This window comes from Streptomyces sp. NPDC079167 (assembly GCF_040686735.1).
Classification (GTDB): domain Bacteria; phylum Actinomycetota; class Actinomycetes; order Streptomycetales; family Streptomycetaceae; genus Streptomyces.
The window spans coordinates 1-55,622 of the sequence record NZ_JBFBLO010000001.1; the positions used below are offsets into that span (position 1 = coordinate 1).

56 protein-coding genes and 2 riboswitches (1 of these 58 running past the window's edge) are annotated in these 55,622 nt (G+C 71.2%); of the genes, 20 read left to right on the plus strand and 36 right to left on the minus strand.

Annotated elements, in window-relative coordinates:
• Positions 1-147: 147 nt before the first annotated feature.
• From AB0P41_RS00005 to AB0P41_RS00015, 3 genes are all read right to left on the minus strand, one after another.
• A complete protein-coding gene (locus AB0P41_RS00005; RefSeq protein WP_356707285.1) occupies positions 148-552 on the minus strand; it encodes a DUF3040 domain-containing protein in 405 nt (134 codons plus the stop codon).
• 302 nt (positions 553-854) lie between these two features.
• Positions 855-1,613 carry a methyltransferase gene (locus tag AB0P41_RS00010; RefSeq protein WP_356707286.1) on the minus strand — a complete coding sequence of 253 codons (759 nt, stop codon included), beginning with the start codon at positions 1,611-1,613 and terminating at the stop codon, positions 855-857.
• Between the two features lie 102 nt (positions 1,614-1,715).
• Positions 1,716-2,255, minus strand: a complete 540-nt coding sequence (locus tag AB0P41_RS00015; protein ID WP_356707287.1) for an SAV_6107 family HEPN domain-containing protein — start codon at positions 2,253-2,255, stop codon at positions 1,716-1,718.
• Positions 2,256-2,424: 169 nt separating this feature from the next.
• On the opposite strand from AB0P41_RS00015, the gene AB0P41_RS00020 reads away from it, so the two are divergent.
• The 4 genes from AB0P41_RS00020 (at position 2,425) to AB0P41_RS00035 (ending at position 7,787) form a co-directional block, all read left to right on the plus strand.
• Positions 2,425-3,198 (plus strand): ATP-binding cassette domain-containing protein, encoded by a 774-nt coding sequence (locus tag AB0P41_RS00020; RefSeq protein ID WP_356707288.1) that lies wholly within the window; start codon positions 2,425-2,427, stop codon positions 3,196-3,198.
• Positions 3,170-5,257 (plus strand): YhgE/Pip domain-containing protein, encoded by a 2,088-nt coding sequence (locus AB0P41_RS00025; RefSeq protein WP_365929119.1) that lies wholly within the window; start codon positions 3,170-3,172, stop codon positions 5,255-5,257. Before AB0P41_RS00020 ends, AB0P41_RS00025 begins: the two co-directional genes overlap by 29 nt.
• A 29-nt stretch (positions 5,258-5,286) precedes the next feature.
• A complete protein-coding gene (locus AB0P41_RS00030; protein WP_356707290.1) occupies positions 5,287-5,898 on the plus strand; it encodes a TetR/AcrR family transcriptional regulator in 612 nt (203 codons plus the stop codon).
• Positions 5,899-6,290: 392 nt separating this feature from the next.
• The gene (locus AB0P41_RS00035; protein WP_365929121.1) at positions 6,291-7,787 is read left to right on the plus strand and encodes an NAD(P)/FAD-dependent oxidoreductase; all 1,497 of its coding nucleotides are present in this window, start codon (positions 6,291-6,293) and stop codon (positions 7,785-7,787) included.
• A gap of 55 nt (positions 7,788-7,842) precedes the next feature.
• Here AB0P41_RS00035 and AB0P41_RS00040 read toward each other — a convergent pair whose 3' ends face one another.
• From AB0P41_RS00040 to AB0P41_RS00060, 5 genes are all read right to left on the minus strand, one after another.
• The gene (locus AB0P41_RS00040; RefSeq protein ID WP_365929122.1) at positions 7,843-8,775 is read right to left on the minus strand and encodes a hypothetical protein; all 933 of its coding nucleotides are present in this window, start codon (positions 8,773-8,775) and stop codon (positions 7,843-7,845) included.
• 50 nt (positions 8,776-8,825) lie between these two features.
• Entirely contained in the window at positions 8,826-9,743 is a 918-nt protein-coding gene (gene metF, locus AB0P41_RS00045) for a methylenetetrahydrofolate reductase [NAD(P)H] (RefSeq protein ID WP_356707293.1), read from the minus strand.
• 119 nt (positions 9,744-9,862) lie between these two features.
• Entirely contained in the window at positions 9,863-10,513 is a 651-nt protein-coding gene (thiE, locus tag AB0P41_RS00050) for a thiamine phosphate synthase (RefSeq protein ID WP_365929124.1), read from the minus strand.
• A gap of 147 nt (positions 10,514-10,660) precedes the next feature.
• A complete protein-coding gene (locus AB0P41_RS00055; protein ID WP_356707295.1) occupies positions 10,661-11,026 on the minus strand; it encodes an Rv2175c family DNA-binding protein in 366 nt (121 codons plus the stop codon).
• A 62-nt stretch (positions 11,027-11,088) separates the two neighbouring features.
• The gene (locus tag AB0P41_RS00060; RefSeq protein ID WP_365929126.1) at positions 11,089-12,327 is read right to left on the minus strand and encodes an FAD-dependent oxidoreductase; all 1,239 of its coding nucleotides are present in this window, start codon (positions 12,325-12,327) and stop codon (positions 11,089-11,091) included.
• 89 nt (positions 12,328-12,416) lie between these two features.
• A riboswitch (TPP riboswitch) is annotated at positions 12,417-12,529 on the plus strand.
• On the opposite strand from AB0P41_RS00060, the gene thiO reads away from it, so the two are divergent.
• The 5 genes from thiO (at position 12,527) to AB0P41_RS00085 (ending at position 17,754) form a co-directional block, all read left to right on the plus strand.
• Complete coding sequence (gene thiO, locus AB0P41_RS00065; protein ID WP_365929127.1) at positions 12,527-13,741, plus strand: glycine oxidase ThiO; 1,215 nt, start codon at positions 12,527-12,529, stop codon at positions 13,739-13,741. (Overlaps the previous riboswitch by 3 nt.)
• Positions 13,738-14,022: a sulfur carrier protein ThiS gene (gene thiS, locus AB0P41_RS00070; RefSeq protein ID WP_356707298.1), complete on the plus strand. Its 285-nt coding sequence runs from the start codon at positions 13,738-13,740 to the stop codon at positions 14,020-14,022. Before thiO ends, thiS begins: the two co-directional genes overlap by 4 nt.
• A 2-nt stretch (positions 14,023-14,024) precedes the next feature.
• Positions 14,025-14,819 (plus strand): thiazole synthase, encoded by a 795-nt coding sequence (locus tag AB0P41_RS00075; protein ID WP_356707299.1) that lies wholly within the window; start codon positions 14,025-14,027, stop codon positions 14,817-14,819.
• Positions 14,820-14,946: 127 nt separating this feature from the next.
• Positions 14,947-16,869 carry a Stk1 family PASTA domain-containing Ser/Thr kinase gene (pknB, locus tag AB0P41_RS00080; protein ID WP_365929129.1) on the plus strand — a complete coding sequence of 641 codons (1,923 nt, stop codon included), beginning with the start codon at positions 14,947-14,949 and terminating at the stop codon, positions 16,867-16,869.
• A 21-nt stretch (positions 16,870-16,890) separates the two neighbouring features.
• Complete coding sequence (locus AB0P41_RS00085; RefSeq protein WP_365929130.1) at positions 16,891-17,754, plus strand: deoxyribonuclease IV; 864 nt, start codon at positions 16,891-16,893, stop codon at positions 17,752-17,754.
• 22 nt (positions 17,755-17,776) lie between these two features.
• Here AB0P41_RS00085 and AB0P41_RS00090 read toward each other — a convergent pair whose 3' ends face one another.
• Entirely contained in the window at positions 17,777-18,409 is a 633-nt protein-coding gene (locus AB0P41_RS00090; protein WP_365929133.1) for a sulfite oxidase-like oxidoreductase, read from the minus strand.
• 155 nt (positions 18,410-18,564) lie between these two features.
• Here AB0P41_RS00090 and bfr point away from each other — a divergent pair, with 155 nt between their 5' ends.
• On the plus strand, positions 18,565-19,044 hold the full coding sequence (gene bfr, locus AB0P41_RS00095) for a bacterioferritin (protein ID WP_356707303.1): 480 nt from the start codon (positions 18,565-18,567) through the stop codon (positions 19,042-19,044).
• 41 nt (positions 19,045-19,085) lie between these two features.
• Here bfr and AB0P41_RS00100 read toward each other — a convergent pair whose 3' ends face one another.
• Positions 19,086-19,355 (minus strand): (2Fe-2S)-binding protein, encoded by a 270-nt coding sequence (locus AB0P41_RS00100; RefSeq protein WP_356707304.1) that lies wholly within the window; start codon positions 19,353-19,355, stop codon positions 19,086-19,088.
• Positions 19,356-19,516: 161 nt separating this feature from the next.
• Complete coding sequence (locus AB0P41_RS00105) at positions 19,517-20,863, minus strand: class II 3-deoxy-7-phosphoheptulonate synthase (protein ID WP_356707305.1); 1,347 nt, start codon at positions 20,861-20,863, stop codon at positions 19,517-19,519.
• Positions 20,864-20,967: 104 nt separating this feature from the next.
• Here AB0P41_RS00105 and AB0P41_RS00110 point away from each other — a divergent pair, with 104 nt between their 5' ends.
• The 3 genes from AB0P41_RS00110 to AB0P41_RS00120 all read left to right on the plus strand — a co-directional run bounded on the left by AB0P41_RS00110 (position 20,968) and on the right by AB0P41_RS00120 (position 23,650).
• The gene (locus AB0P41_RS00110; RefSeq protein WP_356707688.1) at positions 20,968-21,024 is read left to right on the plus strand and encodes a trp operon leader peptide; all 57 of its coding nucleotides are present in this window, start codon (positions 20,968-20,970) and stop codon (positions 21,022-21,024) included.
• A gap of 95 nt (positions 21,025-21,119) precedes the next feature.
• Positions 21,120-23,042, plus strand: coding sequence for an anthranilate synthase family protein (locus tag AB0P41_RS00115; protein ID WP_365929135.1), 1,923 nt, complete (start codon positions 21,120-21,122; stop codon positions 23,040-23,042).
• Positions 23,043-23,116: 74 nt separating this feature from the next.
• Positions 23,117-23,650: a hypothetical protein gene (locus AB0P41_RS00120; protein WP_365929137.1), complete on the plus strand. Its 534-nt coding sequence runs from the start codon at positions 23,117-23,119 to the stop codon at positions 23,648-23,650.
• Here the strand turns inward: AB0P41_RS00120 and AB0P41_RS00125 are convergent.
• The 5 genes from AB0P41_RS00125 to AB0P41_RS00145 form a co-directional block, all read right to left on the minus strand.
• Positions 23,647-24,651 carry a 2-hydroxyacid dehydrogenase gene (locus AB0P41_RS00125; protein WP_356707308.1) on the minus strand — a complete coding sequence of 335 codons (1,005 nt, stop codon included), beginning with the start codon at positions 24,649-24,651 and terminating at the stop codon, positions 23,647-23,649. The genes AB0P41_RS00120 and AB0P41_RS00125 overlap by 4 nt on opposite strands.
• A 99-nt stretch (positions 24,652-24,750) precedes the next feature.
• Positions 24,751-25,788: a 6-phosphofructokinase gene (locus AB0P41_RS00130; protein ID WP_356707309.1), complete on the minus strand. Its 1,038-nt coding sequence runs from the start codon at positions 25,786-25,788 to the stop codon at positions 24,751-24,753.
• A gap of 112 nt (positions 25,789-25,900) precedes the next feature.
• The gene (locus tag AB0P41_RS00135; RefSeq protein WP_365929139.1) at positions 25,901-26,593 is read right to left on the minus strand and encodes a response regulator transcription factor; all 693 of its coding nucleotides are present in this window, start codon (positions 26,591-26,593) and stop codon (positions 25,901-25,903) included.
• A complete protein-coding gene (locus AB0P41_RS00140; protein ID WP_356707311.1) occupies positions 26,590-27,807 on the minus strand; it encodes a DUF5931 domain-containing protein in 1,218 nt (405 codons plus the stop codon). Before AB0P41_RS00140 ends, AB0P41_RS00135 begins: the two co-directional genes overlap by 4 nt.
• A gap of 64 nt (positions 27,808-27,871) precedes the next feature.
• On the minus strand, positions 27,872-28,597 hold the full coding sequence (locus tag AB0P41_RS00145) for a lysophospholipid acyltransferase family protein (RefSeq protein WP_356707312.1): 726 nt from the start codon (positions 28,595-28,597) through the stop codon (positions 27,872-27,874).
• Between the two features lie 217 nt (positions 28,598-28,814).
• Between AB0P41_RS00145 and AB0P41_RS00150 the strand changes: the two genes are divergently transcribed.
• Both AB0P41_RS00150 and AB0P41_RS00155 read left to right on the plus strand, forming a co-directional pair.
• Positions 28,815-29,594 (plus strand): alpha/beta fold hydrolase, encoded by a 780-nt coding sequence (locus tag AB0P41_RS00150; protein ID WP_356707313.1) that lies wholly within the window; start codon positions 28,815-28,817, stop codon positions 29,592-29,594.
• On the plus strand, positions 29,587-30,258 hold the full coding sequence (locus AB0P41_RS00155; protein WP_356707314.1) for a hypothetical protein: 672 nt from the start codon (positions 29,587-29,589) through the stop codon (positions 30,256-30,258). Before AB0P41_RS00150 ends, AB0P41_RS00155 begins: the two co-directional genes overlap by 8 nt.
• A 17-nt stretch (positions 30,259-30,275) precedes the next feature.
• Here AB0P41_RS00155 and AB0P41_RS00160 read toward each other — a convergent pair whose 3' ends face one another.
• The 6 genes from AB0P41_RS00160 to AB0P41_RS00185 form a co-directional block, all read right to left on the minus strand.
• Positions 30,276-31,037, minus strand: a complete 762-nt coding sequence (locus AB0P41_RS00160) for an endonuclease/exonuclease/phosphatase family protein (RefSeq protein WP_356707315.1) — start codon at positions 31,035-31,037, stop codon at positions 30,276-30,278.
• Positions 31,038-31,110: 73 nt separating this feature from the next.
• Complete coding sequence (locus tag AB0P41_RS00165) at positions 31,111-32,052, minus strand: ROK family glucokinase (protein ID WP_099176282.1); 942 nt, start codon at positions 32,050-32,052, stop codon at positions 31,111-31,113.
• 75 nt (positions 32,053-32,127) lie between these two features.
• Positions 32,128-32,619 (minus strand): DUF5304 domain-containing protein, encoded by a 492-nt coding sequence (locus AB0P41_RS00170; protein ID WP_356707316.1) that lies wholly within the window; start codon positions 32,617-32,619, stop codon positions 32,128-32,130.
• Positions 32,620-32,700: 81 nt separating this feature from the next.
• Complete coding sequence (locus AB0P41_RS00175; RefSeq protein ID WP_365929142.1) at positions 32,701-33,864, minus strand: ArsA-related P-loop ATPase; 1,164 nt, start codon at positions 33,862-33,864, stop codon at positions 32,701-32,703.
• 4 nt (positions 33,865-33,868) lie between these two features.
• Positions 33,869-34,318, minus strand: coding sequence for an SRPBCC family protein (locus AB0P41_RS00180; protein WP_124276889.1), 450 nt, complete (start codon positions 34,316-34,318; stop codon positions 33,869-33,871).
• A 120-nt stretch (positions 34,319-34,438) separates the two neighbouring features.
• A complete protein-coding gene (locus AB0P41_RS00185) occupies positions 34,439-35,248 on the minus strand; it encodes a metallophosphoesterase (protein ID WP_356707318.1) in 810 nt (269 codons plus the stop codon).
• Between the two features lie 280 nt (positions 35,249-35,528).
• Here AB0P41_RS00185 and AB0P41_RS00190 point away from each other — a divergent pair, with 280 nt between their 5' ends.
• Positions 35,529-37,325 carry an AMP-binding protein gene (locus tag AB0P41_RS00190; RefSeq protein ID WP_356707319.1) on the plus strand — a complete coding sequence of 599 codons (1,797 nt, stop codon included), beginning with the start codon at positions 35,529-35,531 and terminating at the stop codon, positions 37,323-37,325.
• 69 nt (positions 37,326-37,394) lie between these two features.
• Here AB0P41_RS00190 and AB0P41_RS00195 read toward each other — a convergent pair whose 3' ends face one another.
• Positions 37,395-38,537 (minus strand): glycosyltransferase family 4 protein, encoded by a 1,143-nt coding sequence (locus AB0P41_RS00195; protein ID WP_356707320.1) that lies wholly within the window; start codon positions 38,535-38,537, stop codon positions 37,395-37,397.
• 77 nt (positions 38,538-38,614) lie between these two features.
• Between AB0P41_RS00195 and AB0P41_RS00200 the strand changes: the two genes are divergently transcribed.
• Positions 38,615-39,871, plus strand: coding sequence for a glycosyltransferase family 87 protein (locus AB0P41_RS00200; protein WP_356707321.1), 1,257 nt, complete (start codon positions 38,615-38,617; stop codon positions 39,869-39,871).
• On the opposite strand, the gene AB0P41_RS00205 is transcribed toward AB0P41_RS00200, so the two are convergent.
• The 4 genes from AB0P41_RS00205 to AB0P41_RS00220 all read right to left on the minus strand — a co-directional run bounded on the left by AB0P41_RS00205 (position 39,828) and on the right by AB0P41_RS00220 (position 44,175).
• Positions 39,828-41,081 (minus strand): hypothetical protein, encoded by a 1,254-nt coding sequence (locus AB0P41_RS00205; protein WP_365929145.1) that lies wholly within the window; start codon positions 41,079-41,081, stop codon positions 39,828-39,830. The genes AB0P41_RS00200 and AB0P41_RS00205 overlap by 44 nt on opposite strands.
• 135 nt (positions 41,082-41,216) lie before the next feature.
• Positions 41,217-42,242, minus strand: coding sequence for an NlpC/P60 family protein (locus AB0P41_RS00210; RefSeq protein WP_356707323.1), 1,026 nt, complete (start codon positions 42,240-42,242; stop codon positions 41,217-41,219).
• A 291-nt stretch (positions 42,243-42,533) separates the two neighbouring features.
• The gene (locus AB0P41_RS00215) at positions 42,534-43,895 is read right to left on the minus strand and encodes an NYN domain-containing protein (RefSeq protein ID WP_365929147.1); all 1,362 of its coding nucleotides are present in this window, start codon (positions 43,893-43,895) and stop codon (positions 42,534-42,536) included.
• Positions 43,896-43,932: 37 nt separating this feature from the next.
• Entirely contained in the window at positions 43,933-44,175 is a 243-nt protein-coding gene (locus AB0P41_RS00220) for a hypothetical protein (protein ID WP_311312862.1), read from the minus strand.
• 169 nt (positions 44,176-44,344) lie between these two features.
• Here AB0P41_RS00220 and AB0P41_RS00225 point away from each other — a divergent pair, with 169 nt between their 5' ends.
• Positions 44,345-45,094: a rhomboid family intramembrane serine protease gene (locus tag AB0P41_RS00225; RefSeq protein WP_356707325.1), complete on the plus strand. Its 750-nt coding sequence runs from the start codon at positions 44,345-44,347 to the stop codon at positions 45,092-45,094.
• Complete coding sequence (locus AB0P41_RS00230) at positions 45,091-45,372, plus strand: Lrp/AsnC ligand binding domain-containing protein (protein ID WP_104784870.1); 282 nt, start codon at positions 45,091-45,093, stop codon at positions 45,370-45,372. Before AB0P41_RS00225 ends, AB0P41_RS00230 begins: the two co-directional genes overlap by 4 nt.
• Positions 45,373-45,445: 73 nt before the next feature.
• Here the strand turns inward: AB0P41_RS00230 and AB0P41_RS00235 are convergent, their stop codons facing one another.
• The 6 genes from AB0P41_RS00235 to AB0P41_RS00260 all read right to left on the minus strand — a co-directional run bounded on the left by AB0P41_RS00235 (position 45,446) and on the right by AB0P41_RS00260 (position 52,545).
• On the minus strand, positions 45,446-46,822 hold the full coding sequence (locus AB0P41_RS00235; RefSeq protein ID WP_365929150.1) for an aminotransferase class V-fold PLP-dependent enzyme: 1,377 nt from the start codon (positions 46,820-46,822) through the stop codon (positions 45,446-45,448).
• Between the two features lie 177 nt (positions 46,823-46,999).
• Positions 47,000-47,117, minus strand: a riboswitch (SAM riboswitch).
• Positions 47,118-47,199: 82 nt separating this feature from the next.
• Positions 47,200-48,264, minus strand: coding sequence for an anthranilate phosphoribosyltransferase (trpD, locus tag AB0P41_RS00240; protein ID WP_356707327.1), 1,065 nt, complete (start codon positions 48,262-48,264; stop codon positions 47,200-47,202).
• Positions 48,265-48,388: 124 nt separating this feature from the next.
• On the minus strand, positions 48,389-50,014 hold the full coding sequence (locus AB0P41_RS00245; RefSeq protein ID WP_356707328.1) for a cytochrome bc complex cytochrome b subunit: 1,626 nt from the start codon (positions 50,012-50,014) through the stop codon (positions 48,389-48,391).
• A complete protein-coding gene (locus tag AB0P41_RS00250; protein ID WP_356707329.1) occupies positions 50,011-51,063 on the minus strand; it encodes a Rieske 2Fe-2S domain-containing protein in 1,053 nt (350 codons plus the stop codon). The genes AB0P41_RS00245 and AB0P41_RS00250 overlap by 4 nt, the downstream gene beginning before the upstream one ends.
• On the minus strand, positions 51,060-51,869 hold the full coding sequence (locus tag AB0P41_RS00255; protein WP_356707330.1) for a c-type cytochrome: 810 nt from the start codon (positions 51,867-51,869) through the stop codon (positions 51,060-51,062). Before AB0P41_RS00255 ends, AB0P41_RS00250 begins: the two co-directional genes overlap by 4 nt.
• A 55-nt stretch (positions 51,870-51,924) precedes the next feature.
• The gene (locus tag AB0P41_RS00260; protein WP_014045480.1) at positions 51,925-52,545 is read right to left on the minus strand and encodes a heme-copper oxidase subunit III; all 621 of its coding nucleotides are present in this window, start codon (positions 52,543-52,545) and stop codon (positions 51,925-51,927) included.
• Positions 52,546-52,742: 197 nt separating this feature from the next.
• On the opposite strand from AB0P41_RS00260, the gene AB0P41_RS00265 reads away from it, so the two are divergent.
• A complete protein-coding gene (locus tag AB0P41_RS00265) occupies positions 52,743-53,144 on the plus strand; it encodes a hypothetical protein (protein WP_356707331.1) in 402 nt (133 codons plus the stop codon).
• 61 nt (positions 53,145-53,205) lie between these two features.
• On the opposite strand, the gene AB0P41_RS00270 is transcribed toward AB0P41_RS00265, so the two are convergent.
• From AB0P41_RS00270 to ctaD, 3 genes are all read right to left on the minus strand, one after another.
• Positions 53,206-54,462: an Ig-like domain-containing protein gene (locus tag AB0P41_RS00270; RefSeq protein ID WP_365929153.1), complete on the minus strand. Its 1,257-nt coding sequence runs from the start codon at positions 54,460-54,462 to the stop codon at positions 53,206-53,208.
• Between the two features lie 125 nt (positions 54,463-54,587).
• A complete protein-coding gene (locus AB0P41_RS00275; protein WP_365929155.1) occupies positions 54,588-54,986 on the minus strand; it encodes a cytochrome c oxidase subunit 4 in 399 nt (132 codons plus the stop codon).
• Positions 54,983-55,622, minus strand: partial view of a cytochrome c oxidase subunit I gene (gene ctaD / locus AB0P41_RS00280; RefSeq protein ID WP_362930553.1) — the end only. The gene runs 1,097 nt beyond the window's last position; only the last 640 of its 1,737 coding nucleotides appear in the window; its start codon lies beyond the right edge, outside the window; the stop codon is at positions 54,983-54,985. The genes AB0P41_RS00275 and ctaD overlap by 4 nt, the downstream gene beginning before the upstream one ends.

Consider the following 55,622-nt stretch of genomic DNA (forward strand, 5'->3'; position numbering starts at 1 on the left):
GTCCTCTCCCTCCCCCCCCCCCCCCGTGCGGGGGGCCCGCTGCCCCCCCACCGCCCCTCACGTGTGAGGTCCAGCGTCAAGTTCTCGGTGTGCGCGGACCGCGTCCTGTGCCGGTGGCTGCCCGCCGCCGGCCGGGAAGCGGAAAGCTCACTGGCCCTGTTCGTCGCGGCGGCGTTGCCACCTCTGTTCGATCCGGTTCATCATCGACCGGCGCTGCCTGGGATGTCGGCGTTCGCCTCCGCCCCCGCCCGCGCTCCCCGCCGGCTGCTGCTCACCGGGCTTCGGCGCCTTGCGCCATCCGGTGACCGCCAGCACGGCACAGCCCAGCATGACGAGGAACCCCGCCACGCTGACCCAGGTCTGCTGGAAAACCATTCCGGCCATGAGGAGCGCGATACCCACCAGAAAACCGGCTACCGCCTGGTAGACCCGTCGCCGGGTGTACCTGCGCAGCCCGCTTCCCTCAAGCGCTGTAGCGAACTTGGGATCTTCGGCGTACAGCGCTCGCTCCATCTGCTCGAGCATTCGCTGCTCGTGCTCCGAGAGCGGCACGGAGTCCTCCTCGTCGTCGGCCGCGGGGGCGACCGGTATGCGGCCCTTCCAGGATAGGCAGGGATTCGCCCCCGTGAAACCCGCCCTCTAGCCATAGCCAGTCCGGACCGCCATTTCGGCTCGGCTGCTGAGGCGTAGATTCCCCGACCTCCGATCCGTCATGCCGGATGGTGTCACCCGATCATACGGGGCTCGCGGCCCGATCGGGTGTTCCCGGCAGTACTCCGTCTGCAGCTGCGTTGCTGATCAGCCGTGCTCCCGCCGCTTTCGCGGCCGTACTCCGGCAGTGTCACCGTCGCCGCTCAGACGCGCTTCTCTCCCAGAACGTGCAGCTGGGTCGCCACCGAGTGGAAGGCCGGCAGTTCCGCGACCGCTGCTTCCAGCCTGAGGAGCTCCTCCATGGCGCCAGGCTCGGTGTCCACGAGGACACCCGGCACGAGGTCGCCGAAGACCCGTACGCCATGGACCGCGCCGACCTCGACACCCGCGGCGTCGACCAGTCCGGTCAGCTGGTCGGCGGTGAACCTGCGGGGCACGGGGTCGCCGGCGCCCCAGCGCCCGGCGGGGTCCGACAGTGCCTGCCGGGCCTCGGCGAAGTGGCCCGCGAGCGCCCGGGCCAGCACGGCACCGCCGAGGCCCGCGCCGAGCAGGCTGAGGGAGCCGGACGGGCGGAGCGCGTCGACCGCGTTGCGCACGCCCTCGGCGGGGTCGTCCACGTACTCCAGGACGCCGTGGCACAGGACCGCGTCGTAACCGGCACGGTCCACCACCTCGAAGAGGCCGAGGATGTCGCCCTGGACGCCTCGGACGCGGTCGGCGACACCGGCCTCATCGGCACGGCGCTCCAGCGCGAACAGGGCGTTCGGGCTGGGGTCGACGACGGTGACGCGGTGGCCGAGCCGGGCGACGGGCACGGCGAAATTGCCGGTGCCGCCACCGGTGTCCAGCACGTCCAGGGCTTCCCTGCCGGTCGCCTTGACCCGGCGCTCGAGAGCGTCCTTGAGGACCTCCCAGACCACGGCGGTACGGAGGGAGGCGCGGGGGCGCAGCTGGTCCGACACGGCAGTTGACTCCTCGGCACGGTGCCGCCACGGACGGCGGAGCGCGAACGGTGCAGGTGGTACGGGTGGTCTCCACCCTATTGCCTCGCACCGCCGGCGCGGTCATCCCGCGTCGGGCCGCTGATCGGAGCCGTCCCTCCGGGGCTGCGGCAGGACGGGCTGGAGGACCAGCATCCGCTCGACCAGGCGCAGGAACATGGCCGCGTGGCGCAGCAGGTCGTCGGCGTCGCGGCTGGTGGCCGCGCCGGGTATGCCCGCCTCCGCCCGGGCCCTGCGCGGGGCTCCGGAGGCGAACAGGGCGCTCCATTCGGTGAGTTCCGGAGCGATGTCGGGGAGGACCTCCCAGGCGCTGCGGATCCGCTCCCTGCGGCGTCCGCCGGTCTCGGGGCGTCCGCGAGCGGCGAGAACGGCGGCCGCGGTCCGCAGCGCGGCGAGGTGGGCGGTGGCGTACCGCTCGTTGGGCACGTCGAGCACGGCCGCCTCGTCCAGACCGGCATGGGCCTGGGCGAGCAGATCGAGAGCGGCGGGTGGCGCCGTGGTGCGGCGCAGCACTGGGTGGACGTCGGTTGCCGGACCGGTCAGCGAGGGGGCAGGGCTGCCTGCGCGGCGCCGCGGGGCGGCGGCTGCGGACGAGCTGGCCATGACGAACCTCCTGTCGTCGTGTGACGGCTCCGTGGCCGTATGTATCCATCGTGACGGCCGCCACTGACAATCCCTCAGATCTCGGCTCCGACCAGGCACTTTGCTTCGCGCACAAGTTCGGGGGTAGTTTTTTGAACTGACCGGTCAGTGCAAAGATGGGGGTGGGTTCGTGGACAGCCCGCACGGGGCGTCTCTGAGCGCCGAGGACTTCGGGCTGAAGGGCCCGCGCGGCTGGGCCTTCCGGGGAGTGGGCTTCACCGCCGGTCCCGGATCGCTCGTCGCGGTGGAGGGGCCCTCCGGCTCCGGCCGTACGTGTCTTCTGCTGGCGCTCACCGGCCGGATGCGTTCCACGCACGGGCACGCCGAGGCCGGGGGTGAACGTCTGCCCGGACGGCTCGCCGCCGTGCGCCGCTTCAGTGCCCTCGGCCCGGTCCCCGGGGTCAGCGACCTGGATCCCTCTCTCACCGTGGCCGAGCATCTGCGGGAACGGGCCCTGCTGCGGCGACGCTTCGGCGCTTCGCCGCGCGCCCTCCTGCGGCCCCGCGCCGAACGCGCCGCCACGGCACGGGCGTCGGCCGGCACCGCGCTGGAGGCAGCGGGGCTCGACCTCGCGGCGCTGCCCAAGGCCGAACGGACCTCCGTGCGCGACCTGGAGCGCCTGGAGGCCCTGCGCCTGTCCGTCGCCCTCGCCCTGATGAGCCGTCCGCGGCTCCTCGCCGTCGACGACACGGACCTCAAACTCTCCGCCACGGACCGCGCCCTGGCCTGGGAGCTGCTGCGCACCCTTGCGGCCGGCGGGACCACCGTGCTGGCCGTGTGCAGCGAGTCCCCGCAGGACGCGCTCACCGTGCGCACCCGTCCGGAGGCCGGAGCGGACATGCCCGACGACACGACGACCGGGAAGGACACGGCCGATGCGATCGCCGAGACTGGCCGCGCTTGAGCTGCGGCGGTTCGGGAGGGGCCGGATGCCGCGCGCCGCACTCGTGGCGCTCCTCCTGCTGCCGCTGCTGTACGGGGCGCTCTACCTCTGGTCGTTCTGGGATCCGTACGGGCGGCTCGACCGCATCCCCGTGGCGCTCGTCAACGAGGACAAGGGGGCGGACACCGGTGGCGAACACCTTGCGGCCGGTGACGAGATCACCGGGAAGCTGCTCGACTCGAAGGTCTTCGACTGGCACCGCGTCGGCTCCGCCGAGGCGGAGAAGGGCGTCGAGGACGGGACGTACTACCTCTCGCTGACCATGCCGTCGGACTTCAGCGAGCGGATCGCGTCGAGCTCCGGGGACTCCCCCGGCACCGGCGCCCTGCGGGTGCGCACGAACGACGCCAACAACTACATCGTCGGGCAGATCTCCAGGACGGTCTTCGCCGAGGTCCGCAGCGCCGCGTCGGCCAAGGCCTCACGCGGCTTCCTGGACCGCATCTTCATCGACTTCTCGGGTCTGCACGACGCGACCGCGAAGGCGGCCAAGGGGGCCGACGACCTGAAAAGCGGCCTCACGAAGGCGAAGAAGGGCTCCAAGGACCTCGCGGACGGCCTCAAGGACGCCAAGTCGGGCAGCGGCACGCTCTCCACCGGCGTCACCAGGCTGGACAAGGGCGCCGCCGATCTCGAGACGGGGTCCCGGCAGGTCGCCGACGGCACGCAGCTGCTCGCCGACAAGGTCGACGCGGTCGCCGGGGACGTGCGCCCCTTCCTGAAGGACAACGGAAAGGCCATCGGGGACACCGCCCGGCTGGTCGCCGACTCCTCGAAGGCCGTACGGGACAACCTCGGCCTGCTGGCCGAGGCGGCGCCCACCGCGTCGGCCGCCGCCCACTCCGCCTCCGACGACCTGGCCGAGATCCACCGCGACCGCTGCGAGGACCAGCCGCTGCCCGACCCCGGGGTCTGCCCCCAGTTGAAGCGCGCCAAGACCGCGGCGGAGGACGTCGCGAAGGTCTCCGACGACGTGAACGCCCTCGTCACGAACCAGAAGGGCGATCTGGCGAAGCTGCGGGCCCGGCTGTCCACCCTGGAGAAGCAGGCCGACGCCCTGGCGAAGCGCTCGCCGGACCTGGACTCCGACCTGGAGTCCGCCGTGAAGAAGATCAACGCGCTCAACACGGGAGCGCACAAGGTCGCCAAGGGCGCCGACTCGCTCCACACGGGTCTCGGGACCGCCAGGAAGGGCGCCGGGGACCTGGACGCCGGCGTCAGGAAGCTCAAGGCGGGCGCCACGACCCTGGACAGTGGGCTGTACCGGCTGGGTGACGGCTCCTCGACGCTCGCCCAGGGACTGAACGACGGGGTCGGCAAGATCCCCGACTACGACAAGAAGGACCGCGACGCCCGCACCGGGGTGATGGCCGACCCCGTGCGACTGGCCTCCTCCTCGCTGCACGCGGCGCCCAACTACGGCACCGGTTTCGCCCCGTACTTCATCCCGCTCTCGCTGTGGGTGGGCGCGATGGTGGCGTACATGCTGATCCAGCCGCTCAACCGGCGGGCGCTCGCGGCCGGGGCGCCGGCCTGGCGGATCGCCTTCGCGGGCTGGCTGCCCGTCGCGGCGACCGGCCTGCTCCAGGTCGCCGCGCTGATGTCGGTGCTGCACTGGCAGCTCGGTCTGGAGATGGCGCACGCCGCCGGGACGGTGGGCTTCCTGGCCCTGGTGACCTGCTGCTTCGCAGCGATCGTGCAGTGGCTCAACGCCCGCTTCGGCGCGGCGGGGCGGATCCTCGTCCTGGCGGTGCTGATGCTGCAGCTGACCTCGGCCGGGGGCACCTATCCCGTCCAGACCAGTCCCGGGTTCTTCGGAGCGATCCACCCCTACCTGCCGATGACCTACGTCGTGGACGGGCTGCGCCGGCTGATCACGGGCGGCGGGCTCGGCCCGGTCTGGCAGGGCTGCGCCGTGCTGCTGGCCTTCACCGCGGGTGCTCTGGCGCTGACCGCACTGTCCGCCCGCCGCAAGCAGGTGTGGACCCTGGACCGGCTGCACCCGGAGCTGAGTCTGTGACCGTGCCGGGACCTGTGAGAATCAAGGGCATGGACAGCAGTGGCACCACGCGCCGACAGGTCACCCGGCAGAAGCTCTACGAGGCGGCGGTGACCCTCATCGCGGAGAAAGGGTTCTCCGCGACGACGGTCGACGAGATCGCCGAACGCGCCGGGGTGGCCAAGGGCACGGTCTACTACAACTTCAAGAGCAAGACCGAGCTGTTCGAGGAGCTGCTGCGGCACGGCGTCGGCCTGCTCACCCAGTCACTGCGTTCGGCCGCCGACTCGGCGGAGGCGCGGGGCGGCACCCGTGTGGAGGCGCTGGACGCGATGATCAGGGCCGGTCTGGTCTTCATCGACCGCTACCCGGCCTTCACCCAGCTGTACGTCGCCGAGCTCTGGCGCACCAACCGTGCCTGGCAGTCGACCCTCCTGGTCGTGCGCCAGGAGGCCGTGGCCGTCGTCGAGGAGGTGCTGCGCGAAGGCGTGGCGGGGGGCGAGCTCAGCGAGGAGATCGACATCCAGCTGACGGCCGCCGCGCTGGTCGGGATGGTCCTGGTGGCGGCTCTCGACTGGCAGGCGTTCCAGCCCGAGCGGACGATCGACGACGTGCACTCCGCACTGTCCCTGCTCCTGCACGGCCGGGTCAGCGGGCGCTGAGACGACCTCCGCACGGCAAACGCCGGTCCGGTGGAATTCGATCCCCCCGAATTCCGCCGGACCGGCGTCCGTACCGCCGCGAAGCCCTCCCCCGTGACCCCGTGCTGTCCCCCGTGGTCCCGGAGCTCCGCGTCGTGCGCCCCCGTTACGTCCGGGGTGCCGCGCCGTTCCGCCGCCCCGTGCCGGCGGTCCGGGCGCCACGCCCTTTCCGTGGTCCCCACTCTTCCGTCCGCGCAGGTGGGAGCCCATCCGCGCCCCTACTCATCTCCGGCACTAGGTAGAGATACTCAGCCCTGCGCCACGGGGCCCGGTACCGCGAGGAGAAACGTCCGGCGGGGGCAGGCACCGGCCTCACGAATGAGCTGTCGGTGGCACCCCTTAGGGTCACTGACATGGCACGAATTGCGGTGATCGGCGCCGGGACCGGCGCGATGGCGGCGGCTGCCCGGCTCTCCGTGGCAGGCCACCGGGTGACGGTGTACGAGCGGTCGGAGACCCACGGCGGCTCGGTCGGCCGGTACGCACGCGACGGTTTCGTCTTCGACACCGGCCCCGGGCTGCTGCATCTCCCCGCGGTCTACCGCGACCTGTTCGTGAAGACGGGCAAGGAGAGCCTGGAGCAGTGCGTCACGCTCACCCAGGTCGACCCGGCGAGCCGCCATCTCTTCACGGACGGCACGACGGTGTCCCTGCCCAACGCCTCGCGGGCGGGGGTGGTCCGCGCGCTGGACCGTGCGCTCGGTGACGGGGCCGGGGCCCGCTGGGGGGACTTCCTCGGCCGGGCCGGGGCCGCCTGGGACCGGTCGCGCAGGCCGCTGCTGGAGGAGCCGCTGCCCGAGGACCCGCGCCCCCTGGGCCGCGACCCCTACCCCGCCGTGCGCAGGCGCAGGCTGTTGCGCGCCGCCCGGGAGGCAGGGACGGTGGCGGAGGTGGGCGCCTGGGAGCTGGCGGACCCCCGGCTGGCGGCCCTGCTCGACGGTTACGCCCTGTCGTACGGGCTCGACCCCCGCCGCGCCCCGGCCGCCGCGGCCCTACTGCCGTACATGGAGGAGACGTTCGGCACCTGGTACGTCGCGGGCGGCATGCGCGCGCTGGCCGACGCGGTGTACGAGCGGTGCCTGGCCCGCAGGGTGGAGTTCGTCTTCGGCGCGGAGGCGGTCCGGGTGTCCGAGAAGGACGGGCGGGCGGCAGGGATCGAACTGGCGGACGGCACCGGTGTGGAGGCCGACCATGTGGTCCTCGGCGCTCAGCCGGCGCCCGGGCTCCTGCCGGCCCGGGAGGGGTGGCCCGCCGGGGAGCACCGGGCTCCGGCACCGGGACGCTTCGTCGTCCTGCTGTCGCTGCGCGGCGCCCGGGAGGCCGGCGCCGTGCACCGGACCGTGGTGCACGCCGCGGACCCGGGCGCGGAGCAGGAGGCGGTCTTCGGCGGCCGGACGGCGGATCGGCCCACGGTGACGGTGCTGCGCCCGGACGACCCGGCCACCCGCCCCGACGAGGAACACGAGGCGGTGACCCTGATGGTGACGGTGGCTCCGCACGGCCCGGTCGACTGGACGGACGCCGAGCTGCGCCGGCGGTTCGCGGACACGGTGATCGACCGGGCCGCCGAGGCCGTCCCTGGTCTCCGCGAGCGGATGATCCACGCCGAGGTGCGCACGCCCGCCGAGACCGCGGCCGACACGGGAGCCGAGGGCGGTTCGGTGCCGGCACCGGCGCTGGCCGGGGCGGGGGGCGCGTATCTGCACTCCGGGAACCGCACCCCGCTGCCGGGTCTGTATCTGGCGGGCGGCTGGTCGCATCCGGGCGGCGGGCCGGCCCACGCCGGGATGTCGGGCGCGCTGGTGGCCGGACTCGTGGTGGAGGGCGACGGCTTCCGGGGCTCGCAGTGAGCCCGCGCCCGGCGCACCACGACCGGCCGCCGGGTGCGGGCGGCCGGTCCGCGGTTCAGTAGCGGTACTGCTCGTTCTGGCCGGTGTCGTACCCGTTGCCGTACGGAGCGGGCTGGGCGGGTGCTTCCGGCGGCAGCGGGGGGTACCGGTCGCTCTCACGCTGCTGCGGGACCCAGACGCCGCCCGGCGGCGTGTCGGTGTACTGCTCGGTGTACTGCTCGGGGTACGGGTCCGCGGGCTGCTGCCCGGCGCCGTACGAGGGGTCGTAGCCGCTGCCGTAGCCGTCGTGCGCCGCGTACTGCCCGGTGCCGGTGGTCGTGCCCGTGCCGATGTAGGGGTCGGAGTAGGGGGCGTAGCCCGCCTGGTCGGTCCCGTGGTCGTACTGGCCCGGGTAGGTGCCCTGGTCCTGGTGGGTGTCCTGGCTCCCGTAGCCGCCCTGCGCGCCGTAGGAGTCCTGGCCGGCCGGCCGGCCGTAGCCGTCGAACGGGTCGTAGCCGGCGTGCTGATGCTGCGGTTCGCCGTGCACGCCCTGGCCGTCGCGGCCCGCGGGGGCGGGATCGCTGTAGACGCCGTACTGCCCGGTGTCGTCCGGCAGCGGCTCCGGTGCGTAGACGGCGGCGGGGTCTGCCTGCGTCTGCCGGTCGTCCCCCTCGTACTCCACGCCGGAGACCTCGAGCGTGGGCTTCTTCCCTTCCGCGCCGCCCGCCCCGCGCCGGCGGCGGCTCTCACCCGGGCTGCCGCCGATGGCCCATCCCGTCGAGAAGCCGCGCCTGAAGGAGAGCGTCACATACGTCTGGCCCGTCGCGAAGGCGATCGCCCCGAGGACGATCACCAGCACGGAGGGGATCAGGACGCCGAGGACCACACCGAGGAAACCGGCGAAGGCGAGGAGCCGCCAGCGCAGGCGTGCCTTGTACTGCAGGAGCACCTCGCCCAGCAGCCACAACGCCACTATGCCGAATGCGATGTAGAGGACCGTCCAGCCCACGCCCGCCCCCTCCTACGGCCACCGCCCCGGTCGGTGGCGGGTACGGCCGGTCAGGACTGCTTGTGCAGTCCGAGATTCTCGTAGATCTCGAGTGTCGCCGTCGAGTTGTTGAGCGTGATGAAGTGCAGCCCCGGGACACCCTCGGAGAGCAGTTTCGCGCAGAACTCCGTTGCGAACTCGATGCCAATGGAGCGTACAGCCGCCGGGTCGTCCTTCGCGGCGAGGATGCGCTCTTTCAGCGAGGAAGGCAGGGACGCGTTGCTGAGCTGCGCGAATCTCTCCAGCTGTCTGACACTGGTGAGCGGCATCACCTCGGGAATGACCGGGGTGTCGCAACCCGCGGCGACCACGCGGTCACGCATCTGCAGATAGCTCTCCGGGTGGAAGAACATCTGGGTGATCGCGTAGTCGGCACCGGCGCGGCACTTGTCCACGAAATGACCGATGTCGGTGTCCCAGTCGGCGGAGCGCGGATGCATCTCGGGGAAGGCCGCGACGCCGACGCAGAAGTCACCGGCTTCCTTGATCAGCCGGACGAGATCCGCCGCGTAGCGCACGCCCTGCGGGTGCTCGATCCACTCGCCCATCGGGTCGCCGGGCGGGTCGCCGCGGACCGCGAGGATGTTGCGGATACCGGCGTCGGCGTACTGCCCGACCATGTTGCGCAGTTCGGCCACGGAGTGGTCGACGGCGGTGAGGTGGGCGACGGGCGTGAGCGTGGAGTCCGCGGCGATCTGCTGGGTCGCCCGGACCGTCCCGGCGCGGGTCGAACCGCCGGCCCCGTACGTCACGGAGACGAAGCTCGGTCCCACCGCCTCGACCCGGCGCAGGGCGTTCCAGAGGTTCCGCTCGCCCTTCTCCGTCTTGGGCGCCCAGAACTCGAACGAGAACGACATCTCGCCGGTCGCGAGCAGGTCACGCACGGTGCGCGCGTGATCTGTCCGGGTGGAAGGTGTACCAAGGGCCATACTGGGAGGTTAACCAGGGCCTGGCGGTACCCCAACCAGAGCGAGCGAATTGCCCGGAATGAGGTGGCTTTTGTCCACCCTTCGGACAGCCGGCCCGGCCGGGCGCGAGGCCGCCGGGCTCAGAGGGCGTATGCCCGGACGCGTCGTGCGAGCGATGCCGCCGCCTCGGCCGGGTCCGCCGCCTCGGTGATCGCCCGCACGACGACGACGCGGCGGGCGCCGGCGTCCAGCACCTCGTCCAGATTGCCGGCGTCGATCCCGCCGATGGCGAACCACGGCCGCGTCGTGCCGAGCGAGGCGGCGTAGCGCACCAGGCCGAGGCCCGGGGCGTGCCGGCCCGGCTTGGTCGGGGTGGGCCAGCAGGGTCCCGTGCAGAAGTAGTCGACGCCGGCTTCGGCGACGGCGGCGTCGACCTCGGCCTCGGCGTGGGTGGAGCGGCCGATCACCACGTCGTCGCCGATGACGGCGCGGGCGGCCGGCACCGGAAGATCGCCCTGGCCGAGGTGGAGCACATCGGAGCCGATAGCATGGGCGACATCGGCCCGGTCGTTCACCGCGAGGAGCGCTCCGTGGCGCTTGCAGGCGTCGGCGAACACCGCGAGGTGGTCGAGCTCCTCGGCCGCCTCCATGCCCTTGTCCCGCAGCTGCACGATGTCCACACCGCCGGCCAGCACGGCGTCGAGGAACTCGGGGAGGTCCCCCTGCCGCTTCCGGGCGTCCGTGCACAGATAGAGCCGGGCGCCGGAGAGCTGGTCGCGAGGCGTGGACATGAAGATTTCCCCCGTCGGTACGTCGTTGGATCACTGATGCGGCGACAACGCGCCGTACGTCGATGGACCGCCGTGCCGGCAGACCCGGTCACGGCGGGGTGCGGCCCGTGAAGTGCCACGGCCCGCACCCCGCTCACGGTCGTCCGGTCAGACGGCGAGCGCCTGGGCCCGGCGCTTCACCTCCGTACCGCGATTCTCGCTGAGGGCCTGCGCGGGCGTGCCGGGCAGGGTCGGGTCGGGGGTGAAGAGCCAGTCCAGCATCTCTTCGTCGTTGTAGCCGTCGTCCCTCAGGAGCGTCAGGGTCCCTACGAGGCCCTTGACCACCTTGTTGCCGTCGATGAAGGCGGCAGGCACCTGGAGCGCCCGGTTCTCACCACGTCGTACGGCGATCAGCTGGCCTTCCTTGACCAGCTGCCGTACGCGCGTCACCTCGACATCGAGCATTTCCGCGATGTCGGGAAGGTGGAGCCATGCGGGGACGAGAGCATCGATCTTTGCGTCAATCTCGGTCACAGGGACAAGCGTGCCATCCCGGACCGACAGCCGGTACCCGGGCCGGGCGTACGAGACCGTGCCTACCCCTGGAGGACCGTCGATTTCAGCGGTACGGAGGAGTCGGCGGCCCGCGCCGGATCGATCCGCGCGCCCGCTTCGACGAGCTTGCGCCCCTGCGCCAGGTCGCGGGGCCTGCTGACGGCCAGCACGGCGACCAGGACCCCCTGCCGCAGCCAGCAGACCGTCCAGGACGGGTCACCGGGGTCGCCCCGCCACAGCAGTGTGTCGGCGCCCGCGTGGTGGCCGGCGTACTGCACGAAGCGGCCGAACTGCTCGGACCAGAAGTAGGGCACCGGGTCGTACGTCCTGACCGCGCCGTCGGCGAGGGCTGCGGCCACGGTCCTCGGCCCCTGGAGGGCGTTGTCCCAGTGGTGGACCAGCAGCCGTTCCCCGTAGCGGGCGGAGGGGAAGGAGGCGCAGTCGCCCACGGCGTAGACATCGGGCAGCGACGTGCGGAGCGAGCTGTCCGCGGTGACCGAGCCGTCGGGGCCGAGGGCGATGCCCGAGCCCGCGAGCCACGCGGTGGCGGGCCTGGCGCCGATGCCGACGACCACTGCCCCGGCGGGGATCAACCGGCCGTCCGTGAGGTGGACGGCGCCCTCCTCGACACGTGCGACCCGGGCCCCGGTGAGGAGTTCGGCTCCGCTCTCGGCGTACCAGGCGGCCATCGGCTCGGCGACCTCGGCGGGCATGGTGCCCGCGAGGGGCCGGCCGGCGGCCTCCACGACGGTCACCGCGCACCCGGCCGCGCGGGCCGCCGTGGCGAACTCGGCGCCGATCCAGCCCGCGCCGACGACGACCACCTCGTGCTGCCGCTCCAGGACGGGCCGCAGCCGTGCCGCGTCGTCGAGGGTGCGCAGCAGATGGACGCCGGGCACGCCCTCGGAACCGGGCAGTGCGACCGGTTCCGCTCCGGTGGCGAGGACCAGGACGTCGTAGCCGACGGGCCCTTCCGGGGTGTCCAGCTCGTGCGCCCCGGCACGCAGTCCGGCCACGTCGAGCCCCAGGCGCAGGGTGATGTCCAGGGCCTCGAAGTCGACGTCGAAGGCGGAGTCCTCCGCCTTGCCGAGCAGGACCGCCTTGGACAGGGGCGGCCTGTCGTACGGCTGGTGGGGTTCGGCACCGATCAGGGTGACCGGGCCGGTGAAGCCCTGTTCGCGCAGGGCCACGGCCGTCTGCACTCCGGCCATGCCGGCGCCCACGATCACGACCCCGTTCGGCCGCTGTCCCGCTGCCGGTTCCTGTGTCTGCTGGCTCACCTGTCCACCCTAGGGTCTGCCACCGGCGGGCGGGCCACGGGTACCGGTCCCTTACGGGCCGCGAGGCGTGGGGTCTAGGCTGGCCGCCGTAAGGCACTCGCGGGAGTCCGGGCGTACCGGGCTGAGAGGGAGGCTGGCCGGCCTCCGACCGTACGAACCTGATCCGGGTCATGCCGGCGAAGGGAGGGGCTGGACGCCCATGCGCATCTCGACGAACAGTTCCGACGTCCTGGTCGTCGGAGGCGGCATCATCGGGCTGGTGACCGCGTGGCGGTCGGCCCTGCACGGGCTGCGCACCACGCTGGCCGATCCCGCGCCGGGCGGCGGCGCGGCCCAGGTCGCGGCCGGGATGCTCGCGGCCGTCACCGAACTCCACTACGGCGAGCAGACGCTGCTCGGCCTCAACGTGGCTTCGGCCGCGCGCTATCCGGCGTTCGTGGCCGAGCTGGAGGAGGCGAGCGGGCAGGAGACCGGCTTCCGCGCCTGCGGCACCCTGTCCGTCGCGCTGGACTCGGACGACCGGGCGCATCTGCGGGAGCTGCACGCTCTGCAGCAGCGGTCGGGGCTGGAGTCCGAGTGGCTGAGCGGCCGCGAGTGCCGCCGTCTGGAACCGATGCTCGCCCCCGGCGTGCGTGGCGGGCTGCGGGTCGACGGCGACCACCAGGTGGATCCCAGGCGGCTGGCCTCGGCCCTGGTCACCGCCTGCGAGCGGGCGGGCGTGGTGTTCCGCCGGGACTGGGCCGAGCGGCTCTCCGTCACGGGCGGCCGGGCCACGGGAGCGGTCCTGGCGGACGGCACGGAGCTCGCCGCCGGCCAGGTGGTACTCGCCGGCGGCAGCCTCAGCGGCCGGCTCCAGGGCGTTCCCGAGGCTGTCCTGCCGCCGGTACGCCCGGTCAAGGGCCAGGTGCTGCGGTTGCGGGTGCCTTCCGCCTACGCGCCCTTCCTCAGCCGGACGGTGCGGGCGGTCGTGCGCGGCAGCCAGGTCTATCTGGTCCCGCGTGCCGACGGTGAGCTGGTGGTCGGCGCGACCACGGAGGAGATGGGCTGGGACACCACGGTCACCGCGGGCGGGGTGTACGAGCTGCTGCGGGACGCCCATGAGCTGATGCCCGGCATCACGGAGCTGCCGCTGACCGAGACCCGGGCCGGCCTGCGGCCCGCCTCGCCGGACAACGCGCCGCTGCTGGGGCCCACGGCACTGCCGGGGCTGCATCTCGCCACCGGGCACCACCGCAACGGGGTGCTGCTGACCCCGGTCACCGGCGATGTGATGGCCCATGTGCTGACCACCGGCGAGCTGCCCGAGCTGGGCCGCCCCTTCGCGCCGCACCGATTCGCCGCCGCCTCCCCGGAGAGCTCACCGGCCTCCTCCCCCGAAGAAACCGCCCCCGCGCCGCAGGAGCAGCCCGTATGACGCAGTCCGTACCCGATTCCGAGCCCGGTTCCGTGCCCGTTTCCCGGCCCGAGACCCTTTCCGTGCCCGATTCCGAGGCCGTTTCCGTGTCCGTCAACGGGGAAGGCCGCACCGTGCCCGCCGGCACCGCGCTGGACACGCTGGTCGCGGGGCTGACCACCGCGCCCTCCGGGGTAGCCGCCGCGGTGAACGAGGCCGTCGTGCCGCGCGGTCGGTGGTCGGCCACCACGCTCGCCGACGGCGACCGCGTCGAGGTCCTCACCGCGGTCCAGGGAGGCTGACCATGTCCGACGACCTCCTCACGCTCGGTTCCACCGCGTTCTCGTCCCGGCTGATCATGGGGACGGGCGGGGCGCCCAGCCTCGACGTACTGGAACGCTCCCTGATCGCTTCGGGCACCGAGCTCACCACCGTGGCGATGCGCCGGCTCGACCCGACCGTGCAGGGCTCGGTGCTCTCCGTCCTGGAACGCCTCTCCATCCGGGTCCTGCCGAACACCGCGGGCTGTTTCACCGCGGGCGAGGCCGTGCTGACGGCCAGGCTGGCCAGGGAGGCGCTGGGCACCGACTGGATCAAGCTGGAGGTCGTGGCCGACGAGCGGACCCTGCTGCCCGACCCGATCGAGCTGCTGGACGCCGCCGAGATCCTGGTCGACGACGGCTTCACGGTCCTGCCGTACACCAATGACGATCCGGTGCTGGCCCGCAAGCTCCAGGACGTGGGCTGCGCGGCGGTCATGCCGCTCGGTTCCCCCATCGGTTCCGGGCTCGGCATCCGCAACCCGCACAACTTCCAGCTGATCGTCGAGCAGGCCACGGTCCCGGTGATCCTGGACGCCGGCGCCGGGACGGCCTCGGACGCGGCGCTGGCGATGGAGCTGGGCTGTGCCGCTGTGATGCTCGCCTCGGCGGTGACCCGGGCGCAGGAGCCCGAGCTGATGGCGGCGGCGATGCGGCACGCGGTGGACGGCGGGCGGCTGGCGTACCGGGCGGGGCGCATCCCGCGCCGCCATTTCGCTGAGGCGTCCTCGCCCACGGAGGGCCGCGCGGTGCTGGATCCGGAGCGCCCGGCCTTCTGAGAGCCGTGCACCGGCCGGGTCCTCCCCGTCACAGCACGCGCATGCCGCTGTCACGGCTCCGCACCGGAACGGTCCGCCGGAGGCCTGGACCATCCGAGGTGTCCGTGGCAGCTCGTAGACTCGCCCCGTGGACACGACCCTCCAGGACCCCCTTGTCGGGCAGCTGCTCGACGGCCGCTATCGCATCGATGCGCGCATCGCCGTCGGCGGTATGGCCACGGTCTACCGGGCCGTGGACACCCGGCTCGACCGGGTGCTCGCCCTCAAGGTGATGCACCCGGCGCTGGCGACCGACGCGGCGTTCGTCGAACGCTTCATCCGCGAGGCCAAGTCCGTCGCCCGGCTCGCCCACCCCAATGTGGTGGGCGTCTTCGACCAGGGCGCCCAGGGCGCGTACGTGTACCTCGCGATGGAGTACGTCGCCGGGTGCACCCTGCGTGACGTCCTTCGCGAGCGTGGGGCGCTGCAGCCCCGGGCGGCCCTGGACATCCTCGAACCGGTGCTGGCCGCCCTCGGCGCCGCGCACCGGGCGGGCTTCGTCCACCGCGACATGAAGCCGGAGAACGTCCTGATCGGGGACGACGGCCGGGTCAAGGTCGCCGACTTCGGTCTCGTACGCGCTGTGGGAACCGCCACGGACACCACCGGCTCGCTGCTGGGCACGGTCTCGTACCTCGCTCCGGAGCAGATCGAGCAGGGCTCGGCCGACACCCGGTCCGATGTGTACGCCTGCGGTGTGGTGCTCTACGAGATGCTGACCGGCGGCAAACCCCATGGCGGGGACACCGCCGCCCAGGTCATCTACCAGCATCTGAACGAGAACGTCCCGGCGCCGTCCGGTGCCGTTCCCGGCCTGGCGTCCGGGCTGGACGAGCTGGTGGCCGCGGCGACGGCGCGCGACCCCGACGTCCGTCCGTCCGACGCGGTGGCCCTGCTCGCCCGGGCCCGTGAGATACGGGCGGCTCTCACCGAGGAGCAGCTCGACACGATGCCTCCGCAGGCCATCGCGGAGGAGCACGACGGCGCCGAGGACCGTACGAGCGTGATCCCCAGGGTGATCCCGGCCGGCCAGGGCACCGCGCACCACACCAGCCGACTGGAGATGCCGCCGTCCTCGCCCCGGGAGCCCGGGCGCGGGCGACGCGGGCCCTTCGCCGGCCGCGGCCGGCGCGGGACGCTCGCCGTGCTCGTCGCCGTCCTGCTGGTGCTGGGCGCCGGCGTGGGCGTCTGGTACATCAACTCGGGGCAGTTCACCCGGGTCCCTTCCCTCCTGGGCCAGACCCGGAGCGCTGCCGAGAAGCGGCTCGCGGACGAGGGACTCGACCTGAAGGGTGTCGAATACGCCTACAGCGACACGGTGGAGCGCTCCACGGTGATCAGCAGCGATCCGGGCTCCGGTGAGCGCATCCGGGGCAACGACGCGGTGAAGCTGGTGATCTCGCGCGGCCCGGAGATCGTGAAGGTCCCCGATGTGGAGGCGCTCGCCCTCGCCGAGGCCCGGCGTGAGCTGAAGAAGTCGGGACTCACGCCCGGCATGGTGACCCGGGAGTTCAACGAGGAGATCGACCGGGGCAAGGTCGTCCGTACGGATCCGCGGGCCGGCACCGAGCGCCGTCCCGACTCGGCGGTCGCCCTGGTCGTCAGCAAGGGCAGCCCCGTCGACGTGCCCGACGTCTCCGGCCTCTCCGTCGAGGACGCCACGGCGGCGCTGGACGAGGCGGGTCTCAAGGCGAAGGTGCTGGGCGAGCGGGTCAACTCACGCGAGGCCGCGGGCGAGATCGCCCGGCAGTCGCCCGGAAGCGGCGCGGAGGCCGCCGAGGGCGACACGGTGGAGCTGACGGTCTCCAAGGGTCCGCGCATGCTCCAGGTCCCCGATGTCACGGGGAAGGACGTCGACGAGGCCCGGGGCACACTGGAGGACGCGGGGTTCGAGGTCAAGGTCGACCGCCCGTTCCTCTCCTTCAGCGACACGGTCGGCAGCCAGTCGGTCGAGGGCGGCGAGAAGGCCGCGGAAGGCTCCACGATCACCATCAGGACCAAGGCCCTGTAGACCCACGAGGACTGGCAGCACATGCGCAACCCCATCGGCGGTCACGTCCCCGTGGCCGGCGGACTCGCCAAGGCCGGCCTCGGCTACGCGCGGGAGCTGGCGGCGGAGACCGTGCAGGTCTTCGTCGCCAACCCGCGTGGCTGGGCGACACCACCGGGGAACCCGGCCCAGGACGAGCTGTTCCGCTCGGAGTGCGCGGCGGGGCGGATTCCCGCGTACGTCCACGCCCCGTACCTGATCAACTTCGGCTCGCACACCGAGGCCACGGTCGAGCGGTCGGTCGTGTCGCTGCGCCACTCGCTGCGCCGGGCGAGAGAGATCGGCGCCCTGGGCGTGGTGGTGCACACCGGCTCGGCGACCGGCGGACGTCCGCGTGAGGTGGCGCTCGCCCAGGTGCGTACGCACATGCTTCCGCTGCTGGACGAGCTGACCCACGACGACGACCCGTTCCTGCTGCTGGAGTCGACCGCGGGACAGGGCTCCTCGCTCTGCTCCCGGACCTGGGACTTCGGCCCGTACTTCGAGGCCCTGGACTCCCATCCCAAACTGGGTGTCTGCCTGGACACCTGCCACATCTACGCGGCGGGCCACGATCTGACCGGCCCCGCCGGCATGCGGCAGACCCTGGATCTGCTGGTGGACACGGTCGGCGAGGGCAGGCTGAAGCTGATCCACGCCAATGACTCCAAGGACGTGGTGGGCGCTCACAAGGACCGGCACGAGAACATCGGCGCGGGTCACATAGGCGCCGGGCCGTTCCGCGAGCTGTTCTCGCACCCGGCGACCGAGGGCGTACCGCTGGTCATCGAGACGCCCGGCGGCAAGGAGGGCCATGCGGCGGATGTGGCCCGGCTGAAGGAGCTGCGGGACTGCCGCCGGCCTTAGCGGGACCGTCCCGGCGGGACCGTCAGAGCTCGGGGCCGTCCCCGGGCTCCTCCTGGTAGGAGTAGCGCTGCTCGCTCCACGGGTCGCCGATGTTGTGGTACCCGCGCTCCTCCCAGAACCCACGGCGGTCGGCCGACATGTACTCGATGCCCCGGACCCATTTGGGCCCCTTCCAGGCATACAGATGCGGCACGACGAGGCGCAGCGGGAATCCGTGTTCGGCGGTGAGCAGTTCGCCGTCCTTATGGGTGGCGAACAGCGTCCGGTCGGACGCGAAGTCGGCGATCCGGAGGTTCGAGCTGAATCCGTATTCGGCCCAGACCATCACATGGGTGACGTGAGGCGCGGGAGGTGCCAGTTCCACCACCTCACGGGCCAGGATTCCGCCCCATTCGGCGCCGAGCATGCTGAATTTCGTCACGCAGTGAAGGTCCGCGACGACGGAGGAGAAGGGAAGTGCCGTGAATTCCTGGTGATTCCAGCAGTGCTTGTCACCGTCGGCCGTGGCCCCGAAGACCCTGAACTCCCAGCGGTCCGGTTTGAACTTGGGCACGGGCCCGTAATGGGTGACCGGCCAGCCGCGCTGCAGCCGTTGCCCCGGTGGAAGCCCGGACTGCTCTGCTGTGCCGCGTTCCCGGCTTTCCGGCTGACCCATGCCTCCATGGTGACAGACAGGCAGGGGTGGTCATGACCAGGGGAGAGTCGATTCGGGCAACTCATACTAAGCGTGCACTTACTGGACGGCCGCTGGGTGCGATGCGAGGATGCGCGCAAACGTGCCCCGTTCACCGGTTGGAAGGAGCCTCTGCGATGCAGGGCGACCCCGAGGTCCTCGAGTTCCTGAACGAACAGCTGACCGCCGAATTGACTGCCATCAATCAGTACTTCCTGCACGCGAAGATGCAGGACAACTTCGGCTGGACGAAGCTCGCCAAGTACACCCGGGCCGAATCGTTCGACGAGATGAAGCACGCGGAGATCCTCACCGACCGGATCCTGTTCCTGGACGGCCTGCCCAACTATCAGCGGCTCTTCCATGTGCGGGTCGGCCAGACGGTCACCGAGATGTTCCAGGCCGACCGTCAGGTCGAGGTGGAGGCGATCGACCGCCTCAGGCGGGGCATCGAGGTGATGCGCGGCAAGGGCGACATCACTTCGGCGAACATCTTCGAGTCCATCCTCGAGGACGAGGAACACCACATCGACTATCTCGACACCCAGCTGGAGCTGGTCGAGAAGCTCGGTGAGCCGCTCTACATCGCGCAGCTGATCGAGCAGCCGGACAGCTGATCCGCGGCTCCGGCACGGCGCCGGTGGCCCGGGAGGGCTTCTCAGGCGGCGTCGGGAAGCCCGGCGTCCGGCGTGGTGCCGAGAGCGACGGGCGCACCGGCCGGGGTGCCCGCCGGCGCCGTACGTCCCTCGATGAGCTCACGGCGCGGGCACTCACCACGGCCGAGCAGCGCCTGGATCCTGCGGACGCAGCCCCCGCAGTCGGTGCCCGCCTTGCAGGCGGAGGCGATCTGGCGGGGCGTGCACGCTCCGCCGTCCGCATGCTTCTTGACCTGGTCCTCCGTGATGCCGAAGCAGGAGCAGACGTACATGCGGTTCACCTCCCGACGGGTCGATCGCTGCGCCGTCCCGAACTCTTTCGGTGAGGCTAACCTAACCTTACCCGCGAGCCCCCGCGCACAAAAGTCCCGGTACGCCTGTGGGGCACGGATCACATCGATCCGTGCCCCACGTGCGTCACCAGGGGTGGTCCCTACTGGTCGCGGTACATCTCGGCGACCAGGAAGGCCAGGTCGAGGGACTGGCTGCGGTTGAGGCGCGGGTCGCAGGCCGTCTCGTAGCGCTGGTGCAGGTCGTCCACGAAGATCTCGTGACCGCCGCCGACGCACTCGGTGACGTCGTCGCCCGTGAGCTCGACGTGGATACCGCCGGGGTGCGTCCCGAGCTCCTTGTGCACCTCGAAGAAGCCCTTGACCTCGTCGAGGACGTCGTCGAAGCGGCGAGTCTTGTGGCCGGACGCGGCCTCGAAGGTGTTCCCGTGCATCGGGTCGGTCACCCACACCACCTTGGCACCGGACGCGGTGACCTTCTCGACCAGCTCGGGGAGCTTGTCACGGACCTTGTCGGCGCCCATGCGGACGATGAAGGTCAGCCGGCCGGGCTCGCGCTCGGGGTCGAGGCGGTCGATGTAGCCGAGCGCCTCGTCGACGGTGGTCGTCGGGCCGAGCTTGATGCCGATGGGGTTGCGGATCTTCGAGGCGAACTCGATGTGCGCGCCGTCCATCTGGCGGGTGCGCTCACCGACCCAGACCATGTGGCCCGAGGTGTCGTAGAGCTGACCTGTGCGCGAGTCGGTGCGGGTCAGCGACGACTCGTAGTCCAGGAGCAGCGCCTCGTGCGAGGCGTAGAACTCGACCGCCTTGAACTCGGCCGGGTCCGTGCCGCACGCCTTCATGAAGTTCAGCGCGTTGTCGATCTCGCGGGCCAGGGCCTCGTAACGCTGCCCGGACGGCGAGGACTTCACGAAGTCCTGGTTCCAGGCGTGCACCTGGCGCAGGTCGGCGTAACCACCGGTGGTGAAGGCGCGCACCAGGTTCAGCGTGGAGGCGGACGCGTGGTACATCTGCTTCAGCCGCTCGGGGTCCGGGATGCGGGCCGCCTCGGTGAACTCGAAGCCGTTGACGGAGTCGCCGCGGTAGGTCGGCAGGGTCACGCCGTCGCGGGTCTCGGTCGGCTTGGAGCGCGGCTTGGAGTACTGCCCGGCGATCCGGCCGATCTTGACGACCGGCACGGAGGCGGCGTACGTCAGGACGGCGCTCATCTGGAGCAGTGTCTTCAGCTTGGCCCGGATGTGCTCGGCGGACACGGCGTCGAATGCCTCGGCGCAGTCGCCGCCCTGCAGCAGGAACGCCTCGCCCTGGGCGACGGCTCCCAGACGGGCGCGCAGCTGGTCGCACTCGCCCGCGAAGACGAGCGGAGGATACGACTCGAGGTCCGCGAGTACGTCGCGCAGGGCCTCGGCATCGGGGTACTCGGGCTGCTGCGCCGCGGGAAGGTCTCGCCAGGTGTGGCCACCGGCGACGGAGGTATTGGCGTTCACGGTCACCTTGACAACATTACGGGGTCGGCGAGCGCGCCCCGTCCGCCCGCTCAGCAGATGAGACGCGCGCTCGTTCGTCCACCGCGTCCGCTAGGGTACGTGGCATGTTCGCGCAGACAGTCCAGAACTGGTGGTGGACCGCTCATCCGGCGGCCCGCTGATTCATCGCGCGTACAGACTTCGCGAAGGCCGCCCGAGGGGCGGCCTTCTCTGCGTTTCGGAGCCGGGAGCCGTTCCTCATCAGGAAGGAACGCCCATGCCCGAGCCCCTGTCCGAGCCCGTGTCCCGGCCCACGCCCGGCCGTGCCGTCGACCTGCTGTCCACGCTGCTCCGTGACGACTCCCCGCCCTTCGCACTGCTGCGCAGGCGCACGCCCGGCAGGGACCACGACGTCGTCGAGGTCCTGACCGGTGAGGTGCGGGAGGTGGAACGGCTCGCCGACATCCCGGTGGGTGAGCTGCCCTCGCTGGCCCTGGTGCCCTTCCGGCAGATCGCCGAGCGTGGTTTCGACGTACGCGACGACGGCACCCCGCTCTCCGTGCTCGTCGCCGGGGAGGCGTACGAACTGCCGCTGGCCGAGGTGCTCGCACACCTGCCCGGCCATGACGTGCGGGTCGAGGACGGCACCTTCGACGTCCCCGACGAGGAGTACGCCGGCATCGTCCGACGGGTCGTCGAGGACGAGATCGGGCAGGGCGAGGGCGCGAACTTCGTGATCCGGCGGACGTTCGGCGGCGAGATCCCCGGTTTCGGCCGGGCCGACGCGCTGGCGCTGTTCCGGCGGCTGCTGGCGGGTGAGCGCGGGGCGTACTGGACGTTCGTCGTCCACACCGGGGACAGGACGCTGGTGGGTGCCAGCCCGGAGGTCCATGTGCGGATGTCCGGCGGGACCGTCGTGATGAACCCGATCAGCGGGACCTACCGCTACCCGGCCGGGGGGCCGACCGCGGAGAGTCTGCTGGCCTTCCTCGGCGACCGGAAGGAGACCGAGGAGCTCTCCATGGTGGTCGACGAGGAGCTCAAGATGATGTGCACCGTCGGTGACATGGGCGGTGTGGTGGTCGGGCCCCGGCTCAAGGAGATGGCCCATCTCGCGCACACGGAGTACGAGTTGCGCGGGCGTTCCTCGCTGGATGTGCGCGAGGTCCTGAAGGAGACCATGTTCGCGGCCACGGTCACCGGCTCCCCCGTGCAGAACGCCGTCAGGGTGATCGAGCGGTACGAGCCGGGCGGCCGCGGCTACTACGCGGGCGCCCTCGCGCTGGTGGGCCGGGAGCCCGGCGGGGCACAGACGCTGGACTCGCCGATCCTGATCCGCACCGCCGACATCTCGGCGTCCGGCCGGCTCCGGGTGCCGGTCGGGGCCACGCTCGTGCGCCATTCCGACCCCGCGGGGGAGGTCGCCGAGACCCACGCGAAGGCGGCAGGTGTGCTCGCGGCGCTGGGTGTCCGGCCGGGCCGGCCCGAGGCGGAGGCGGACCGCCCGCGGCTGGCGTCCGATCCGCGGGTGCAGGCGGCCCTGGACGACCGGCGCGGGGGGCTGGCCCCCTTCTGGCTGCGGATGCAGGAGCGTACGCGGGACCTGTCAGGTCATGCGCTGGTGGTGGACGGCGAGGACACCTTCACCGCGATGCTCGCCCATCTGCTGCGCTCCTCGGGCCTCACGGTCTCGGTGCGCCGGTACGACGAACCCGGGCTCCGCGAGACCGTACGGGCGCACGAGGGGCCGGTGGTGCTGGGACCCGGGCCCGGGGACCCGGGCGACGCGGCCGATCCGAAGATGCGGCTGCTGCGGGGGCTGGCCGCCGAGCTGGTGCGGGAGCACCGCCACGGGCTGCTCGGCGTCTGCCTCGGCCATGAGCTGATCGCGGCGGAGCTGGGCCTGGAGATCGCGCGGAAGGCCGTGCCGTACCAGGGGGCGCAGACCCGGATCGAGCTGTTCGGCAGACCGGAGACGGTCGGTTTCTACAACAGCTTCACCGCACTCTGCGACGAGGCGGCGGCCACGGAGCTGGGCGCGCACGGCATCGAGGCGAGCCGGGACACGGCCTCCGGTGAGCTGCACGCACTGCGGGGCCGGGGGTTCGCCTCGGTGCAGTTCCACCCCGAGTCGGTGCTGACGCTGCGCGGCGCCGAGATCGTGACGGGGCTGCTGACGGCGCTGCCCGTGCCGGGCTGAAGGACCGGGGCTGCGCACGCTCCGGCCGACAACTTTAGTTGCCATAACGGGTCGCGGTAACTATAGTTGTCGGCATGGCAGCGAACGAGGTCACTCACACGGAACTGACCGCACTCGAGCAATCCCTCTGCGACGCCCTGGTCCCCCTCGCAACGGCCCTGCGGGCCCGCGCCTCGGGGCTCCCCGAGGACCGCATGTGGGCAGAGGACCCGGTCGAGGTGTCACTGTCGGCCCTCGCCGGCTGGAAGGTGGTGGACTCGGCGGTCTCCCGGCTGACGGCGCGCGCCGCACGGACCGCCGGCTCCTACGGCGCCAGCTACGAACAGCTGGGCGCGGCCTGGGGGATAACGCGGCAGGGCGCCCGCAAGAAGTGGCCCGACGCGGTCGACCGGCCGTCGGCAGCGGCGGAGCGGGGCACCGTCGAGCTGTTCGGAGGCACGGCCGAGCTCTTCCTGGAGTCCTCGTCGGGAAGCTGGCGCTGGACGGGGCGCGGTGCGGACGGCACGGACGGCACGGCCGACGGGGACTCCCCCTGCGGCTCCAAGGAGGAGGCAGCGGCGTACGCGGGCGCGTTCCTGAAGGAGCACGCGGAGGGAGACGTGGGCTAACGCGCGGGGAGCGCCGGGACGAGGACGTTGTCGCTGCGGCGGCCCGCCAGGTAGTCGGTGACGTTGCGCACCGTGGCGTCGATGATCTGCCCCACCGCGTCGCGCGTGTAGTACGCCTGGTGGGAGGTCACGATGACGTTCGGGAAGGTGACGAGCCGGGCGAGGGTGTCGTCGTCGATGCCCTCCATGGACTTGTCGACGTAGAAGAGCCCCGCCTCCGCCTCGTAGACATCGAGCCCCACACCGGTGAAACGGCCGGTGCGCAACTCGGTGACGAGAGCGCGGGTGTCGATGAGACCGCCCCGGCTGGAGTTGACCAGGATCGCGTCGTCCTTCATCACGGAGAGGGCTTCCTCGCCGATGATGTGCTGCGTGGCCGGCATCAGGGGCACATGGAGACTGATCAGGTCGGACTCGGTGAAGAGGCGCTCCTTCTCCACGTACGTCATGCCGAGTGCGGTGCAGGCGGGGTTCTCGGCGACGTCCCAGCCGAGCAGCTCCATGCCGAAGCCGTGGGCGATCCGGGTGAACGCCTCACCGATCTTGCCCGTGCCGACCACGCCTGCCGTGCGGCCGTGCATGTCCCGGCCGAGGAGTCCGTCGAGCCGGAAGTCGAAGTCCCGGGTGCGGCTCACCGCTCGGACGATGCGGCGGTTGACGGCCATGGCCAGGGTCCAGGCGAATTCGGCGACCGAGTGGGGCGAGTAGGAGGAGACGCGGGCGACACGCAGGGCGAGCCGTTCGGCGACGTCGAGGTCGATGTTGTTGAAGCCGGTGGAACGCTGGGCGATCATCTGCGTGCCGCCCGCTGCCAGTGCCTGCAGGACGCGGCTGCCGAGGTCGGCGTTGACGCTGGTGGAGATGATCTCGTAGCCCGCGGCGATCGGGGCGGTGTCCTCGGTGAGGAAGACGTCCAGGCAGCGGACGTCGTGCAGGCCTGCGAAGGCCTTCTCGATCAGCGGCTTCTCGTCGGACTGCACGCCGAATGCCAGGATTTCCACGACGTCTCCCGGAAGTGGGGGCGGGGCCGGTCCTCGCGAATATACGGCCCGCGCCCCCTGGGCGCCGCTCGGCCGGAGCAGGGGGCCGGCCGAGCGGGATCAGCCGAAGAAGACCCCGGCCTCCGCGTACAGGGCGGGGTCGACCGTCTTCAGGCGGGCCGTCGCCTCCGAGATCGGGACCCGCACGATGTCCGTCCCCCGGAGGGCGACCATCACCCCGGTGGCGCCCTCGTGGACCGCGTCGATGGCGTGCAGCCCGAAGCGGGTCGCGAGCCACCGGTCGAAGGCACTCGGCGTGCCGCCGCGCTGGACATGGCCGAGGACCGTGGTCCTGGCCTCCTTGCCGGTGCGCCGCTCGATCTCCTTGGCCAGCCATTCGCCCACACCCGAGAGCCGGACATGGCCGAAGGAGTCGTGGGAGTCGTCCTTGAGGATCATCCCGCCCCGCGCGGGCGCCGCCCCCTCGGCCACCACCACGATCGGCGCGTAGCTCGCCCGGAAGCGTGAGGTGACCCACTCGCAGACCTGGTCGGTGTCGAAGGGCTGCTCCGGGATGAGGATGACGTTGGCCCCTCCGGCCAGCCCGGAGTGGAGCGCGATCCAGCCCGCGTGGCGCCCCATCACCTCGACGACCAGGACCCGCATATGGGATTCCGCCGTGGTGTGGAGCCGGTCGATGGCCTCGGTCGCGATGGAGACGGCGGTGTCGAAACCGAAGGTGTAGTCGGTGCCGGAGAGGTCGTTGTCGATGGTCTTGGGCACGCCCACGCACGGGACGCCGTAGTCGTCGGAAAGCTTCGCCGCGACGCCGAGGGTGTCCTCCCCGCCGATCGTGATCAGCGAGTCGATGTCGTACTTGGCGAGGCTGTCCTTGATGCGGCGGACCCCCTGGCCGGCGTACTCGGCGTCGAACGGATTGGTCCGGGAGGAGCCGAGGATGGTGCCCCCGCGCGGCAGGATGCCCCGCACCACCGGTATGGAGAGCGGTACGGTCACACCCTCCAGGGGGCCCCGCCAGCCGTCGCGGAACCCCGTGAAGTCGTAGCCGTACTCCTGCACGCCCTTGCGGACGATCGCGCGGATGACCGCGTTGAGCCCGGGGCAGTCGCCGCCCCCGGTCAGTACTCCGACCCGCATGAAAGCATCCCTTCGCCGAAGTGAGCTCGCTACGGGCCACGCTAATGGTGACCCAGGTCACTCAGGGATGGGTCGGACGGCCAATTCCGTTGCCGTACGCGCCGGTTGTCCGTCAGGCGTCGTCGAGACCGGCCTGGATGGCGTAGCGGACGAGCTCCACCCTGTTGTGCAGCTGGAGCTTCCCCAGGGTGTTCTGGACGTGGTTCTGCACGGTGCGGTGGGAGATGACCAGCCGCTCGGCGATCTGCTTGTACGAGAGCCCCTTGGCGACCAGCCGCAGGACCTCCGTCTCACGGTCGGTGAGCTGCGGGACCTTCGGCCGGTCGGGGGCCGCGGGGGCAGGGTCGGAGGCGAGCCGGCGGTATTCGCCGAGGACCAGTCCGGCGAGGCCGGGTGTGAAGACCGGGTCGCCGGCCGCGGTCGCGCGCACGGCGTCGGTCAGCTCCTGGGTGCTGGCCGACTTCAGCAGATAGCCGGTGGCGCCCGACTTCACGGCCTCCAGGACGTCGGCGTGCTCGCCACTGGCGGAGAGCACCAGGACGCGCAGCCCCGGGTGCGATCCGACCAGCTCCTTGCAGACCTGGACGCCTGGCATCCCCGGCAGGTTCAGGTCGAGCACCAGGACGTCGGGGCCGGCGGCCCTGGCCCGGCGCACGGCGCCCGGGCCGTCGCCCGCGGTCGCGACCACGTCGAAGCCGGACTCGGCCAGATCGCGGGCGACGGCGTCGCGCCACATCGGATGGTCGTCGACGACCATCACCTTGATGGGCCGTTCCTCGGAAGTCTGTGTCTGCGGTGTACTCATCGGGCCGTTCCTGCCTTCCCCCGTGAAACCTTCGGGACCTTCAGTTCGACCTCGGTGCCCTGGCCCGGGACCGAGATCAGTTCCGCTGTACCGCCCAGATCGCGCAGCCGCCCGCGGATCGAGAGGGCGACGCCGAGCCGGCCCTCCCCCTCCGCCTGGTCGAGTCTGCCCTCCGGGATGCCCGGGCCGTCGTCCCGGACCGTGACGATCACCTCGTCCGGCTCGTCCTCGACCAGGATCCACGCCTGGGCGTCCGGCCCCGCGTGGACCCGGACGTTGTCCAGCGCGGCGCTCACGGCGGCGGCCAGCTCACGCGCCGCGCCTGCCGCCAGCACCACCGGGGCGCCGGGCTCCGCGAAGGTGACCCGGGACCCGGCGTGCGGGGCGAGCAGCGCGCGCAGATCGGCCTCGGCGCTCTCCTCGTCGTGGGTCTCCACCGCGCGGACCACCGCGCCCTCGGAGCTGTCCTCGGAGACCCGGGTGGTGGGCACCAGGCCGCTGGAGACCAGGGTCCGCAGGGCGACCTCCTGCTCCCCGGCCATCCGGCCGAGCTCCGCCGCCTCCCCGCCCAGGGCCGTGCCGCGCCGCTGCACCATGGCCAGGACCTGGAGGACGCTGTCGTGGATGTCGCGGGCGAGCCGCTCCCGCTCCCGGGTGGCGGCCTCGATCTCCAGGGCCCTGGCCAGGGTGCGCTCACTGGCACGGGCCACCTCGACGACGTAGCCGATGGCGATGGAGGCGACCCAGACCAGCAGGACGTTGTGGAAGGTGTCCTCGCTGGGCTCTCCGCGCTCGACGATGTTGGCGACGGCGACGAGGGTGGAGGCGAAGGCCGCCCAGCGCCAGCCGCCCTTGAGAGCGAACGCGAGGACGGAGCCCGCGGTCCAGATCGACGGCAGCGTCGGGCCGTCCATGTGCTGGGCGTCGAAGTCGGCCAGCGGCGTCAGGAGGATGCCGGTCAGGGCGACCGTGAGGTCCAGGCCGAGGAAGCGCTTCGTGCAGCTCGCCGCGTTGGCCACCCGGGGAAGGGTGACGATCGTCCAGAGCGCGAGGAACGCCAGGAAGGCCACGGCGACCCAGGGGCGCTCCCACTTGTCACGGCCGAAACCGGCGAGGAGCGCCGCGTAGATCAGCGTCAGCACGCGGTACGCGGTCAGCGCACGCCACAGCGGCTGCTCGACCGACATCCGTACGACTCGTTCACGCCCGGCCATGTCCCTGCGTCCCCTCCCCCGGTTCCCCGCCCCCGCCGTGCTGCCCGCTCCGGGCGGCCCGCTCCTACGCGCCGCCGCCCGGCCTGTCCGGTCCCTTGTTCTTCGCCTCCTCGGCGATCTGCCGTTTGGCCGCGGTCGCGTAGATGTCCACGTACTCCTGGCCGGAGAGCTTCATGATCTCGTACATGACCTCGTCGGTCACCGAGCGAAGGATGAACCGGTCACCCTCCATGCCCTGGTAGCGGCTGAAGTCCAGCGGCTTGCCGATCCTGATACCGGGCCGCATCAGCCTGGGCATCACCTGGCCGGGGGGCTGGATCTTCTCCGTGTCGATCATCGCCACGGGGATCACGGGCGCACCGGTGGCGAGGGTCACCCGGGCGAGGCCCCCGGGCTTGCCCCGGTAGAGCCGCCCGTCGGGCGACCGGGTGCCCTCCGGGTAGATGCCGAAGAGCCCGCCGCTCTCGATGACCTGGATGCCCGCCCTGATGGCGGCCTCGCCCGCGCCGCGACCGCCCGAGCGGTCCACCGGGAGCTGCCCGACGCCCTTGAAGAAGGCGGCGGTGAGCTTGCCCTTCACCCCGGGGGCGGTGAAGTACTCCGCCTTGGCGATGAAGGTCACCTTGCGGTCGAGCACCGCCGGCAGGAAGAAGGAGTCGGAGAACGACAGATGGTTGCTCGCGAGGATCGCCGGCCCGTGTGCGGGGATGTTCTCCAGGCCCTCCACCCACGGCCTGAAGGCGAGCTTCAGGGAGCCGCCGATGGAGAACTTCATTGCGCCGTAGATCAACTCGGGTGCCTCCTGTGTGCCGTCGATGAGACCTTAACCCGTGGGGCCCGCGGCCTCTCCCGTCCGCCCGGGACGGGGTCCTTCCCGGACGCCTCCGCAGGTGACGGCTGCTCGGGCGGTGACGGCCCTGGTCGGTGTCGGTCCGGTCGCGTACGGTGAAGTAATCCTTTTGCACACCCCTCGCACCCCCGCCCCGCTTCATGAACAGGAGACCCCGGTGCCGGTCCTCCCTGGAGCCGAGCCGTTCCGCCATGAGGGCGGAGAGGTCGGCGTCCTCCTCTGTCACGGATTCACGGGTTCGCCGCAGTCCCTGCGCCCCTGGGCCGGCTATCTGGCGGAGCGCGGACTGAGCGTGTCGCTCCCTCTGCTGCCCGGCCACGGCACCCGCTGGGAGGACATGGCGGTCACGGGCTGGCAGGACTGGTACGCGGAGGTGGACCGTGAGCTGCGGGCGCTGCGGGCGCGGTGCGAGCGGGTCTTCGTCTTCGGCCTCTCCATGGGCGGCGCCCTGGCGCTGCGCCTCGCCGCGAAGCACGGTGACGAGATCGCGGGCCTGGTGCTGGTGAATCCGGCGAACAAGGTGCACGGCCTCTCGGCGTACGCCCTGCCGGTGGCCCGCCATGTGGTGCGGACGACGAAGGGGCTGACCAGCGACATCGCGCTGGAGGGCGCCGAGGAGATCGGCTACGACCGGGTGCCGCTGCACGCCGCGCACTCCGTGCGGGCGTTCTTCCGGCTCGTCGACGCCGATCTGCCGCAGGTCACCCAGCCGATCGTGCTGCTGCACAGCCCGCAGGACCACGTCGTGCCGCCGGCCGACTCCGCGCGCATCCTCAGCCGGGTCTCGTCCAGGGACGTCGAGGAGATCCTCCTGGAACAGAGCTACCACGTGGCGACGTTGGACCACGATGCGGAGCGGATCTTCGACGAGAGCTACCGGTTCATCGGCCGCCTCGCGACCGACGCCGTCAAGAAGGGGAGCACGTCCGGTGGCTGAGCACGACGCGGAGCGCGCGGGCAGTGACGAGGAGCGCGAACCGCGCCCCACGGAAGGAACGGCTGTCCCCGAGGGCACGGAGGGGGCCCGGCCGCTCGACGAGGCCGCGGCCTGGGAGGCGATCGTCGCGGGGTACGGCGAGGAGCCGCCGGACCCGCCGGGCGCCAAGCCGTTCAAGTCGATCGAGGATCTGGCGCTGCTGGAGGACGGTCAGGTCAACGTCCTGGACCCCTCTCCGGAGTCCGGCGCGGGTGACGACGCCGACAAGGGCGTGGGCGGGAAGACCTCCGGCGGGCCGCCGGAGAAGAAGCCCCTCGGCGGTTCGGTCGTCTTCGCGCCGGGGGTCGCGGGCCCGCGCGACTACGGCCTGGAGGAGCCGAAGGACGGCGACACCGACGATCCGGACGACGGCGAGGAGGGGCATTTCGTCCCGCCGGAGCCGCCGCCGCTTCCCGAGGCCGATGTGACGGCCAAGTTCGCCTGGCTCGCGGTTGTCGGCGGCCCGGTGCTGATGCTGGTCGCCGTGCTGCTGCAGTGGGAGATGACGTGGTGGCTCACCACGCTCTCCATCGGCGGCTTCCTGGGCGGGTTCGCCACCCTGGTGGCGCGCATGCCCCACGACGACGAAGAGGACGACGACCCGGGGCGCGGCGCCGTCGTCTGACCCTCCCCGGGGCGGGCTCAGCTCCCCGCGGGCACCCTGAGGGCGGCCAGCACGGGCAGATGGTCCGTGGCCGCCCTCAGGTCCGCGCCGGTGACGCCGGGCAGGCCCTCGGGCACGCCGCAGCCGAGCACCTCGATGCCGCCGGTCGCGAACACCGCGTCGATCCGCTTGCGCGGAGCGTCGGGCGGGAAGGTGAGCTCGCCGCCCCAGGGCACCACTGTCCGGCAGTCCTGCAGCCGCCCCGCCAGTCGCCGGAAGGCGCTCCCGTCCGGGACGTCGTTGAGGTCGCCGGCCACGACGGCGTGCGGGACGTCCATCGCGTCGAGCCGCTCCAGCAGCAGCCCCGCCTGGGCCTGCCGTTCCTCCCGCCGCAGGCTGAGATGGCAGCTGACGACACCGATCCGCGCCCCGGCGATCCGTACCACCGCCGTGGCCAGGCCCCGCCGGTGCAGTCCGGGTGTGAGCGGCAGCAGGATGTCCTCGGTGCGTTCCACCGTGGCGCGCAGGGAGCAGAGCAGCAGTGGTCCCGCCGCCGTGGCGCCGCCGCTGAGGACCACCAGGTCGGTCATGGCCGCGAGCCGGGCCGCCGCCTTGCGCCAGCGGAAGAAGCGCGGGGCCTCCTGGACGCACACCAGATCGGGTGCGCAGGCACGGATGACTCGGGCCAGCGCCTCGGTGTCGTCACGCAGCGAGCGGACGTTGTAGCTGAGCACTCTGATGACGGCCGAACCGTCCGGCTCGGTACGGGAGTCGGGCAGCGGCATCGGCTTCGTGACCATGGGAGGCACGATACGACGGACGCCCGCCGCTCCCTGTGGGGCGCGACGGGCGTCGGACGTGCTGCGCGTGAGGTCAGCCCTGGCGTGCCAGGTCCGCCGCGCCCACCAGGCCCGCCTTGCCGCCCAGTTGGGCCGCGAGGACCTGTGCGTGCGGGCGCCACTCGCCGCCGATCAGCCAGCGCCGGAACGACTTGCGGATCGGGTCGAGGACGAGCTCGCCCTCGTCCGAGACGCCGCCGCCGACGATGAAGGCCGACGGGTCGAAGAGCGAGGCGAGGTCGGCCAGTCCGGCTCCGGCCCAGCGGGCCAGCTCACGGAAGGAGTCGACGGCCACCGGGCAGCCCTGCCGGGCGGCCTCGCTGATGTGCTTGCCCTCGATGCCCTCCACCGTGCCGTCGCCGAGCCCCAGGAGGATCGGCGCGTTCTCCGGGGTGGCGTTGGCGCGCTGCTTGGCGTACCGCACGAGGGCGCGCCCGGAGGCGTACTGCTCCCAGCAGCCCTGGCTGCCGCAGCCGCAGAGCAGGCCGTCCGGGACGACCCGGATGTGGCCGAATTCCGCCGCCACGCCGAAGCGTCCGCGGCGCAGCTTGTTGCCGATGATGATGCCGCCGCCCAGGCCGGTGCCGAGCGTGATGCAGATGACGTCGTCGTGGCCCTGGCCGGCACCGAAGCGGTATTCGCCCCAGGCCGCCGCGTTGGCGTCGTTCTCGACGACGACGGGCAGGCCGACGCGCTGCTCGACCTTGTCCTTGAGCGGCTCGTGGCGCCAGTTGATGTTGGGGGCGAACAGCACGGTGGCGCGCTTGTCGTCGACGTATCCGGCCGCGCCGATGCCGACGGCCTCGACGTCGTGTCCTTCGCTCGCCCCGGACACGGCGGCGCTGATCGCGTCCACGATGCCTTCGGCGGTCGGGGGGGTCGATACCTTGAACGTCGAGAGGATCCGGCCCTCTTCGTCGACCACTCCAGCCGCGATCTTCGTGCCGCCGATATCGACGCCGATGGTGAGTCCCATGAATCCCTCAGTTTCGGTCGAGCCCCGCTACGGCCAACCGTACCCGAGCCGGGGACGGGTATTTCCTGCCCAGGGTCAGTCCAGGTCGATGTGTTCGCTGCCGCCGGTGCCCTCGTCGCGCGGGTCCGAGGGATCGTCGGCGGCCTTCTTCCCCGTGCCGGGGGCCGATCCGGTGCCGCCCGTGGCACCTCCGGCGCCTTCGGTGCCCCGGGTCCAGCGGCCCTCCTGGCCCTCGACGGCGGAGCGGTAGGCGGCGAGGAGTTCGTTCCCCGCGGCGGCGAGATGGTCGAAGAGGTCCGGATTGCGCTCGATGACGGGCTCGACCGCGGATTTCGCCTGCCGGATCACCTGCTGGACGGTCCCCTGGGCGGCCATGCCGAGCAGCGGCGACTGCAGCGAGGAGACCTTGTCGGCCACGGCGTCGATCAGTTTGCGCAGCTCATCGGCTGCGGACCCCGGCTGCTGCCCGTACTGGGCACGGCGGCGGGCCTTCTCCGCCTCCAGGTCCTCGGCGCAGGCCTCCGCCCACGCGTCGTCGTCGACGGGACGATCGGTGGCTTCACTCATGGCGGACTCCTGCGACGCGGTTGCCTGCGTGACCGTGCTGGGCCACGTACTACCGACGTTACCCGAACGGTGGTACGTCGTTCATGGTGTCCGGGGCCAGAGCGCCGGGTCGGGCGTGAACCGGACACGCAGGACGCCGTCGGTGAGCGCGGCTCCGGAGACGGTGCAGCGGCGGAGCGCGGACTCCAGGCGGACGATCCGGTGGAACGGTCCGGCGGTGAGGAAGAGTTCGTCGCCGCGCCGGACGAGCTTCAGGTCTTCCTTGACCGCCCCGGGCAGCGGCAGGCACCACGCGATGACGCCGTCCCCGGCGTCCTCGGTCCACCAGGGGTCCCCGGCGTGTCCCGGCGCCCGGTCGTCCGGCGCGCAGCCCTCGGCGAGCTGGACCAGCTCCTCGGCGGTGCGGGGCTCGCGGCCGAGGTGGGCGGTCTCGCGTACGGGAACCTCGGGCGCCCACTCCTGGCGCCAGTGGTCCACGCACTTCTCCTGCCGGGCGGCCAGGTCGGCGCACCAGGGGTCGGACGAGTGGCGGGGCAGGACCCGGGAGGCCACGACGGAGTCGACGCGCAGGCCGTGCAGGGCGAGCCCGGTACGGGCGGAGCGCAGCGCCTCACCGGCGGCCTGCCCGGGTTCGGCGACCAGGCGCACGGTGGTCGCGTCGTCCTCGAACAGGGCCTCCACCGCGGCCAGTTCGGCGTCCTTGCGGGCGGCGGTCTCGTACAGCCACTGGGCCGGCATCGGGACGCCGGCGAGCTGGGCGAGCACCGGGCGCAGGGCGCGGGCCGCCTGGCGTTCGGCGGGCAGGAGGCGGCGCAGATAGCGGCGCAGCTGTCCGGGCAGGGCGAGCAGGGCGAGGGCTTCGGCGAGCGGGGGCAGGTCGACGACGAGGACCTCGTGGCCGGCCTCCGGCCCGTCGCCCCCGGCCGCCCGGCGCAGGGTGTGCAGGAGGGCGAGCTGTGCGCTGCCCGGCAGTTCGGTGAGCTCCTCGCCGTCGAGCCGGTTGGCGCCGAGCAGGTCGAGCACCCCGGACGCCCGGTCCTGGAGCTCCAGGAGCTCGTCGCGGAAGTGCGCGGCGGAGTCGACACGGGCGCAGGACAGGCCCTCGATGCCCGCGGGCAGTGCGGGCACGGCGGCCGCGGAGATCAGGAGGGTACGGCGGCCGGCGCGTGCCGCGGCGAGCGCGGTCGCCGCGGCGACGGTGGTACGGCCTGCGCCGCCGGGGCCGGTGACGAGGACCGTACGCACGTGATCAGGCCTTCGGGACGGACTCGACGCGCTTCTTCAGCCCGGCGAGGGCCCGGTCGATGATGACCTTTTCGGCCTTGCGCTTGATCATGCCGAGGAGCGGGATCTTGACGTCGACGGCGAGACGGTAGGTGACCTCGGTGCGGTCGCCGTCGCCGAGCGGCGCCAGCGCGTAACTGCCGTCGAGGGCGCGCAGCATCTGGGACTTGACCAGGGACCAGTCGACCTCGTACGGGCTGTTCCAGGTGTAGGCGAGGACGTGGTCGTCCTTGATCGCTCCGGCGTCCAGGACGAGGCGGACCTGTTCGGCGCGGCCCTGGTCGTCGGTGGCCAGGATCTCGGCCTCCTTCACCTCGCCGGTCCACTCCGGGTAGCGGGCGAAGTCGGCGATCACTCCCATGACGTCGGCCGGTGCCGCCTCGATCGTGATGCTCGAGCTGGTGTGTTCAGCCATCGCCGTGGCCCTCCAGTGCGGTGTACCGGTCGCGTTCGGCAGAGGCCTGCCGTGTGCAGGCTATCGCGTGCCGGTGGCCCTCCCGCCCGCGCCCCGGCCCCCGGGCGGTGGCCGTGTCGCTCACCACTCCATGGCCCATGGACGCCCGCTGGAGGCGAAGTGGCCGACGTTGACGCACTCGGTGGCGCCGATCCGCATCCTGCGGACCAGCGGCTGGTGGACATGGCCGAAAAGCGCGTAGCGGGGGCGGGTCCGGTGGATGGCGTCCAGGAGCGCGCGGCTGCCCCGCTCGAAGCGCCGGGCCACGGTGTCGTACGTCAGCTCCGGCACGTCCGGCGGGATGTGGGAGCAGAGGACGTCCACCGGACCGAGCGCCTCGACCTTGGCGGCGTACTCCTCGTCGCTGATCTCGTACGGCGTGTTCATGGGGGTCCTCAGGCCTCCCCCTACGAACCCGAAGACGCGGCCTCCGATCTCGGCACGTTCGCCGTCCAGCACGGTCGTACCGGAATGGGCGTACTCGGGCCAGAGCGCGGGGACGTCGACGTTGCCGTACGTGGCGTAGGTCGGGGTGGGCATGACCGCGAACATCTCGGCGTACTGCTTGCGCACCGCGGACAGGATCGCCGCGTTACGGTCCCTGCCCGCCCAGAGCTCGCGGCCGAAGGCGCGCGCCTCGTCGAAACGGCGTGCGGTGCGCAGCTCGACGATGCGGTCGGCGTTGGCGACGCCGAACAGGTCGGGGAAGATGCCGCGCGAGTGGTCCGCGTAGTCGAGGAAGAGGACCAGGTCACCCAGACAGATCAGGGCGTCCGCGCCGTCCCCGGCGCGTGCCAGCGCCTCCGCGTTCCCGTGCACGTCGCTGACGACGTGTACGCGTGTCCGTCGAGTGGGGATTATGTGCTGATTGTGCGGTGTACCGGCTCCCATGGAGATCACCCTAGGTCTCCGCCCGCTGCTCTGGGTAGAGGCCGCCGGACCTGCGATTACTTCCGGATCGGGACACGGGTGGACTAATGTGCGCCGAAGGACCCCCGATATGTGTGATGCATAAGACATCTGGCCGGAACCCCCTTTCCGGAACCGAGTACCGGTGGGTAACGTCCCGCCAGTCCAGTCGTGCTCACCCCACTGAGCATCTGCCAGTCTTGGACCGATCCGGTGCGTCGCACAGAGCCGTGGAACCGGAGCCCGATGAGGAGCAGCAGTCTTGCGCGAGTTCAGCCTTCCGGCCCTGTACGAGGTCCCTACGGACGGCAACCTGACGGATCTCATCCGCCGCAACGCCGCTCAGCATCCCGACGTGGCGGTGATGAGCCGGAAGGTGGCCGGCGTCTGGACGGACGTCACGGCGACCCGCTTCCTCGCTGAGGTCAAGGACACCGCCAAGGGTCTGATCGCGGCGGGCATCCAGCCCGGCGACCGGGTCGCGCTCATGTCCCGCACCCGCTTCGAGTGGGTCCTGCTGGACTTCGCCATCTGGAGCGCGGGCGCCGTCACCGTGCCGGTGTACGAGACCAGCTCCCCCGAGCAGGTCCAGTGGATACTCGGCGACTCGGGCGCGGTCGCGGTCGTGGTGGAGAGCGGGACGCACGCGGAGTCCGTCACCTCGGTGCGGGACCGGCTCCCCGGTCTGCGGCACGTCTGGGAGATCGACCGGGGCGCCGTCGCCGAGCTCGTCGCGGGGGGTGCCGGGGTCTCCGACGAGACGCTGGACCTGCGCATGGTGAGCGCCAAGGCCGACGACCCGGCGACGATCGTCTACACCTCGGGCACCACCGGCCGCCCCAAGGGCTGTGTGCTGACGCACCGCAGCTTCTTCGCGGAGTGCGGCAACATCGTGGAGCGGCTCAAGCCGCTCTTCCGTACGGGCGAGTGCTCCGTCCTGCTCTTCCTTCCCACCGCGCACGTCTTCGGCCGGCTGGTCGAGGTCGCGTCGGTGATGGCCCCGATCAAGCTCGGCTGCGTGCCGGACATCAAGAACCTGACGGACGAGCTGGCCTCGTTCAGGCCGACGCTGATCCTCGGCGTACCCCGGGTGTTCGAGAAGGTCTACAACTCGGCGCGGGCCAAGGCCCAGGCCGACGGCAAGGGCAAGATCTTCGACCGGGCCGCCGACACCGCGATCGCGTACAGCCGCGCCCTGGGCACGCCCGAGGGCCCGTCGATGGGCCTGAAGATCAAGCACAGGGTCTTCGACAAACTGGTGTTCGGCAAGCTGCGGGCCGTGCTCGGCGGCCGTGGCGAGTACGCGATCTCCGGCGGCGCCCCGCTGGGCGAGCGGCTCGGTCACTTCTTCCGCGGCATCGGCTTCACGGTGCTGGAGGGCTACGGCCTCACCGAGAGCTGTGCGGCCACGGCCTTCAACCCGTGGGACCGGCAGAAGATCGGTACGGTCGGCCAGCCGCTGCCGGGCTCGGTCGTGCGGATCGCGGACGACGGCGAGGTGCTGCTGCACGGCGAGCACCTGTTCACCGGGTACTGGCAGAACGAGGCCGCGACGGCCGACGCGCTGGCCGACGGCTGGTTCCACACGGGGGACATCGGCACGCTCGACGAGGACGGATATCTCGCGATCACGGGCCGCAAGAAGGAGATCATCGTGACGGCGGGCGGCAAGAACGTCGCTCCCGCGGTGATCGAGGACCGGATCCGCGCGCACGCCCTGGTGGCCGAGTGCATGGTGGTCGGCGACGGACGCCCGTTCGTCGGCGCGCTGCTCACCCTCGACGAGGAGTTCCTCTCCCGCTGGGCCGAGGAGAACGGCAAGCCGGCCGGGTCGACGGCCGTGTCGCTGCGCGAGGACCCCGATCTGCTGGCCGAGGTGCAGCGGGCCGTGGACGACGGCAACGCGGCGGTCTCCAAGGCGGAGTCCGTACGCAAGTTCCGCGTCCTGGCTGCCCAGTTCACCGAGGAGGCGGGGCACATCACGCCCTCGCTGAAGCTGAAGCGCAACGTCGTGGCGAAGGACTTCGCGGACGAGGTCGAGTCGATCTACCGGGGCTGAACCCGGCCGCGCGTAAGCACACGGGAGGGGCCCGCACGGAGAACCGTGCGGGCCCCTCCCTGTGCGGCTTCAGAGCAGCGTCCTCAGCTTCTCCGCGAGCAGGTCCCAGCGCCACTTCTCCTCGACCCACGCCCTGCCCCGCTCCCCCATGCGGCGGCGCAGTTCCGGGTCACGGAGCAGGGTGACGATCCGGTCGGCGGACTCCTCGGCGGAGCCTCCCCGCACCACCCATCCGGTCTCGCCGTCGAGCACGGCGTCGGGGGCGCCACCCGAGTCGCCCGCCACGACGGGCAGTCCGGTCGCGGACGCCTCCAGGTAGACGATGCCGAGGCCCTCGACGTCGAGCCCGCCGCGCCGGGTGCGGCAGGGCATGGCGAACACGTCGCCGGCGCCGTAGTGGGCGGGCAGCTCCTCCCAGGGCACCGGCCCGGTGAAGCGCACGGAGTCCTCGACGCCGGTCTCGGCCGCCAGCTTCTTCAGCTGCCCTGCGTACGGGCCGCCGCCCACGACGAGCAGGACCGCGTCCGGCACGCGAGCCAGGATCGCGGGCATGGCCAGGACGAGCGTGTCCTGGCCCTTGCGCGGCACCAGCCGCGAGACGCAGACGACGACGGGCCGGTCCGCGAGCCCGAGCCGGGCCCTGATCCGGTCGCCGCCGGAGGCCGGGTGGAAGGTCTTCTCGTCGACCCCCGGCGGCAGCTGCACCATGCGGGCCGCGGCCTCGGGGGTGAGCGCGGCGGCGATCCTGGACCGGGTGTACTCGCCGAGGTAGGTGAGGGTGTCGGTGCCCTCGCCGATGCGGCGCAGCAGCTGCCGGGACGCGGGCAGCTGCGCCCAGCCCGCCTCGTGGCCGTGGGTGGTGGCCACGATCCGGCGGGCACCGGCCTCTCGCAGCGCGGGTGCCATCAGCCCGAGGGGGGCGGCCGCGCCGAACCACACGGAGGAGCAGCCGTGTTCACGCAGCAGCCGGACCGCCCGCCGGGTGACCGCCGGGGTGGGCAGCAGCATCGTCGTACGGTCGCGTACGACGGTGTACGGCTGCTCGGCGTCGAAGGCGGCGGTGGCCTCGGTGCCCTCCGTGGAGCGCTTCCAGGTGGAGGCGTAGACCACGATCCGGTCGGGGTCCATGCGCAGCGCCATGTTGTGGAGGAAGGCCTGGATGCCGCCGGGGCGGGGCGGGAAGTCGTTCGTCACGATCAGCGTCTTGTCCATCGCCGCCGACAGTACCGGGCGGCCCCACGGCCCTGCCTGACGGCTCCCGCACAGCCCGGCCCTGCATCATGGCGTGCATGACGGTCAGGACGGACGCGAGTGGCCGGGCTCTGTCCCTCGCCGTATGGGGTCTCACCCGGGCGGTGCTGCTGCTCTGCGTCTTCAAGGTGTTCACGGTGCCGGGCCCCGACGTCACGAGCGACGTCTCGGTGATCTACCGGGGCTGGTACGAGGTGCTCCGCACCGGCACGTACCCGCTGGACGACGTCACGTGGCAGTATCCGCCCGCCGCCGCCCTCGCCGTGCTCTCCCCGGACCTGCTGCCCTTCCTGGAGTACGCCTCCGCCTTCTTCGTCCTCGTCCTGCTGTGTGACGCGCTGGTGCTCGGCCTTCTGCTGTACGCGGGAAGCCGTCCGGGCATGCGTGACGCGGGAGCCTGGCTGTGGGTGGCGGGCGTACCACTGCTCGGGCCGACCGTGTACGCGCGCTACGACCTGATGGTGACGGCCGTCGCGGTGGCGGCGCTGCTGGCGGGTGTCCGTCACCCCAGGGTGCTGGGGGCGCTGGCTGCCTTCGGCACGCTGCTCAAGGTGTGGCCGGTGCTGGTGCTTGTGGGCACCGCCCGGGGCAGGGCCACCCGGCGTGCCTGGTCGGCGGCGGCGGTGACACTCGCGCTGCTGGCCCTGGTGGCGGCGGTGGCGGTGCCCGGCGCATTCGCCTTCCTGACGTTCCAGCGGGACCGGGGGCTGGAGATCGAGTCGCTGGGGGCGCTGGTCTTCCATGTGGCCCGGCAGTTCGGCTGGGAGGGCCGGGTGGAGCTCCGCTACGGCTCGATGGAGTTCGCCGGCCCGCATGTGGCGCTGGTGAGCACCCTGGCCCTGGCGCTGAGCGTGCTCGCCTTCGGCTGGCTGCTGGTATGGCGGCTGCGGGCGCGTACGTTCGCGGTGCACACCCCGGCCGACGCCGCGTTCACCGCGGTGCTGCTGTTCACCGTGACCAGCCGTGTCATCAGCCCCCAGTACATGGTGTGGCCGCTCGGTGTCGCCGCGGTGTGCCTGGTCTTCCGGGGCAGCAGGATGGCGCTGCCCGCGTGTCTGGTCCTGGTGGCCACGGCCGTCACCCTGCTGGAGTTCCCGCTGGGCTTCGGACATGTGGTGGCCAGTGACGCGGAGGGCCTGGAGCTCATGGCCGTACGCAACGGTCTGCTGCTCGCCGCGACGCTGTGCGCCGGGCGGCGGCTCTGGCGGGACACCGTGCCGGAGGCGGGGCGGGGGCGGGCGGCGGAGCGGGTCAGCCCAGCCGGGCGCGAAGATACTCCCGCCAGCGCGCCGTGAAGTCCCGGGACGTGGTGGAGAGCACCGTGTGCATGGCCTGCTCGACGGCGCCGTCCCGCTCGGAGCTGCTCCCCACGGCCTTGTAGAAGGCGATCAGCTCCTCCTCGCCCCACTCCCGCGCGATCAGCTCGCATGCCAGCCAGGCGCCCTCGTACGCCTGGGAGAGCTTCGCCGCGTCCTCGCCGAAGCCGAAGTCCTCGTCGGTCGGGAGCAGCGCGGGGAGGTCACCGCCCCGGACGGCCTCGGCGAGCTCCGGCGCGATCTCCGGGGCCGTGCGGCTCTCCCGGCGGTAGGCGGTCCAGTCGGCGAAGCCCTCGGAGAGCCAGACGGGCGTGGCGGCCGCGGTGTGCGCACGGGTCGCCACATGGGTGGTCTCGTGGGTGAGGACGACGCGCTGCCCGAAGTCTCCCAGCATTCCGTACGCCTGTGGATTGACGATCACCCGGTCCGCGGGCTCCCGGCCCCTTCCGCCGACCTTGCCGGTGGTGACCGCCGCTATGCCCCGGTAGCTCGCCGCGGGTGAGTCCAGGAGCCCGGCCATGTCCTCCACGGACTCCGGGACGAGCACCACGACCCGCTCCGCCCAGGGCTCCGGCCAGGTGCCGGTGACTGCGGGGACGGCCCGGTCGGCGGTGGCCGCGATCCGGCGCAGCTCCGCGGGGCGGCGGCCGACCCCGAGTACCAGGCTGTGCGTGCCCCGTACGACCTCGACGTCGCCCTGCTGCCAGAGCTGCGCCGGGGTGCCGTCGGCGGCCCGGTCGGCGGTGATGTACCAGCGGCCGCCCTCCCCCCGGCGGACCAGCTCCACCGTGCGGGAGGAGGACATGGGGGCCATGTCGTAGCCCTTGATCCGGTAGCGCAGCTCGACCTCGGCTCTCACCCGGTCCGCGCCCTCGTCGGTCACGCCCCTGACCTTGTACGCCCATGACTCCAGCGGCACGTCGGCGAGGTTGCCCAGTTCGGTGCGCTGCGCGGCCCGGAAGGAGGTGGCACGGGGGTCGAGCACGGCCAGGTAGGCATCGGTGTCGTGCTCCATGACCGCCTCGGCCCGGCGGTCCAGGGCCGCGCCGACCTCCCGCGCGGTGATGCCGGTGGCGGGGTCCCGGGGGCCGGCGCAGGCGGGCGCGAGCAGCAGAGCGGTGAGCACGGCGCCCACCGTGCTCCGTCTGCGGGTGCGCTCCCGCCGCGCGTCCTGCGTCCGAACAGCCATCGGGCCGATCGTACGGTCATACGCGGGTGTCCGGGGAGACGGGCGTCACGGAAGTGGCTCCGCCCCGCCGGTGACCTGTGGTCTCCGGCGGGGCGGGGTGTCGTCGGTGGGTGCCGCGATTCGCCCGTTCGGGCGTCAGACGCGCACGCCGAACTGGAAGGTGCCCATGTAGTCCATCGACTCGTAGCGGACCACGGCGCCGGGCTTGGGGGCGTGCAGGATCTGGTTGTTGCCCGCGTACAGCCCCACGTGCGAGGTGTTGTTGAAGAAGACCAGGTCGCCCGGCTTCAGGGCGCTGCGGCCGATCCGGACACCGTCGTTGATCTGGGTGTACGTGGTGCGGGTGATCTGGACGCCGGCCTGGGCGTAGGCCCACTGGGTCAGACCGGAGCAGTCGTAGGCGTTGGGGCCGGTGGCGCCGGAGACGTAAGCCTTGCCCTGCTGCGTGGAGGCGGCCTGGAGGGCGGCGGCGCCACGGGCGGAGGCGGGGACCTCGTTGCCGAGATCGACCCGGTCACCGGCGGCGCGGCTGGCGCGCAGGTCGTCGGCGGCCATCTTGGCGCGCTCGGCGGCCGTGAGGGTGTTCAGCAGCTTCTGGGCGTCGGCCAGCTTGCCCTGGTACTTCTTCTTGTTCTTGTTGAGCGACTCGCGGACGTCGGCGAGGTCCGCGAGCTTGCCCTGCGCCTCCTTGCGCTGCTGCGCCAGGGTGCGCTGCTTCGCCTGGATCTTCTGCAGGGACTCGGCCTGCTTGGCCGTCAGCTGGTCGAGCGCGGACGCCTGGTCGAGGAAGCTGTCCGGGTCCGAGGAGAGCAGCAGCTGGACCGACGGGTCGAGACCGCCGGAGCGGTACTGCGCGGTGGCCAGCGAACCGAGCTCGCCGCGCAGGGTGTTGAGCTCGTCCTGGCCGCGGGCGACCTTGTCCTGGAGCGCGTCGGCCTGCTTCTTGAGCTTGTCCTGCTGCTCCTTGGCGCCGTTGGCCTTCTCGGTGGCGACCTCGGCCTCGTGGTAGAGCTTGTCGACCTTCGCCTTGACCTCGCTCTTGGTCGGCTTGGGGTCGGCGTGCGCCGCCTGGGAGGTCAGGGCCACGGCTGCGGCGGCGGTCGCGGTGAGCACGGTCACGCGGGTGCGGCTCGGCTGCTTGGGACGACGGTGGGACGCCACGAAGGCGAGCTCCTTCTTCCTCGAGCCGCCTACCGGGCTGTGGGGGAAAGAATCCCCGGCTCCGTGCACGTCACGGACTCGGCGGTTCCTTCGCCGTCACCCCGGGTGGGCAATCAACCGTGCGAAGGTTCGAGGCCTGACCCTAGTGACCATCTTGTGATCAGTTCAAATCCTCACGAGCAAAATCTCGTCACACCAGGCACTTCTTTACTTTCATCACACTGCGCGTAGCGGCGACTTGACGGTACGTTCCAAAAATTCCGGCAAGTCACCCATGACTCACATGACGCATCAGACGCGCGAAAGGCGCTTCAGGAGCAAGGCGGACGCGACCGGCCGCGCACCGGCCTTCGCCACCCCGTCGGCGACCTCGCGGTCGGTGGAGACCACGACGACGGGCCTGCCCGGCGGTTCGGCGCGCGCCAGTTGCCGGATCAGCTCGTCCGCGGTCACACCCGCCTTGCTGAAGAGGACGCGGACCCCGCGGGGCGGTGCGAGCAGGACCGGGGCGGCCAGTTCGGCGCCGTCGAAGACACAGGTCATCTCGGCCCCGGTCTGCGCCGCGAGGACCGAGAGGCCGCCCAGGAGGCGCAACCGCTGCTTCTCCAGCGGCATCTGCGGATAGCCGGTCTTGGTGACGTTGTAGCCGTCGACGATGAGATGCGCCTGCGGCAGGGCGAGCAGCTGGTCGAGCAGCGCCGGGTCGGTCTCCGAAAGAGCCCTGGCGGCAATGTCCTTCGGTGACATCCGGCCGGGCTCCACGGCTTCGACGCCGTCCGCGGGGCGGAGCGAGGAGGGGGGCAGGGCCAGTTCGCGGCGGAGACCCTGTGCCGCGTCGAGCACGGTGTCCAGGAGCAGCCGCAGCCGCATGTCCTCCACCGAGCGCCCCTCCCTGGCCGCCCGGCGGCCCGCCTCGACCGAGGCCTCCGCCTCGGCCAGTCGTGCCTTGAGCCGCCGGGACTCGCTCTCGGCCGCGGAGACCTGGGCCGCGGCCTCGGCCCGTACGGCGTCGGTCTCGGCGCCGGCCTTGCGCAGAGCGGCCTCTCTGCGCTTCACCTCGCTGAGGGCGCTGCGCAGTTTGCGGTGCAGGGAGTCGGTCTCCTTGCGGGAGGCGTCCAGCTCCGAGCGCAGCCGCTCGGTGTCGGCCCTGGTCTGGCCGCGGGCGCGGTCGAGTTCCTCACGCAGCCGCTCCAGCTCGCGCCTGGTCTCCTCGTCCGCACGCTCGGCGTGCGCCCGCTGGACCTCCTCGCCGGCCGCGGCCACCAGCTTGACCCAGCCGGCCGGCCGCAGCACGTAGGCGGCCGCCGCCACATCGACGGGGTCGGCGGCGGCGGGCGAGGCGCCGGAGGCGAGGGCGTCGGCCAGCTCCGGCTGGGACTGGCCGATCCGCTCACCGATGCGCCGGCGGAACACCGGATCGCTCTCCAGGGCCGCGGCCATCGCGTTACCGGCGAACTTGGCCCGCCTGCTCGGGGTGAAACGGGCGTACTGCCGGAGCTGGGCGGGGAGTTCGCCGACGGTCAGACCGCCGAAGGCGTCCGAGACCAGCGCCACCACCTTGCGGCGTACGCCCTCGGGCAGCGGACGGTCGAGCGACTCCGCGGTGCCGTCGGCCGCGTCGGCCGGTCCGGCGCCGCCTGTCGGCTGCTCCACCATCCATCACCCCAATATGTCTGTCCGCACGGCCCCGTCAGGAGTCGGCACCGGGCCTGTCGACCAGTTCGATCTGGTCCACGGCGTTGCACCAACGACAGCGCACCGACTCGATGGTCTCACTGACCACCTCGCGCTCCTCGATACTCGACTCCCCGGCCAGGTCGAGGTGCACGTACTCCACGACCTTGGAGGAGCGCGTCACATCGAAACGGGTCAGGTTGCCGCAGAGCGTGCAGCGCCAGCGGGTCCCGTCCGTCGGCTGGGGAACCGTCGTCATCGTTGCGTCCTCTTTCGTCGTTCGTCGAGTCTCGTGCGTGCCCAGGCTTCGATCTCGCGGTGCGCCGTCGAACTGCGGATGTCCTGCCGCAACCCTACGGCCTTGCGCATACCTATCGACACGGCGAGGCGGTCTGTCCCGTTCTCGCCCGGTGCGTCATGCTCTGCACGTGACCATTCGGCGAGAAGTCCACTGGCGGAGGCGGGCCGGAGAGCTCCGGGCCGCGGCCGCGGCGGGCGGCGCCCCGGTCACGTACGGGCTGATCGCGCTCTGCTGCGCGGTGTTCCTGATCAGTCCGCTCTCCGGTTTCAACCCCGTCCACGGCAGTGCCGACGCACTGCTGGCGGCTCAGGCCGGGTACTTCGAGCGCTGGGGCGTGATCCCCGCCGAGCTCCTGGAGGGCTCGGCCCGCGCGGCCCTGACCCCGCTCACCGCGCTCTTCGTCCACGGCAGCTGGCTGCACCTGCTGGGCAACATGCTCTTCCTCTACGTGTTCGGCGCGATGGCCGAGGAACGCATGGGCCGCACCGAGTTCACCGTCTTCTACCTCGCCTGCGGCTACTTCGCCCTGGTGGCCTACGCGGTCGCGCACGCGGACTCCGACCAGACGCTGGTCGGCGCGTCGGGTGCGATCTCGGCGGTGCTCGGCGCGTTCCTCTTCCTCTTCCCCAAGGCCCGTGTCACCAGCCTCTTCCCCTTCCTCTTCTTCCTGCCGCTGCGCTTCCCCGCCTGGATCGTGCTCGTGTTCTGGTTCGTCCTGCAGTGGCTGGCGGCGCGGAGCGCGGGGAGCGGGCCGGGCGTGGCGTACCTCGCGCACGTGGCGGGTTTCGCGGCCGGGTTCCTCTACGCCTGGGTCCGGTTCGGGGGGACTAGAGTGAAGTCTCCAGCCACGGCCACTGAGGGAGAAAGCCAGCCGTGATCACCGCGATCGTGCTCATCAAAACCAGCGTGGACCGGATTCCCGAGATCGCCGAGGCCATCGCCGCGCTGGACAGTGTCAGCGAGGTCTTCTCGGTCACCGGGACGTACGACCTGATCGCCATGGTCCGGGTCGCCCGGCACGACGATCTGGCCGACGTCATCCCGGGCCGGATCAGCAAGATCCAGGGCGTCGAGGGCACCGACACCCATGTGGCCTTCCGTACCTACTCGCAGCACGACCTCGAGGCGGCCTTCGCCATCGGGCTCGACGCCTGAGACCGCGTACGGCTCCGGCCGGGGACGGGGCGAGACGCCTCCCGTCCCCGGCCGGAGCCGTGTCCGGACCCGCTCAGACCTGGGCGGCACCCCGGTCGGGGACGCAGCGGCCCTCCTCGGTGCGGTAGGTCCAGCGGGCGCCCTGGCCGACCAGCTCCCGGACGGCACCCAGGAAACGCTCGATGTGCTCGTCCGGCGTGCCGGCGCCGAAGCTCACCCGGATGGCGTTGAGCGACTTCTCCCCCGGCGCGGCCTCCGGCGCGCCGCACTCGCCCGGCTCCTGCGGCTCGCTGCCCAGCAGGGTCCGCACCAGCGGGTGCGCGCAGAACAGTCCGTCGCGCACCCCGATGCCGTACTCGGCGGAGAGCGCCGCGGCGAAGTGCGAGCTGTTCCATCCCTCGACCACGAAGGAGATGACGCCGACCCTCGGGGCGTCGTCACCGAAGAGCGAGAGCACCTTCACCTCGGGGACGTCGGCGAGCCCCTCACGGACACGGGTCACCAGCTGCTGCTCCCGGGCGACCAGCCGGTCGAATCCGGCCTCGGTCAGCGCCTTGCAGGCCGCGGCGATGGAGTAGACGCCGATGACATTGGGCGATCCCGCCTCGTGCCGGGCCGCCGTGGTGTGCCACTCGACGTCCACACCGCCGTCGGCGCGCCGGGCGACCTTACGGGAGGCGCCGCCGCCGGCGAGGTAAGGCTCCGCGTCCACCAGCCAGTCGGCGCGGCCCGCGAGGACGCCCGAGCCGAAGGGTGCGTACAGCTTGTGCCCGGAGAAGGCGACCCAGTCGACATCGAGCTCGGCGATGTCCACCGGGTGGTGGGGCGCCAGCTGCGCCGCGTCCAGCACGATGCGCGCACCGTGGGCGTGGGCGGCGGCGGCCAGTTCCCTCACCGGCCACAGCTCACCGGTGACGTTGGACGCGCCCGTGACGCAGACCAGCGCCGGCCCGTAGGGGTCACGGCCGGCCAGGGCGCGCTCCAGTGTGGCGACCGCCTGGTCCGGGGTGCGCGGGGCGTCGAGGCAGGTCACCCGGGCATCCCGCCAGGGCAGCAGCGAGGCGTGGTGCTCGGTCTCGAACACGAACACCTCGCAGTCGGCGGGCAGCGCGGCGGCGAGCAGGTTGAGGGAGTCGGTCGTCGAGCGGGTGAAGACCACCTGGTCCTCCGCGCGGCAGCCGAGGAACTCCGCGACGGTCTCGCGGCTGTTCTCGAACAGGTCGGTGGAGAGCTGCGAGAGATAGCCGGCGCCGCGGTGCACGCTGCCGTAGTACGGGGCGTAGGCGGCCACGTCGTCCCAGACCCGCTGGAGCGCCGGGGCACTGGCCGCGTAGTCGAGAGCGGCGTAGGTGACGTCTCCGCCGGTGACGAGCGGAACGGTGACATCGGCACCCAGAACCGGCAGCGGGGCACAAATGGTCTGGTCGACGGCAACGGTGGAGACAGACATGACGAACTCCCGTAAGAGGCAGGCGAGATCCTCGCGCCGGCGGCGGTGCGCGGCAGCGCGGGAACGTAAGAAAAAAGGGGGGTGCGGAGGAGGGCGTGGTGCCCTATCGCATTCGCTTGCTCACAGAAGGCTCCCTGGGACCAGGACCCCAAGGGGTGGCATCCAACGATGCCGAGGGGCCCGCGCTTGCCACAGACCTCGCTGCCTGCGGCCTGGTCTTCACCCGGGGCACCCCGCCACGGACGGAGGGTTGCCGGACAGCGGGCCGGGGCCGTAGTCGCTGTCACTCATGACCTGCGCAGCATCTTGCCATACCCACGGCGACGCGCAAGGGCGCAGTCCGCGATCCGGACTGCGCCCCTGCCCACCATGCGCGCTCAGGCGTTGCTGGCCGCCACCCAGCGCTCCAGCGCGCTCCTGGCCGCACCCGAGTCGATCGACTGCGCGGCGCGCGTGATCCCGGCCGAGAGCTGCTCGTCCAGAGAACCCTCGCCCGGGTCCAGCGCGACCAGCGCGGCAGCCGAGTTCAGCAGAACCGCGTCGCGCACGGGGCCGGTCTCCCCGTCGAGCAGCCGACGGGCCACATCCGCGTTGTACGAGGAGTCCGCGCCGCGCAGCGCCTCGACGGGGACCAGGTCCAGGCCGACGTCGCGCGGGTCGAAGGCCTGCTCACGCACGGTTCCGTCGCGGACGATCCAGACCCGCGAGGTCGCGGTGGTGGTCAGCTCGTCGAGGCCGTCGTCGCCCCGGAAGACGAGCGCCGAATTCCCCCGGTCCGCCAGCACGCCCGCGACGATGGGCGCCATCTTCGGGTCGGCGACCCCGATGGCCTGGGAGCGCACCCGGGCCGGGTTGGTGAGCGGTCCCAGGATGTTGAAGGTGGTCTGCGTGCCCAGCTCCTTGCGCGCCCTGGCCGCGTACCGCAGGGCGGGGTGGAACTTCACCGCGAAGCAGAAGGTGATGCCCGCCTCCTCCGCCACCGCGACGACGCGCTGCGGCGTCAGTTCGAGGTTGACGCCGAGCTTCTCCAGTACGTCGGAGGCGCCGCTCGCCGAGGAGGAGGCACGGTTGCCGTGCTTGACGACCTTCGCGCCCGTCCCCGCGACGACGATCGCCGACATGGTGGAGATGTTGACCGTCTTGGCCATATCGCCGCCGGTCCCCACGATGTCGACCGTACGGCCGGGCACCTCGATGGTGTGGGCGTGCTCGTACATGGCGCGGACGAGTCCGGTGACCTCGTCGACGGTCTCTCCCTTGGTCCGCAGCGCGACGGCGAAGCCGGCGATCTGCACGTCCGTGGCCTCGCCGCTCATGATGCGGTCCATGGCCCACGCGGTGTCGTCCGCGCCCAGGTGCTCGCCGCGCAGCAGGGGGGTCAGCACGCCGGGCCAGGTACGGTCCGCCACGCTGTCGCCGCCGTCCGGGGTCACAACGTTCATGGTCCGCTCCTGGGGGTCCACAGCCGGTACAAGGATGTCTCCCACCCTATCCAGGCCCGGGGACAGCGAAGAGCCCCGTCCATCGGATGGACGGGGCTCCTGCTGTGGCGGTCAGCTGAGGTGATCAGTGGTGGCCGTGGCCGCTGGTGATCTCCTTGTACTCCTCGGCGGTGGGCTTGGCGATCTGGTTGTCCTCGCCGTAGTAGCTCCTGCTGAGCCTGGCCCGCAGCCTCTGCACTGCCGACGGCTTGCGCTCGACGCCGTTCTTGTCGACCCGCGGGCCGATCTCGAGCGGCTTGTACTGCTCGTGCGCCGTGAGCGTGTGCAGCTGCTCCTGGCTGAGCGGCTCGTGGATCTCCACGAACTCACCGTGCGGCAGGCGCTTGATGGTGCCGGACTCGCGCCCGTGCAGCACCTTCTCCTTGTCGCGGCGCTGGAGGCCGAGGCAGATCCGCCGGGTGACGACGAACGCCAGGACCGGGCCGACGAAGAAGGCGATCCGTACGAACCAGCTGATCGCGTTGAGCGACATGTGGAAGTGGGTCGCCCAGATGTCGTTGCCGCCGCCGATCAGCATGACGAAGTAGATCGTCACCCAGGCGACGCCCAGTCCGGTGCGGGTCGGGGCGTTGCGCGGCTTGTCCAGGATGTGGTGCTCGCGCTTGTCCCCGGTGATCCAGGACTCGATGAACGGGTACAGGGCGAGTGCCCCGAGTACGACACCGAAGAGGACCAGCGGGATGAGCACGCCCAGGACCAGCGTGTGGCCCCAGAGGTTGATCTCCCAGCCAGGCATCACACGGACGAAGCCTTCCGCGAAGCCCATGTACCAGTCCGGCTGGGCGCCCGTGGACACCTGGTCGGGACGGTAGGGGCCGAGCGCCCAGATCGGGTTGATCGTGGCGATCGCCGAGAGGATCGCGATGAAGCCGAAGACCAGGAAGAAGAACCCTCCGGCCTTGGCCATGTACACCGGCAGCAGCGGCATGCCGACGACGTTCTTGTTCGTCTTGCCCGGGCCGGCGAACTGCGTGTGCTTGTGGAAGAAGACCAGGATGAGGTGGCCGACCACGAGCCCGAGCATGATGCCCGGCAGCAGCAGGATGTGGATCGAGTAGAACCTCGAGATGATGTCCGTGCCGGGGAACTCCCCGCCGAACAGGAACATCGAGATGTACGTACCGACGATCGGCATCGACAGGATCGCGCCCTGCGTGAAGCGCACACCCGTACCGGAGAGCAGGTCGTCCGGGAGCGAGTAGCCGGTGAACCCGGTGAACATGCCGAGCACGAACAGCAGGAAGCCGAACAGCCAGTTGATCTCGCGCGGCTTGCGGTACGCCCCGGTGAAGAACACCCGGAACATGTGGACGAACATGCCTGCGAGGAAGATGATCGCGGCCCAGTGGTGGATCTGGCGGACCAGCAGACCACCGCGGACGTCGAAGCTGATGTCCAGCGTCGACGCGTAGGCCGCGGACATCCGGATGCCCTGCATCGGCTCGTACGAGCCGTGGTAGACGACCTCGTTCATGCTCGGGTTGAAGAACAGCGTCAGGTACACACCCGTGAGGATGATGATGATGAAGCTGTAGAGGCAGATCTCACCCAGCATGAAGGACCAGTGGTCCGGGAAGATCTTGCGCATGTTGGACTTGGCCAGGCTGTAGATGCCGAGCCGGCCGTCCGCCCAGTCGGCCACCCGCTCGCCGGCGGGCGCCTTGCGCTGTGTGTCTGTCGCAGTACTCATCCGCGCTCCCAGAAGGCAGGACCGACGGGCTCTTCGAAGTCACCGAGCGCCTCGAGGTTGCCCTCGCTGTTCACGCCGATCCGCAGCTGCGGAAGAGGGTGACCGGCCGGACCGAAGATGACGCGGGCGCCGTCGGAGAGGTCGAAGGTGGACTGGTGGCACGGGCAGAGCACGTGGTGGGTCTGCTGCTCGTACAGGCTGATGGGGCAGCCGACGTGGGTGCAGATCTTGGAGAAGGCCACGATTCCCTCGTGGGCCCACTCGCGCTCGCGCTTGTCCTTGATGTTGTCCGGCTCGATGCGGATGATCATCAGGGCGGCCTTGGCGATCTGCGACTGGAAGTCGTGCGCGTCCTCCTCCAGGCCCTCGGGCATGGCGAAGGTCAGCGAGCCCACGACGACGTCCTCGGGACGCAGCGGCTCCATGGTGTTCATGTTGACGAGCTGCTTGCCCTTGGCCCACAGCGTCTTGCGGAGCTTCTTCTCCGGCAGCGGACCGAGGTCGCGCAGCAGCACCACACCGGAGAGCGGCACCAGGGCCAGCGCACCGAACATGGTGTTGCGGATCAGCTTCCGCCGCCCGATCGCGGACTCCTTGGCGCCGGCCGCGAAGTCGGCCATGACCTTCGCCTTGACCTCCGGCTCCGCCGCGATGGCGTGCCGGTCGTCGGCCACCTCCACGTCGGACATCAGGGTGCGCGCCCAGTGGACGGCCCCCGCGCCGATGAGGAAGAGCGCCAGACCCAGGGTCATGCCCAGGGAGAAGTTGAGCGCGCTCACATGGCCCAGCGGCCAGATGTAGACGATCTTGTCGACCGGGAAGATGACGTACGAGGCGATGAAGCCGACCGTCGCCAGCATGGACAGCGTGAACATGAAGGCGACGGCCCGCTCGGAGCGGTTCGCGGCCCGTTCGTCGATGTCCTGGATGCGCGGCTTGTGGGCCGGCAGCCCCGGGTCGGCGAACGGGTCGCCCGCACCCTCTACCGCGCCGTGCGCGGTGCCCTGCTCAACCGGCAGGTTCTCTTCTGGAATCTGTTGGCTACTCATGACTTCTTGGCCTTAGCGGTGTGGGCCGCGACCCATACGGCGACGGCGATCAGGCCGCCCAGGCCGAAGATCCAGCCGAAGAGACCTTCGCTGACGGGGCCGAGGCCGCCGAGCGAGAGCCCGCCGGGGGACTCGGACTCATTGCCGTTGACGGTCTGGACGTACGCGATGATGTCTTTCTTCTGCTGCTCCGGCATGGTGCTGTCCGGGAAGGACGGCATGCTCTGCGGGCCGGTCAGCATGGCCTCGTAGATGTGCTTCGGGCTCACGCCTTCGAGGTCCGGGGCGGACTTGCCTTCTGTGAGCGCGCCGCCCTTGCCCGTGAAGTTGTGACACTGCGCGCAGTTGTTGCGGAACAGGTCGCCGCCCTTGGCCACGTCCGCGCCCGAGGGGTCGACCTGGCTCTTGGTGGGCGTGATCGGACCGGCGCCCAGGGACGCGACGTACGCCGCGAGCTGGTCGATCTCGGCCTGGTTGTAGATGACCGGCTTCTTCGGGACCTGGGCGCCCGGCTGCTGGGCCGGCATACGTCCGGTACCGACCTGGAAGTCGACGGCGGCGGAGCCGACGCCCACGAGGGACGGCCCGTCGGTGGTGCCCTGACCGCCGGATCCGTGGCAGCTTGCGCAGCCCACGGAGTAGAGCTTCTTGCCCTCGTCGATGGCGAGGGACTGGGCGGTTTCGTCGGCCTGCGCCTTACCCGCAGGCGCGAACGCGGCGTACAGCCCCCCGGTAGCCGCCAGCGCGAGGAGTAGTACGACGACCGCCGCCAGCGGATGGCGTCGTCGTGCGGAGAGCTTTTTCACGGATTACCCCGGTGTCAGGATCTTCTGCGTCGATGATGGGTGGGTGCGAGCCCGGTTACTTGATCATGTAGATCGTGGCGAACAGGCCGATCCAGACGACATCGACGAAGTGCCAGTAGTAGGACACGACGATGGCTGCGGTGGCCTGTTCATGGGTGAATCTCGAGGCCGCGTATGTCCTGCCCAGGACGAGCAGGAAGGCGATGAGACCGCCTGTCACATGCAGACCGTGGAAGCCGGTCGTCAGGTAGAACACCGAACCGTACGGGTCGGAGGACAGGGAGAGACCCGCCTCCTTGACCAGCTCGGTGTACTCGAGGACCTGGCCTCCGATGAAGATCGCACCCATCACGAACGTGATGATGAACCAGGTGCGGAGCTTCTTCACATCGCCCCGCTCCGCGGCGAAAACGCCGAGCTGGCAGGTGAGAGAGGAAAGCACCAGGATCGTGGTGTTCGTCGCCGAGAACGGGAAGTTCAGATGGTGAGCCATCTCCTTCCAGTGATCGGGTCCCATCACCGATCGCAGGGTGAAGTACATCGCGAAGAGGGCCGCGAAGAACATCAGCTCGGAACTCAACCAGATGATGGTTCCGACGCTGGTGAGGTTCGGCCGATTGACCGACGGGTGCGCGTGCCCGGTTTCTACTGTCGTTGCTGTCGCCACGACCGACATTATGTCGGTCGCTTATCCCGCCCTCACTCCGGGGGGTGCCGTTCGGTGTGTCAGAGGCGTGTGTCCTCACCGAACGGCCCATCGAATCGCTGTCTTTACCGGTGCTGACAGGCAGTCCGCCGGAGTACGATCCGCCCATCGGTTCATGCCCCCAGAGCCCCGAGAGCCCCCGAGAACACAGACGTCACGGAGGAACAATGCAGCCGACCGCCACGGTCCTGGTCTACAGCGACGACGCCAACACCCGTGAGCAGGTGAGGCTGGCAGCCGGGCGCAGGCCTGCGGCGGACGTGCCGCCGGTGGAGTTCCTGGAGTGCGCCACCCTGCCCGCCGTCCTGAGCGCGCTGGACCGGGGCGGTGTCGACGTCTGCGTGCTGGACGGCGAGACGGCCCCGGCGGGCGGGATGGGCGTCTGCCGGCAGATCAAGGACGAGATCTTCGACTGCCCGCCCGTCCTGCTGCTGATCGGACGCCCGCAGGACGCCTGGCTGGCCACGTGGAGCCGTGCGGACGCCGCTGTGACGCATCCGGTGGACCCGGTCGACTTCGCGGACGCCCTGGCCTCCCTGCTGCGCCACAGGCTGTCCGTAGAGGCCTGAGGCGCAGCGGCCCCGAGCCCCTCCACGGTGTCCTTCCGGGGCGCGGCGCACTCCCGGCCGGTCAGACCTGGGGGCGCAGCCGCGCCGCCTCGACGTCGGTGGCCGAGTCCGGTGTGCCGCCCCCGTGCAGGGCGCTGCCCTTGCGCCAGGCGTCCCAGTCCAGGTTCCAGTCGCCGAAGCCGTTGTCGAACGGCGTCATCGTCTCGCCGTCGCTCCCGACGACCTTGACGATGTCGCCCTCGCGTACGGTCTCGAAGAACCACTGGGCGTCGGCGGTGCTCATCCCCGTGCAGCCGTGGCTGACGTTGGCGCTGCCCTGCGAGCCGGTCGACCAGGGCGCCGCGTGGACGTACTCACCGCTCCAGGTGACGCGTGTCGCCCAGTAGACGGGAAGGTCGTACGACTCCGAGGAGCCTGCGGCGATGCCGATGCTCTCCCCGCGCATGCGTACGAACTGTTCCTTGGCCAGCACGACCTTGACGCCGTTGCGCGTCTCGAAGCCGGGCTTGCCCGTGGTGACCGGCAGGGTGTTGATCACCTCACCGTTGCGCAGCACCGTCATGGAGTGGTCGGAGGCGTCGGTGATCGCTTCTATGCGGTCGCCGGTGGTGAGCTTCAGGGACTTCGCCGCGCCCCCGTAGAGGGCGTTGGTGACCTTTATGCCCTTGAGGTTGCTGCGGACGTCGATGGTGGCGTCGGCGGGCCAGTACTCCTTGGGCCGGTAGTGCAGGGTCTTGGCGTCGACCCAGAACCAGGAGCCCGTGACGGCGGGGGTGGAGCGGACCTGCAGTCCGCGTTCCACGGTGGCCCTGGAGGCCTTGTCGGTGACCGGAGCGCTGAGTTCCGCTGTGACGGGCTGTCCGACGCCGTAGGTGCCCGCCTGCGGGCCGAAGGTGACCTTCAGGAACTTCTTGGCCGAGGTCGTGCCGAAGCCGTACGTACGGCTGCCCGGGGCGCCGTCGCCGTTCTCGGTGGAGACCTTGACGGTGTAGCGGGTGCCGGCCGCGAGCGAGGTGGTGGAGTGCCACCTCTTCCCGTCGGCGTCGAGTTCCCCCGCCAGGTGGCGGCCCTCCCTGTCGACGGCCGTCACGTCCGTGATCCTCGCGTCGTCTTCCTTGACGGTGACTTCGAGGGGCTTGTCGGGGTCGGCCTTCTCGTTCCCCGAGGGGCCGTTGAAGGAGACCAGGTCGGCCGCGTCGTACGGCTTCAGCGACAGCGGATGACCATCGGGCTCACCACAGGCGGTCGCACCCGCTACCAGGGTCACGACCAGCAGGGTGCAGCTCACTACGGTGCGGATGCGCGGCGTGTGGTTCATGAACCCACGCTAAGAAGATTCATCCGATCCAGCGCGTTCAGTGACTGCAAACGGGGGCCCGCACCGCTCGTTGCTGAGCGGAACGGGCCCCCGTAAGGGTGTGACGCGACCTGTGAGGGCGTGTCCTACTGGGTGCGGTTCTCTCCCCGGTAGTACTCGAAGACCCAGCCGAAGAGGCCGATCAGGAGCAGCGGGACCGAGAAGTAGGCCAGCCACCAGCCGAAGACGACGGCCAGGAAGAGGAAGGCTCCACCGATGGCCAGGGAGAGCGGCTGCCAGCTGTGCGGCGAGAAGAAGCCCACCTCACCTGCTTCGTCCGCGACGTCGGCTTCCTTGTTGTCCTGGGCCATCGCGTCGACCCTGTTGGCCGTGAAGGCCAGGTAGAAGCCGATCATGATGGACAGCCCGAAGGCCAGGACCAGCGCGGTGGTGCCGACCGGCTCCTTGGACCAGACGCCGTACGTGACGGCCATGGCCAGCATGAAGACGCTCAGCCAGATGAAGAGCTTGCCCTGGATCTTCACTTGCCGTCCTCCTTGCCACCGACGAGGACCTTGTCACCCTCGGACAGGTGATCGAGCTGCTCGAGTGCCGCGATCTCCGGGTGGTGCAGGTCGAACGCCGGGGATTCGGAACGGATCCTCGGCAGGCTGAGGAAGTTGTGCCGCGGGGGCGGGCAGGACGTCGCCCATTCGAGCGAACGGCCGTAGCCCCAGGGGTCGTCGACCTCGATCTTCTTGCCGTACTTCGCGGTCTTCCAGACGTTGTACATGAACGGAAGCATCGACAGTCCGAGCACGAACGAGGAGATCGTCGAGATCGTGTTCAGGGCGGTGAAGCCGTCGGCGGCGAGGTAGTCCGCGTAGCGACGCGGCATGCCCTCGGCACCGAGCCAGTGCTGCACCAGGAAGGTGCCGTGGAAGCCGATGAACAGCGTCCAGAAGGTCATCTTCCCGAGCCGCTCGTCCAGCATCTTGCCGGTGAACTTCGGCCACCAGAAGTGGAAGCCGGCGAACATCGCGAAGACCACGGTGCCGAAGACGACGTAGTGGAAGTGCGCGACGACGAAGTACGAGTCGGAGATGTGGAAGTCCAGCGGCGGCGAGGCCAGGATCACGCCGGTCAGACCACCGAAGGCGAAGGTGATCAGGAAGCCGACC

Excerpts from the sequence above, each read along its gene's own strand:
- AB0P41_RS00180 (WP_124276889.1), bottom strand. The coding sequence starts at position 34,318 with ATGGCTGAACACACCAGCTCGAGCATCACGATCGAGGCGGCACCGGCC.
- bfr (WP_356707303.1), top strand. The coding sequence starts at position 18,565 with ATGCAGGGCGACCCCGAGGTCCTCGAGTTCCTGAACGAACAGCTGACC.
- AB0P41_RS00245 (WP_356707328.1), bottom strand. The coding sequence starts at position 50,014 with ATGAGTACTGCGACAGACACACAGCGCAAGGCGCCCGCCGGCGAGCGG.
- AB0P41_RS00115 (WP_365929135.1), top strand. The coding sequence starts at position 21,120 with ATGCCCGAGCCCCTGTCCGAGCCCGTGTCCCGGCCCACGCCCGGCCGT.
- AB0P41_RS00085 (WP_365929130.1), top strand. The coding sequence starts at position 16,891 with ATGCGCAACCCCATCGGCGGTCACGTCCCCGTGGCCGGCGGACTCGCC.
- AB0P41_RS00220 (WP_311312862.1), bottom strand. The coding sequence starts at position 44,175 with ATGACGACGGTTCCCCAGCCGACGGACGGGACCCGCTGGCGCTGCACG.
- AB0P41_RS00025 (WP_365929119.1), top strand. The coding sequence starts at position 3,170 with ATGCGATCGCCGAGACTGGCCGCGCTTGAGCTGCGGCGGTTCGGGAGG.
- AB0P41_RS00260 (WP_014045480.1), bottom strand. The coding sequence starts at position 52,545 with ATGTCGGTCGTGGCGACAGCAACGACAGTAGAAACCGGGCACGCGCAC.
- AB0P41_RS00130 (WP_356707309.1), bottom strand. The coding sequence starts at position 25,788 with ATGCGGGTCGGAGTACTGACCGGGGGCGGCGACTGCCCCGGGCTCAAC.
- AB0P41_RS00185 (WP_356707318.1), bottom strand. The coding sequence starts at position 35,248 with ATGGGAGCCGGTACACCGCACAATCAGCACATAATCCCCACTCGACGG.
- AB0P41_RS00015 (WP_356707287.1), bottom strand. The coding sequence starts at position 2,255 with ATGGCCAGCTCGTCCGCAGCCGCCGCCCCGCGGCGCCGCGCAGGCAGC.
- AB0P41_RS00250 (WP_356707329.1), bottom strand. The coding sequence starts at position 51,063 with ATGAGTAGCCAACAGATTCCAGAAGAGAACCTGCCGGTTGAGCAGGGC.
- AB0P41_RS00030 (WP_356707290.1), top strand. The coding sequence starts at position 5,287 with ATGGACAGCAGTGGCACCACGCGCCGACAGGTCACCCGGCAGAAGCTC.
- AB0P41_RS00235 (WP_365929150.1), bottom strand. The coding sequence starts at position 46,822 with ATGTCTGTCTCCACCGTTGCCGTCGACCAGACCATTTGTGCCCCGCTG.
- AB0P41_RS00135 (WP_365929139.1), bottom strand. The coding sequence starts at position 26,593 with ATGAGTACACCGCAGACACAGACTTCCGAGGAACGGCCCATCAAGGTG.
- AB0P41_RS00120 (WP_365929137.1), top strand. The coding sequence starts at position 23,117 with ATGGCAGCGAACGAGGTCACTCACACGGAACTGACCGCACTCGAGCAA.
- metF (WP_356707293.1), bottom strand. The coding sequence starts at position 9,743 with ATGGCCCTTGGTACACCTTCCACCCGGACAGATCACGCGCGCACCGTG.
- AB0P41_RS00140 (WP_356707311.1), bottom strand. The coding sequence starts at position 27,807 with ATGGCCGGGCGTGAACGAGTCGTACGGATGTCGGTCGAGCAGCCGCTG.
- AB0P41_RS00075 (WP_356707299.1), top strand. The coding sequence starts at position 14,025 with ATGTCCGACGACCTCCTCACGCTCGGTTCCACCGCGTTCTCGTCCCGG.
- AB0P41_RS00200 (WP_356707321.1), top strand. The coding sequence starts at position 38,615 with ATGACGGTCAGGACGGACGCGAGTGGCCGGGCTCTGTCCCTCGCCGTA.
- AB0P41_RS00090 (WP_365929133.1), bottom strand. The coding sequence starts at position 18,409 with ATGGGTCAGCCGGAAAGCCGGGAACGCGGCACAGCAGAGCAGTCCGGG.
- thiS (WP_356707298.1), top strand. The coding sequence starts at position 13,738 with ATGACGCAGTCCGTACCCGATTCCGAGCCCGGTTCCGTGCCCGTTTCC.
- AB0P41_RS00265 (WP_356707331.1), top strand. The coding sequence starts at position 52,743 with ATGCAGCCGACCGCCACGGTCCTGGTCTACAGCGACGACGCCAACACC.
- thiO (WP_365929127.1), top strand. The coding sequence starts at position 12,527 with ATGCGCATCTCGACGAACAGTTCCGACGTCCTGGTCGTCGGAGGCGGC.
- AB0P41_RS00270 (WP_365929153.1), bottom strand. The coding sequence starts at position 54,462 with ATGAACCACACGCCGCGCATCCGCACCGTAGTGAGCTGCACCCTGCTG.
- AB0P41_RS00195 (WP_356707320.1), bottom strand. The coding sequence starts at position 38,537 with ATGGACAAGACGCTGATCGTGACGAACGACTTCCCGCCCCGCCCCGGC.
- AB0P41_RS00205 (WP_365929145.1), bottom strand. The coding sequence starts at position 41,081 with ATGGCTGTTCGGACGCAGGACGCGCGGCGGGAGCGCACCCGCAGACGG.
- trpD (WP_356707327.1), bottom strand. The coding sequence starts at position 48,264 with ATGAACGTTGTGACCCCGGACGGCGGCGACAGCGTGGCGGACCGTACC.
- AB0P41_RS00100 (WP_356707304.1), bottom strand. The coding sequence starts at position 19,355 with ATGTACGTCTGCTCCTGCTTCGGCATCACGGAGGACCAGGTCAAGAAG.
- AB0P41_RS00165 (WP_099176282.1), bottom strand. The coding sequence starts at position 32,052 with ATGGGACTCACCATCGGCGTCGATATCGGCGGCACGAAGATCGCGGCT.
- thiE (WP_365929124.1), bottom strand. The coding sequence starts at position 10,513 with ATGTCCACGCCTCGCGACCAGCTCTCCGGCGCCCGGCTCTATCTGTGC.
- AB0P41_RS00035 (WP_365929121.1), top strand. The coding sequence starts at position 6,291 with ATGGCACGAATTGCGGTGATCGGCGCCGGGACCGGCGCGATGGCGGCG.
- AB0P41_RS00170 (WP_356707316.1), bottom strand. The coding sequence starts at position 32,619 with ATGAGTGAAGCCACCGATCGTCCCGTCGACGACGACGCGTGGGCGGAG.
- AB0P41_RS00160 (WP_356707315.1), bottom strand. The coding sequence starts at position 31,037 with ATGGTCACGAAGCCGATGCCGCTGCCCGACTCCCGTACCGAGCCGGAC.